This window comes from Rhodococcus sp. IEGM 1379, assembly GCF_030056815.1.
Taxonomy (GTDB): domain Bacteria; phylum Actinomycetota; class Actinomycetes; order Mycobacteriales; family Mycobacteriaceae; genus Rhodococcus_F.
In genome coordinates this window covers 57549-107435 of the sequence record NZ_JASHKR010000017.1, presented here as the reverse complement: position 1 = coordinate 107435, position 49887 = coordinate 57549, and the positions used below count along the sequence as shown (strand labels likewise).

At 60.7% G+C, this 49887-nt stretch carries 48 protein-coding genes (1 of these 48 cut by a window edge); 16 read left to right on the top strand and 32 right to left on the bottom strand.

Going from position 1 to position 49887, the window contains the following annotated elements; genetic code table 11:
* The 9 genes from purM to purL all read right to left on the bottom strand — a co-directional run.
* Positions 1–916 (bottom strand): phosphoribosylformylglycinamidine cyclo-ligase (gene purM / locus QM600_RS12705; protein WP_283261809.1); only part of this gene is annotated, 916 nt, incomplete at its 3' end.
* Between the two features lie 187 nt (positions 917–1103).
* Positions 1104–1850 carry an AIM24 family protein gene (locus QM600_RS12700; RefSeq protein WP_283261808.1) on the bottom strand — a complete coding sequence of 249 codons (747 nt, stop codon included), beginning with the start codon at positions 1848–1850 and terminating at the stop codon, positions 1104–1106.
* Between the two features lie 14 nt (positions 1851–1864).
* Positions 1865–2542: an AIM24 family protein gene (locus QM600_RS12695; protein ID WP_283261807.1), complete on the bottom strand. Its 678-nt coding sequence runs from the start codon at positions 2540–2542 to the stop codon at positions 1865–1867.
* Between the two features lie 3 nt (positions 2543–2545).
* Complete coding sequence (locus tag QM600_RS12690; RefSeq protein ID WP_283261815.1) at positions 2546–3154, bottom strand: AIM24 family protein; 609 nt, start codon at positions 3152–3154, stop codon at positions 2546–2548.
* Positions 3155–3268: 114 nt separating this feature from the next.
* Positions 3269–4846, bottom strand: coding sequence for an amidophosphoribosyltransferase (gene purF, locus QM600_RS12685; RefSeq protein WP_283261806.1), 1578 nt, complete (start codon positions 4844–4846; stop codon positions 3269–3271).
* 111 nt (positions 4847–4957) lie between these two features.
* On the bottom strand, positions 4958–5350 hold the full coding sequence (locus QM600_RS12680) for a sterol carrier family protein (RefSeq protein ID WP_283261805.1): 393 nt from the start codon (positions 5348–5350) through the stop codon (positions 4958–4960).
* Positions 5347–6000, bottom strand: a complete 654-nt coding sequence (locus tag QM600_RS12675; RefSeq protein ID WP_283261804.1) for a CPBP family intramembrane glutamic endopeptidase — start codon at positions 5998–6000, stop codon at positions 5347–5349. The genes QM600_RS12680 and QM600_RS12675 overlap by 4 nt, the downstream gene beginning before the upstream one ends.
* The gene (locus QM600_RS12670; protein ID WP_283261803.1) at positions 5997–7781 is read right to left on the bottom strand and encodes an alpha/beta hydrolase; all 1785 of its coding nucleotides are present in this window, start codon (positions 7779–7781) and stop codon (positions 5997–5999) included. Before QM600_RS12670 ends, QM600_RS12675 begins: the two co-directional genes overlap by 4 nt.
* Before the next feature lie 3 nt (positions 7782–7784).
* Positions 7785–10064 carry a phosphoribosylformylglycinamidine synthase subunit PurL gene (purL, locus tag QM600_RS12665; protein WP_283261802.1) on the bottom strand — a complete coding sequence of 760 codons (2280 nt, stop codon included), beginning with the start codon at positions 10062–10064 and terminating at the stop codon, positions 7785–7787.
* 252 nt (positions 10065–10316) lie between these two features.
* Between purL and QM600_RS12660 the strand changes: the two genes are divergently transcribed.
* Entirely contained in the window at positions 10317–11282 is a 966-nt protein-coding gene (locus QM600_RS12660) for a Dyp-type peroxidase (RefSeq protein WP_283261801.1), read from the top strand.
* Here QM600_RS12660 and QM600_RS12655 read toward each other — a convergent pair.
* Positions 11266–12549 carry a M18 family aminopeptidase gene (locus QM600_RS12655; protein ID WP_283261800.1) on the bottom strand — a complete coding sequence of 428 codons (1284 nt, stop codon included), beginning with the start codon at positions 12547–12549 and terminating at the stop codon, positions 11266–11268. The genes QM600_RS12660 and QM600_RS12655 overlap by 17 nt on opposite strands.
* Before the next feature lie 29 nt (positions 12550–12578).
* On the bottom strand, positions 12579–12929 hold the full coding sequence (locus tag QM600_RS12650; protein WP_283261799.1) for a VOC family protein: 351 nt from the start codon (positions 12927–12929) through the stop codon (positions 12579–12581).
* Between the two features lie 103 nt (positions 12930–13032).
* Between QM600_RS12650 and QM600_RS12645 the strand changes: the two genes are divergently transcribed.
* Positions 13033–13704, top strand: coding sequence for a hypothetical protein (locus QM600_RS12645; RefSeq protein WP_283261798.1), 672 nt, complete (start codon positions 13033–13035; stop codon positions 13702–13704).
* Here QM600_RS12645 and QM600_RS12640 read toward each other — a convergent pair.
* Positions 13674–14177, bottom strand: a complete 504-nt coding sequence (locus QM600_RS12640; protein WP_283261797.1) for a hypothetical protein — start codon at positions 14175–14177, stop codon at positions 13674–13676. The two genes, QM600_RS12645 and QM600_RS12640, sit on opposite strands and share 31 nt — an antisense overlap.
* Positions 14178–14495: 318 nt before the next feature.
* On the opposite strand from QM600_RS12640, the gene QM600_RS12635 reads away from it, so the two are divergent.
* Entirely contained in the window at positions 14496–14786 is a 291-nt protein-coding gene (locus tag QM600_RS12635) for a YiaA/YiaB family inner membrane protein (protein ID WP_283261796.1), read from the top strand.
* On the opposite strand, the gene QM600_RS12630 is transcribed toward QM600_RS12635, so the two are convergent.
* Together QM600_RS12630 and QM600_RS12625 are read right to left on the bottom strand one after the other, a co-directional pair.
* Positions 14770–14931, bottom strand: a complete 162-nt coding sequence (locus QM600_RS12630) for a hypothetical protein (RefSeq protein ID WP_283261795.1) — start codon at positions 14929–14931, stop codon at positions 14770–14772. The two genes, QM600_RS12635 and QM600_RS12630, sit on opposite strands and share 17 nt — an antisense overlap.
* Before the next feature lie 12 nt (positions 14932–14943).
* On the bottom strand, positions 14944–15525 hold the full coding sequence (locus tag QM600_RS12625; protein ID WP_283261794.1) for a DUF305 domain-containing protein: 582 nt from the start codon (positions 15523–15525) through the stop codon (positions 14944–14946).
* Between the two features lie 270 nt (positions 15526–15795).
* On the opposite strand from QM600_RS12625, the gene QM600_RS12620 reads away from it, so the two are divergent.
* Positions 15796–16452 (top strand): response regulator transcription factor, encoded by a 657-nt coding sequence (locus tag QM600_RS12620; protein WP_283261793.1) that lies wholly within the window; start codon positions 15796–15798, stop codon positions 16450–16452.
* The gene (locus QM600_RS12615) at positions 16377–16640 is read left to right on the top strand and encodes an ATP-binding protein (protein ID WP_283261792.1); all 264 of its coding nucleotides are present in this window, start codon (positions 16377–16379) and stop codon (positions 16638–16640) included. Before QM600_RS12620 ends, QM600_RS12615 begins: the two co-directional genes overlap by 76 nt.
* Positions 16641–16869: 229 nt before the next feature.
* Here QM600_RS12615 and purQ read toward each other — a convergent pair whose 3' ends face one another.
* Positions 16870–17547: a phosphoribosylformylglycinamidine synthase subunit PurQ gene (purQ, locus tag QM600_RS12610; protein ID WP_094271226.1), complete on the bottom strand. Its 678-nt coding sequence runs from the start codon at positions 17545–17547 to the stop codon at positions 16870–16872.
* On the bottom strand, positions 17544–17810 hold the full coding sequence (purS, locus tag QM600_RS12605) for a phosphoribosylformylglycinamidine synthase subunit PurS (RefSeq protein ID WP_283261791.1): 267 nt from the start codon (positions 17808–17810) through the stop codon (positions 17544–17546). The genes purQ and purS overlap by 4 nt, the downstream gene beginning before the upstream one ends.
* A gap of 141 nt (positions 17811–17951) precedes the next feature.
* On the opposite strand from purS, the gene QM600_RS12600 reads away from it, so the two are divergent.
* On the top strand, positions 17952–18599 hold the full coding sequence (locus QM600_RS12600) for an MBL fold metallo-hydrolase (RefSeq protein WP_283261814.1): 648 nt from the start codon (positions 17952–17954) through the stop codon (positions 18597–18599).
* Here the strand turns inward: QM600_RS12600 and QM600_RS12595 are convergent.
* The 3 genes from QM600_RS12595 to QM600_RS12585 form a co-directional block, all read right to left on the bottom strand.
* On the bottom strand, positions 18596–19300 hold the full coding sequence (locus QM600_RS12595; protein WP_283261790.1) for a DUF2334 domain-containing protein: 705 nt from the start codon (positions 19298–19300) through the stop codon (positions 18596–18598). The two genes, QM600_RS12600 and QM600_RS12595, sit on opposite strands and share 4 nt — an antisense overlap.
* A gap of 70 nt (positions 19301–19370) precedes the next feature.
* Complete coding sequence (locus QM600_RS12590) at positions 19371–19868, bottom strand: glutathione peroxidase (protein WP_283261789.1); 498 nt, start codon at positions 19866–19868, stop codon at positions 19371–19373.
* Positions 19869–19878: 10 nt separating this feature from the next.
* Positions 19879–20811, bottom strand: a complete 933-nt coding sequence (locus QM600_RS12585; protein ID WP_283261788.1) for an ABC transporter substrate-binding protein — start codon at positions 20809–20811, stop codon at positions 19879–19881.
* Positions 20812–21044: 233 nt separating this feature from the next.
* Here QM600_RS12585 and QM600_RS12580 point away from each other — a divergent pair, with 233 nt between their 5' ends.
* Entirely contained in the window at positions 21045–21905 is an 861-nt protein-coding gene (locus QM600_RS12580) for a sucrase ferredoxin (RefSeq protein WP_283261787.1), read from the top strand.
* Between the two features lie 477 nt (positions 21906–22382).
* On the opposite strand, the gene QM600_RS12575 is transcribed toward QM600_RS12580, so the two are convergent.
* A complete protein-coding gene (locus QM600_RS12575; RefSeq protein ID WP_283261786.1) occupies positions 22383–24278 on the bottom strand; it encodes an alkyl/aryl-sulfatase in 1896 nt (631 codons plus the stop codon).
* Between the two features lie 88 nt (positions 24279–24366).
* The gene (locus QM600_RS12570; protein WP_283261785.1) at positions 24367–25722 is read right to left on the bottom strand and encodes an MFS transporter; all 1356 of its coding nucleotides are present in this window, start codon (positions 25720–25722) and stop codon (positions 24367–24369) included.
* 425 nt (positions 25723–26147) lie between these two features.
* Here QM600_RS12570 and QM600_RS12565 point away from each other — a divergent pair, with 425 nt between their 5' ends.
* The 5 genes from QM600_RS12565 to QM600_RS12545 all read left to right on the top strand — a co-directional run bounded on the left by QM600_RS12565 (position 26148) and on the right by QM600_RS12545 (position 33777).
* Entirely contained in the window at positions 26148–27785 is a 1638-nt protein-coding gene (locus QM600_RS12565; RefSeq protein WP_502942956.1) for a sigma-54-dependent Fis family transcriptional regulator, read from the top strand.
* Positions 27786–28154: 369 nt separating this feature from the next.
* Complete coding sequence (locus QM600_RS12560) at positions 28155–29264, top strand: NDMA-dependent alcohol dehydrogenase (protein ID WP_283261783.1); 1110 nt, start codon at positions 28155–28157, stop codon at positions 29262–29264.
* Between the two features lie 98 nt (positions 29265–29362).
* Positions 29363–31702 (top strand): arylsulfatase, encoded by a 2340-nt coding sequence (locus QM600_RS12555; protein ID WP_283261782.1) that lies wholly within the window; start codon positions 29363–29365, stop codon positions 31700–31702.
* A gap of 116 nt (positions 31703–31818) precedes the next feature.
* A complete protein-coding gene (locus QM600_RS12550; RefSeq protein ID WP_283261813.1) occupies positions 31819–33252 on the top strand; it encodes an aldehyde dehydrogenase family protein in 1434 nt (477 codons plus the stop codon).
* 126 nt (positions 33253–33378) lie between these two features.
* Positions 33379–33777 (top strand): VOC family protein, encoded by a 399-nt coding sequence (locus QM600_RS12545; RefSeq protein ID WP_283261781.1) that lies wholly within the window; start codon positions 33379–33381, stop codon positions 33775–33777.
* 241 nt (positions 33778–34018) lie between these two features.
* On the opposite strand, the gene QM600_RS12540 is transcribed toward QM600_RS12545, so the two are convergent.
* Positions 34019–35431, bottom strand: a complete 1413-nt coding sequence (locus QM600_RS12540; protein WP_283261780.1) for a cation:dicarboxylate symporter family transporter — start codon at positions 35429–35431, stop codon at positions 34019–34021.
* A gap of 118 nt (positions 35432–35549) precedes the next feature.
* On the opposite strand from QM600_RS12540, the gene QM600_RS12535 reads away from it, so the two are divergent.
* A complete protein-coding gene (locus tag QM600_RS12535; protein ID WP_283261779.1) occupies positions 35550–37136 on the top strand; it encodes an ATP-binding protein in 1587 nt (528 codons plus the stop codon).
* A complete protein-coding gene (locus tag QM600_RS12530; protein ID WP_283261778.1) occupies positions 37133–37822 on the top strand; it encodes a response regulator in 690 nt (229 codons plus the stop codon). The genes QM600_RS12535 and QM600_RS12530 overlap by 4 nt, the downstream gene beginning before the upstream one ends.
* On the opposite strand, the gene QM600_RS12525 is transcribed toward QM600_RS12530, so the two are convergent.
* Together QM600_RS12525 and QM600_RS12520 are read right to left on the bottom strand one after the other, a co-directional pair.
* Positions 37819–39933 carry a S9 family peptidase gene (locus QM600_RS12525; RefSeq protein WP_283261777.1) on the bottom strand — a complete coding sequence of 705 codons (2115 nt, stop codon included), beginning with the start codon at positions 39931–39933 and terminating at the stop codon, positions 37819–37821. The genes QM600_RS12530 and QM600_RS12525 overlap by 4 nt on opposite strands.
* On the bottom strand, positions 39930–40823 hold the full coding sequence (locus QM600_RS12520; protein WP_283261776.1) for a phosphoribosylaminoimidazolesuccinocarboxamide synthase: 894 nt from the start codon (positions 40821–40823) through the stop codon (positions 39930–39932). The genes QM600_RS12525 and QM600_RS12520 overlap by 4 nt, the downstream gene beginning before the upstream one ends.
* Before the next feature lie 303 nt (positions 40824–41126).
* On the opposite strand from QM600_RS12520, the gene QM600_RS12515 reads away from it, so the two are divergent.
* Positions 41127–42080 (top strand): tyrosine-protein phosphatase, encoded by a 954-nt coding sequence (locus tag QM600_RS12515; RefSeq protein WP_283261775.1) that lies wholly within the window; start codon positions 41127–41129, stop codon positions 42078–42080.
* A 72-nt stretch (positions 42081–42152) separates the two neighbouring features.
* On the opposite strand, the gene QM600_RS12510 is transcribed toward QM600_RS12515, so the two are convergent.
* From QM600_RS12510 to QM600_RS12475, 8 genes are all read right to left on the bottom strand, one after another.
* Entirely contained in the window at positions 42153–42812 is a 660-nt protein-coding gene (locus QM600_RS12510) for a response regulator transcription factor (RefSeq protein WP_283261774.1), read from the bottom strand.
* Positions 42809–44080, bottom strand: coding sequence for a sensor histidine kinase (locus tag QM600_RS12505; RefSeq protein ID WP_283261773.1), 1272 nt, complete (start codon positions 44078–44080; stop codon positions 42809–42811). The genes QM600_RS12510 and QM600_RS12505 overlap by 4 nt, the downstream gene beginning before the upstream one ends.
* A gap of 178 nt (positions 44081–44258) precedes the next feature.
* Positions 44259–44672, bottom strand: a complete 414-nt coding sequence (locus QM600_RS12500) for an HIT family protein (RefSeq protein ID WP_283261772.1) — start codon at positions 44670–44672, stop codon at positions 44259–44261.
* A gap of 65 nt (positions 44673–44737) precedes the next feature.
* A complete protein-coding gene (gene purB, locus QM600_RS12495) occupies positions 44738–46159 on the bottom strand; it encodes an adenylosuccinate lyase (protein ID WP_283261771.1) in 1422 nt (473 codons plus the stop codon).
* 34 nt (positions 46160–46193) lie between these two features.
* On the bottom strand, positions 46194–46805 hold the full coding sequence (locus QM600_RS12490; protein ID WP_283261770.1) for a TetR/AcrR family transcriptional regulator: 612 nt from the start codon (positions 46803–46805) through the stop codon (positions 46194–46196).
* A 64-nt stretch (positions 46806–46869) separates the two neighbouring features.
* Complete coding sequence (locus tag QM600_RS12485; RefSeq protein WP_283261769.1) at positions 46870–48030, bottom strand: pyridoxal phosphate-dependent aminotransferase; 1161 nt, start codon at positions 48028–48030, stop codon at positions 46870–46872.
* A 26-nt stretch (positions 48031–48056) separates the two neighbouring features.
* Positions 48057–48656 (bottom strand): COG4705 family protein, encoded by a 600-nt coding sequence (locus QM600_RS12480; RefSeq protein ID WP_283261768.1) that lies wholly within the window; start codon positions 48654–48656, stop codon positions 48057–48059.
* Positions 48623–48844: a hypothetical protein gene (locus tag QM600_RS12475; RefSeq protein WP_283261767.1), complete on the bottom strand. Its 222-nt coding sequence runs from the start codon at positions 48842–48844 to the stop codon at positions 48623–48625. Before QM600_RS12475 ends, QM600_RS12480 begins: the two co-directional genes overlap by 34 nt.
* Positions 48845–48938: 94 nt before the next feature.
* Between QM600_RS12475 and QM600_RS12470 the strand changes: the two genes are divergently transcribed.
* On the top strand, positions 48939–49887 hold the 5' portion of the coding sequence (locus tag QM600_RS12470; RefSeq protein WP_283261766.1) for a sensor histidine kinase. It continues 437 nt past the right edge of the window; only the first 949 of its 1386 coding nucleotides appear in the window; its start codon is at positions 48939–48941; its stop codon lies off the right edge, out of view.

Below are 49887 nucleotides of genomic sequence, written 5' to 3'. Positions count from 1 at the left end.
TGTTGAAGGTCTGCTCCATCTCGGCGCGCTCGACGCGTCCGCGCTGCGCGATCATTGCGAAGATAGGAGCCGGGCTCCAGGTGCCGCGATCGAGCTCTGCGACGAGGCCCTTGGGCATGACGCGCGCGAGGTTGTTCGCGAGTCCGCCACCGGTGACGTGGCAGAAGGTGCGCACGTCGGTCTCGGCTGCGAGCGCGAGGCAATCCTTGGCGTAGATCTTGGTGGGCTCGAGAAGTTCTTCACCGAGGGTGCGACTGAACTCGTCGACGTGAGCGTTCAGGTTCATGCGGTCGATCTCGAGGAGAACCTTGCGTGCCAGCGAGTAACCGTTGGAGTGCAGGCCCGACGATCCCATCGCGATGACGACGTCACCGGGACGGACGCGGTCCGGTCCGAGCAGCTTCTCTGCTTCTACGACGCCCACGCCGGTGGCGGAGAGGTCGTAGTCACCGTCTGCCATGATGCCGGGATGCTCGGCGGTCTCGCCACCGAGAAGTGCGCAGCCTGCCTGGATGCAACCTTCGGCGATGCCGCCGACGATTTCGGCAACGCGCTCGGGGATAACACGTCCGACTGCGATGTAGTCCTGAAGGAACAGCGGCTCGGCACCACACACGACGAGGTCGTCGACAACCATGGCGACGAGGTCGAGTCCGACGGTGTCGTGCTTGTCCATCGCCTGCGCGACGGCCAGCTTGGTGCCAACGCCGTCGGTGGAGGCTGCGAGCAGGGGCTCCTTGTAGTCACCCTTGAGCGAGAACAATCCGGCGAATCCGCCGAGGCCGCCCATGACCTCGGGGCGGCTGGCCTTCTTGGCCATCGGGGCGAAGAGTTCCACCGCCCGGTCTCCGGCGGCGATATCGACTCCTGCTGCTGCATAGGAGGCGCCTGCTGTGCGGTGACTGTCCTCGGTCATCGGATTACTACTCCAGCCTTGTATTTCTCGCGAGCACGATTTTTGTTCGTGCACAGGTATGTGTTGTGTAACCCTCGTGACGCACCAAGAGGCTCGACTCGAGTCCTCAGCGCACACAAATACCGATGATTACGCCCTTACGCTACCGGACTGAGGCCGCTGACGAGACCTCGCGTGCCGATCGGACTCAGTTCTGGAGTTGCGCACCGATCGAGGAATGCAGTGCCCGCAGACTGTTCTGTCCGAGTGCGACAGTCTCCGATTGGATGTGTTTGAGGAGGTGCCCGTCGTTGACGACCTTCTCGCTCGACTGGATCAACACGGTCCCGGAACCTGTGAAATCGAACTGCTTCTCTTCACCGGTATTGGCGCCGAACATGGTCCCTCGGACCGAGCCCAGGAAGCTCTGCATCCAGTCTGCATCGAAGTGGTGGGACGGCGACGGGCAGTCGGCCCAACCGACTAGCGCTTGCGGATCGATACGCAGCGGCGGCTCCGCGAACATGACCGGCCCGTTGGACGAGGCAAGGAACTTTCCGGTGCCCAACAGCGTCAAAAAGCCTGGCATGATGGATTGTTTCAGTTCGAGGCCGGTTTCGAACGCAAGAAGATTCGCCGCGCGGATCGTGAGATTTCCGTCGTCGAGGTCGTAGGAATTGATGTTGAATCCGCGGTCCCCGAGGATCAGTTTTCCCTGCCCCTGAGCAAGCACCCAGTCGTCGGCGTAGAGCGGCGAGGAGAACCTGGCGGCCACGATCGCGGCCATGCTGGTGCGTCCCAGTGGCTCGAAATTGATGTTCCCGTAGTACGCGATCATCGCACCTTTGGACGTGAACCACGGCTGCCCGGCCAACTCGACGCAAAAGGCGTAATCGTTGCCCGGGACGTTGTCGTTGGCAGGCAGAGTCGCTGGATTGTGAATTTCGATACCCATTCGATTTCTCGCTCTCAGAACTTCTTCTCGGACGCCTGAACCCAGACCGTGCCCATGCCGGTCATCTTCAACTGAATGGACTCCCCCGAGCCCTTTCCGACGGCTTCACGCCAGCCGACATTCGCCGAGATGTCGATGTTGATCTGCCCGGTATGACACACGTAAGCCTGCGGATCCACGACAACCTGAGGGTTGTTCGGGCCTACCTGCAACGGAATCGCTCCACCGTGTGAAAGCACCGCGACGCTACCTTGTCCGTGCAGTTGAGTCGTGAAGAGGCCTTGTCCAGTCATCGCTCCTCGAACGACACCGCGCGCCCCACCTTGCGAGCTCAATGCCACTACCGAACTCTGCAAGAACGCGTCATGGGCAAGGAGTCGATCGGCCTCAACTGTGAGCATCGAAGAACCGTCGAGGTGGATGATGTCCACGTAGAGACCGGCGTGTCCGTAGAAGATCTCGCCCTGCCCTTCTGCGGACATCATGTGTGCGTGTTCCCCAGACATCATCCGCCCGGCCATTCCTGCGAGGCCACCCATGCTCGGCATCGAGCCCGGTCCGCCGCCCATGCTGTGCGGGATAAATCGAACGTCACCCGTGTAGTAGAGCATCGATCCGGTTCGGGCCAGTACGTTCTGTCCGGGACTGAGCGTCGATTTCACGACCTTGCTGTTCACTTTGTCCAAAGGCATGGGTCAGCGCTCCTCAGGCTGGATGTAGACGACGCCGGATCCGTCGAAGCGCAGTGAGAACGCTTCACCACTGCCACCGCCGATCGCAGACCGCCACGTGACGTCGGTGACAAAGCTCTGATTCAGCTGGCCCCGATGAGCGACAAAAGCGTCGGGATCGGCGACGAGCGGATACTGCGGGCTCACTTCGAGGGCAATGATCGGTCCGCCCTTCGACAGCAGAGCGACCATCCCGCTGCCGCTGACTACCGTCGTGAACAGTCCCTGTCCCGTGCCTGCGCCGCGCAAGCCGGCAAATTTCACGTCGGTGCGCAATTGGCCCACCAGAGCGAGCAGTTGCGACGATTCCACGTGCAAGGCGTCGTTGTTGAGCTCGATGATCGTGATGTCCTGGGCATCGACGGCGAAGTAGACGGTGCCCTGTCCGCTGACTTCCATCAGAGACAGCGATTCACCTGCTGCCTTCTGCTTCAGCGCGGCACGAAGTCCGCCGCCGCCGCCCATGCCGGCGTTCTTGAAGGTGATTGAGCCTTCGTACGCCACCATCGATCCGCTGATCGCCTTGATCGTGTCCCCCACCAGGTCTGCAACCAGTACCCGGTGCCCGTCCATTCGCAGTTGCGCCACGAGGGCACTATGCCAGATGTCTGCGACAGGCGTTGTAGTGAGAAAGACAAAATCTGCCGCCCACACCAGGTGGACGGCAGATTGTGGTAAATCGGTGAATCAGGGACGGCTGAGTGCGCTCGCATTGTCGTTTTCACGAGTTGCGGTCGAGCCCGCTGCGCTCTCGAGCATTCCTTCGAGGACGTTCTTGCCGATCGCGGATTCGTGCGGAAGTTCGATGGGGTACGAGCCTGTGAAACACGCCGTGCACAATCGCGTCTCAGGCTGCTCGGTCGCGGCGATCATGCCCTCGGTGGAGATGTATCCGAGGGTGTCCGCGCCGATCGAACGACGAACGCCTTCGAGCATTTCCTCGAACGTGCTGGTCTGCCCGCCCGCTCCGTTGGCGATCAACTCTGCCGGCGAGGCGAAGTCGATGCCGTAGAAGCAGGGCCACTTCACCGGCGGCGACGCGATACGGACGTGAATCTCGAGCGCACCGGCTTCGCGAAGCATCCGAATGAGAGCACGCTGCGTGTTGCCGCGAACGATCGAATCATCCACCACCACAAGACGTTTCCCGCGAATTACTTCCTTCAGCGGGTTGAGCTTGAGTCGGATACCGAGCTGACGAATGGTCTGCGACGGCTGAATGAAGGTACGGCCGACGTAGGCGTTCTTCATCAAACCCTGGCCGTAAGGAATACCTGATCCTTGGGCATAACCGACAGCAGCCGGGGTGCCCGACTCGGGAACGGGAATCACCAGGTCACCCTCAGCGGGATGTTCTGTGGCGAGCAGACGGCCAATTTCGACGCGAGTCGAGTGAACGGAACGTCCACCGATAACGCTGTCGGGGCGAGCCAGGTAGACGTACTCGAATACACAACCCTTGGGCGTGGGATTGGAGAAGCGCGAGGACCGGACACCGTCAGCATCGATGGCGAGCAGTTCGCCGGGCTCGATGTCACGAACGAAGGACGCGCCGACGATGTCGAGGGCTGCGGTTTCGCTGGCGACGACCCAGCCGCGATCGAGTCGACCGAGGCAGAGCGGGCGGACACCGTGCGGATCACGCGCTGCGTACAGGGTGTTCTCGTCCATGAAGGTGAGGCAGAACGCGCCCTTCAACGTGGGGAGCAACTCCATCGCAGCCTGCTCGATGGTGCGATCTGCGGCAGCGTGCGCCAGCAGTCCACCGATGAGGTCGGAGTCCGACGTCGCCGCGTTGGGACGCTTGTCGTTGACCAGGCCGGCTGCGCGGGTACGGCTCGCGAGCTCAGCTGTGTTCACGAGGTTGCCATTGTGGCCGAGCGCAATGCCCGTGCCCGCAACCGTGGTGCGGAAAATCGGCTGCGCATTTTCCCACGTCGTGGACCCGGTAGTGGAGTAACGGCAATGTCCGATAGCGACGTGTCCCGGCATTGCTGCCAGCGTCTGCTCATCGAATACCTGACTGACCAAGCCGAGATCCTTGAACACCAGTACCTGGGAGCCATCGGCTACCGCAATGCCGGCAGCTTCCTGACCACGGTGCTGCAGTGCGTACAGACCGTAATACGTGAGCTTCGCCACATCCTCTCCCGGCGCCCAAACGCCGAATACACCGCATTCTTCGCGGGGCTCGTTCTCGTCCTCATCGGACGGGTTCGTAGCGAGGAGATTTGGACTGTTGACCGAAAGATCGGCACGAGTCACGTGGCGCTCCCTTTGTGGGCAGGGGTTGGGGGGCATGCACAGTCTACCGGCATTTTTCGTGACGCCTCGCCTCAGGGCGGCCTTGGTAAAGATTGAACCGATCAGTCTCCGTTACCGGGTCAACCTGAGCAACGGAAGCCAATGCGCGATCTCGGGGGCTCGGCTTCCGGAGGCGTCGACGCGACCGTCGGCGGAAGCGTCGTGAAATTCGAGAAGCCCGGTCACCATCAACAACCACGTGCGCACATCGGTTTCGACGACGTTGGGCGGGGTTCCGCGGGTGTGCCGCGGACCTTCGATGCACTGCACCGCCACAAACGGCGGAACCCGCACCTCGACGCTTGATCCCGGCACGATCTGCTCGAGGGTGCGCGCACTCATCTTCACCGCGGCCCCGAGCTCTGCTCGCGAAGGCTTCGGCAGTTCAGGATCTTTCAGCCACGGACCGATGGCAAGAAGCGCAGCCCTCAGTTCAGCGGGGTCGACTGCGCGACGCGGTGTCATCGATTCACTCCTGAATGCCTGGTTGTTGCAATTCGAACAGCAAGTGCCCCACCGGCGTTGGTTGCCAGATGCAGCAGCGCCGGGGCCAGAACGCTGCCACCTCTGCGATGCAACCATTCGAACAACAGTGCCGACGCCCCCGTGAAGGCAACTGCTGCTGGGACGTTGTCTCCGGCGCTGCGGGCCGGAGCAATGTGCCACATTCCAAAGGTGAACGCATGAATCGCCTGTGCGGCAGGGAGACTGAGTTCTCGGTTCCACACTGCGGACATCGCGCTGCGGAACAACAGCTCTTCGGAGAGCACGGTGCCGAACGGGATGTGCAGAATTATCCATTCGAGGAAGTCCTCACGGCCGTCGGCGCGCTCGTCGGCCGCCAGCGATGCCCGCAACTGTGGAACTGCAAGCGCCACAGAGTAACCGGCGACAACTGCTCCACCGGCACTGGCACCGAACTGCGCGCCACCACGAATGCCGGTGTGAGCCAGTCCCAACTCTTCGCGGGTGTAACCGCGTGCAAGGAGAATTCCGATAGCCGACAAGCCCACGGCAGTATTGACTACCGCCCTCGCCCTTGGCGACAAACCGAACGCCGGCAGCACCACGTTGCTCCACGCAATTGCTGCCGCGGAGAGCAGTAGTGGCTTCACTTCTCGGGCCCTTCCGACTTCACGGCGATCACCAACGCATCGCGCACACGCTCGGTATCCGCTGCCGTCCATCCCTTGGGCTGCGCAATCGCGATCCAGCCGTCGAGTACGGAGGTTCCGTAGTTGTGACCATGACCGTCGGGCACTCCGGCAGCATTACCGAGATCGGCGGACACCTGCCAGAACGTCACGATCGGGAACCACTTCATCGACGGCGATCGGTCGAATCCTGGTATCTCCGTAAGCCATTGCGGCCTGTTGAACATCAGGTCCGGTGACCACCACACCACAGGATCGGAGGGGTGCTGGATGAATAGCACGCGAGGGTCCGGCCACGACATGCCGGCAGTCGGAATGTCCTCGGGACGATCCGCGAACCGGACTCCGGCCAGACCGTCCGCGTAGACCGGGGCAACTTCGGTGCTACCGGGGTCGCGTCGCTCCACTACGGAGCGCCACAACGGTGTCGCGTTGGGCGGGCCGACCCACAGGATTCCGTCGGCGGTATCTCGTGCTGCCTGCAACGTGTCGAAGGCGCCGGCACCGGCCAGTACGCCGAGGCTTTCGCCGTAGACCAAGAACTTGGGTCTGGTGGCTTCCGGTTCCTGGAGCCATCTTTCGTGAACCCGCTCGATCAGCAGTCGTCCGGCAGCTTGCGCCTTCTCCTGGTCTGCGAGGAACGAGATCCAACTCGGCAGATACGAGTACTGGCTGGCGACCAACGCTGTGTCACCGTTGCCGACAAGCTCGATCGCCTGCGCCGCTGTCGGATTGACCCACCCGGTGCCTGTCGTCGGAATGACCACGAGCACCTTGCGCTGAAAAGCGCCGGTGCGCTCGAGTTCCTTGATCACCAGATCCATTCGTTCTTTCGGGTCTTCGGCGCTTTCGAGACCCGCGTACACACGGATGGGATCCAATGCCGGTACACCCGTGGCTGCTGTCAGCTCCGCGGCGTCGAGTCCACGGGAGACAAAATTGCGGCCCTCGAATCCCAATGTGTTCCAGGGAGCGGCAGATTCGGGGCTACCCGACTTCATCGGGTCCTGCGGTTCTACGACGCCGTCCCTGGTGGTGGAGTTCTGCAGACTGAAGATCGAGTTGGTGACGGCGTAGATTCCGCGAACCAGGACGCCGTCGACAAGCATGATAAAGAGCACCGTCACGACCAGAACGCCAACACCGTTGGCTACCGAACGCGACCAGCGGAACCGTCGCATCAGCACTCCGGCAATCAGTTTCACCAGATCGTGCAGCACTCGCCAGATCGAGATGAGCAGGCCACCGATGAGCACGCTGAGCCCGAGAGTTCTGATGTATCCGGTGGTGGTCGTGCCTTCGGCGTCTGTCAGCGCAGCAATTTCGCGTTGCCAGCCGGCGGCGTAGACGAGCATGAGGATCGCCGCCACGATGGACGCAACCGGAACAAACACTTTGATAGCGGTGGGGACGGGTTTGGGGAGTGGCCACCACCGTCGCCCGCGAAGCAGATACCGCTCGACGGCCCAACCGATCGCCGTACCGACTCCGTAACCGATCGCCGAGTTGATGCCGCCGATCAGACCTTGAAACAGCCAATCGCGTGGCAGCAGAGAAGGTGTCAGCGACCAGCAGAAGAAGAAGGCCGCAAACGCGATGCCGGTGAAATCAAGCTTGAGTAGGCCCCACGCCCACTCGGTGAAGCGATTGTCGAACCTCTCCAGAGATGTCGGAACAGCCAGCCGCAGGTGATGTTCCTGCGGCTGGCTGTCAGCGGAAGTCAGTTCTCCGGAATCGACCATCGATCACCCGAACAGTGCGGGCAACGTTCCTTCGAAGGCCTCACGGAGCTTGGCCATCGTGACCGAGAAGTGACCCTGGATCTCGACGGAATCGCTGCCCTCGTCGACAACGCCGATACGCGTCCACGGCAAACCGCGAGCGGTGCACATGCCGGTAAAGCGGGTTTCCTCGGTACGCGGAACAGCCACGAGGACGCGTCCCGAAGACTCGGAGAACAGTGCGACAAACGGATCGCCGCCCTCGGGAAGCAGGATGCGGCAACCGGTTTCGCCGGCCAGTGCAGCTTCGACAACAGCCTGAGCCAGTCCACCTTCGGACAGGTCGTGGGCTGCGGTGACGAGGCCGTCACGCGACGACGAGAGCAGAATGTCTGCGAGCAGCTGCTCACGAGCCAGATCAACCTTGGGCGGCACGCCGCCGAGGTGGCCGTGCTCGACCTGCGACCAGATGGAACCGTCCAGCTCGTCGTGGGTGTCGCCGAGCAGGATCAGCGTCTCGCCGGGCTCGAGTCCGAGGCCCGTCGGGATGCGGCGATGAACGTCGTCGATCACGCCGAGCACTGCAACCACCGGGGTGGGCAGAATTGCCGTGGAGCCGGTCTGGTTGTAGAAGCTGACGTTGCCGCCGGTGACGGGGATGCCGAGCGTGGCGCAACCGTCGGCCAGGCCACGGACAGCCTGCTGGAACTGCCACATAACACCCGGGTCCTCGGGGGAACCGAAGTTGAGGCAGTTACTGACGGCCTTGGGCGTCGCACCCGTGACTGCCACGTTGCGGAACGCCTCGGCGAGAGCGAGCTGCGCACCCGTGTACGGATCGAGCGCGGTGTAGCGGCCCGAAGCGTCGGTGGACAGCGCGATTCCGCGGCCCGTCTTCTCGTCGATGCGGATGACGCCGCCGTCGGCGTTCTCGGCCAGAACGGTGTTGCCGCGAACGTAGCGGTCGTACTGCTCGGTGATCCACTTACGGCTGCACAGCGCCGGCGAAGCAATCATCTTCATGAGCGTCGCTTCGAGCTCTTCGCTCGTCTCCGGACGCTTCAGTCCGGCCGTGGTGTTCGCGATCAGCGCGTCCTGGGTAGCGGGACGCTCGACGGGACGGTGGTAGACCGGTCCGTCGTGAGCAACAGTGCGCGGCGGTACGTCGACGACGGTCTCGCCGTGCCAGGAGATGGTGAGGTGCTCACCGTCGGTGACCTCGCCGATGTCGGTGGCCAGGACGTCCCACTTCTTGCAGACCTCCATGAACGCATCGACGTTCTCGGGGGTGACCACGGCGCACATGCGCTCCTGCGATTCGCTGGAGAGCACCTCGGCGGGGGTCATGCCGGTGGCTCGCATCGGAACCCGCTCGAGGTTGATGTGCATGCCGCCGTCACCGGCTGCTGCCAGCTCGGACGTAGCGCAGGACAGTCCGGCGCCGCCGAGGTCCTGGATACCGACAACGAGGCCGGCCTTGTAGAGGTCGAGGCAGCACTCGATGAGCACCTTCTCGGTGAAGGGGTCGCCCACCTGCACCGCGGGCAGCTTCTTCCGGCCGCCTCCATCATCATCAAACGTCGCCGACGCGAGAACAGACACGCCGCCGATGCCGTCGAGGCCGGTGCGAGCACCGAACAGGATGATCTTGTTGCCGGCGCCGGAGGCGAAGGCCAGGTGCATGTCTTCGACGCGCATGACGCCTGCAGCAAGTGCATTGACCAGCGGGTTACCGGCGTACGACTCGTCGAAAACGGTCTCGCCGCCGATGTTGGGCAGACCGAGGGAGTTTCCGTATCCACCGACGCCGCGCACGACACCATCGACGACGCGACGGGTGTCGGGGGCGTCAGCAGCACCGAAACGCAGCTGATCCATGACCGCGATGGGACGAGCACCCATAGCCATGATGTCGCGGACGATGCCGCCAACTCCGGTAGCCGCACCCTGGTAGGGCTCGACGTACGACGGATGGTTGTGGCTCTCGACCTTGAATGTGACGGCCCAGCCGTCGCCGATGTCTACGACGCCGGCGTTCTCGCCGATACCGGCGAGCATGTTGGCGCGCATCTCATCGGTGGTGGTTTCGCCGAAGTATCCGAGGTGCACCTTGGAAGACTTGTAGGAGCAGTGCTCGCTCCACATAATCGAGTACATCGCCAGTTCGGCGTCCGTGGGACGGCGACCCAGGATCTCCTTGATGCGGGCGTATTCGTCGTCCTTGAGCCCAAGCTCCTTGAACGGCTGAGCGGCATCGGGATCAGCCGATGCGTGCGTGACGGTATCGACCTGGTGAGCAGACACTGGAGAGGGGTCCCTTCCCTACGGGAGTCAAGAGGCAAGCCGGAATGCCGCAGGACACCACAAATGTGCCCAACGAAAGAACGTGCCGGAAGACAGTCTATCGGGGATATCGGATCACTTCCGCAGACGGCAGGACCCTTCATATCGCTAGGCCTGCGAAGGCAGCCTGATCGCGCTCGTTTACGGTTTCGGTAATACGGTCGGTTTTACCCTAAGTTCGGTTCTGCCCGATCCCCGAATGGAAGGTTCTTCATGCCTCAGGATGTGCGTCACTCTGATGTCGCGGCACAATCTCAGTCAGTCACCACTCCCCTGACTCCGGCCGCAATTTTCCTGGTGGCGACGGTAAATCCCGGTGGTGAAGGCACCACACGCGAGCTTCTTGCGGACGTCGCGGGCCTGCAGCGAGCGGTCGGTCTGCGTGTTCCCGGGTCAGGCTTGGACGTCGTGACCAGCATTGGTTCGGACGCCTGGGATCGCTTGTTCTCCGGGCCTCGTCCGGCGCTGTTGCGCCCGTTCACCGCATTGCAGGGAGATGTCCATCACGCGCCATCGACGCCCGGCGACCTCCTTTTTCACATTCGCGCGATGAGCATGGATGCCTGCTTTGAGGTGGCTCGCCAGATCACGAAGCGATTGCACGGCGCGGCAACCGTCGTCGACGAGGTGCACGGCTTCCAGTACTTCGAGAACCGCGACCTCATCGGTTTTGTGGACGGCACCGAGAATCCATCGGGCCGCGACGCGATTGCCGCTGTGACGGTCGGCGACGAGGATCCCGTGTGGGCCGGCGGCAGCTACGTCCACATCCAGCGCTATATCCACAAGATGCGCGAGTGGGAAGCTATCTCGGTCGAGGAACAGGAGAACGTGATCGGCCGCAGCAAGCTCGAGGATATCGAGATGTCCAAGGACGTCATGCCCGCAAATTCACATGTTGCGTTGAACGCGATCGAGGACGACGACGGCAACGCTCTCGAGATTCTGCGCGCGAATATGCCGTATGGACGCCTCGGCGACGACGAGATCGGCACCTTCTTCATCGGTTACTGCGCCACTCCCGCCATCACCGAGCGCATGCTCGAGAACATGTTCCTCGGCTTCCCTCGTGGCAACTACGACCGTCTGCTCGATTTCTCGACTGCCGTGACGGGATCGATGTTCTTCACACCGAACTCCGATTTCTTCGAGACGCTTCCCGCTAGCCCCTCGGTGTAAGAAACGCACCCAGCGCGTCGGCATACATACGTATGTCTGCGGCGCCCATCAGCTCGCGAGCGGAATGCATCGCGAGCTGAGGCGCACCCACGTCCACTGTGGACAGGCCGGTTCGCGACGCCGTGATGGGTCCGATGGTGGACCCGCACGGCAGGTCGGCCCGATGCACATAACGCTGCAAGGGAACTCCCGCCTGATCGCAGGCCAACGCGAACTCGCCGGCACCGGCCGCGTCGGTGGCATACCGCAGGTTCTGGTTGACCTTGAGTACCGGGCCGCCGTTGATCTCGATGCGGTGGGCCGGTTCGTGACGGTCGGGATAGTTGGGGTGCGTGGCATGGGCCATATCGCCCGATGCGCACACAGATCCAGCCATCGCCTGCAAAAATTCTTCACGTCCGCCGCCGCGCCCCAACACAATTCGTTCGAGCACTGTGTTCAGCAGATCCGAGAACGCCCCGCGATCGGACATGCTGCCAACCTCTTCGTGATCGAAGAGCGCGAGCACCGGAACATGACGCCCCGGGGATTTCGCAGCAGCCAGAAGCGCTTGTGTCCCTGCATAACACGTACCCTGGTTGTCCAACCGGGGCGCGCTGACGAGCTCCTGATCAACACCCACCACCATGCTGGGCGCCAGATCATGGGTCATCAATTCCCAACCCAGCACCGAAGATTCAGGCACACCCGCATTGTTCGCGACAAAACCGATGAAGGATTTGGGCTTATTGCCCACTCCCCAAATTCCGTTGACGTGACGCTGCGGATCGAGCGTGACTCCCTTGCGGTCTTCGGACAGGTGGATTGCCAGCTGCGGAACACGCAGAATCGGCTCGTCGATCCGAACCAGCTTCTGCTCCAACATGTTTCCCACACGCACACTCAACCGACCGGAGATCCCGAGGTCGCGATCGAGCCACGAATTCAGAAGCGACCCACCATACGGTTCGAGGCCAACCATCTGCCAACCGGCCGACGTCAGATCAGGATGCTGCTTGACGCGCAGGTTCGGACTGTCGGTGTGACCGCCGACGATCCGGAACGGTGCGGCTGGGTCGACACCTTCGGTGCTCCAGGCAATGAGCGATCCACCGCGAATCAGGTAGTACCGCCCGGGCTTCGCCGGCCACGCGACAGTTTCCTGCAGCTCCACAAATCCGTTGCCGGCCAGCTGTTCTGCCACAGTCGCACACACATGGAAAGGCGACGGTGACGAGTCGACGAAACGGCAAAGTCCTTGGGCATCGGCCCCGGTCAAGGAAGTCATGCTCTTCATCATGCCCGACCGCGTTCTACTCAGCCGTGGGCACCGGAAACGCAGAACTGGTTGCCGTCGGGATCGACAAGAGTCACCCAGCGGAAGCCGTCCATGTTTTCGCGATGATGTTCCGTGGCCCCGGCTTCGATCAGGCGCGTCACTTCGGCGTCGAGATCGGCACTGGACAGATCCAGATGGATGCGATTTTTGCCGGCAGTGGGATCCGATACCTTCTGGAATGCAAAATTGGCACTGCCGGGGACATCGACGATGTAGAACCAGCCGTCGTTCTCCTCCTTGAGGGTGCCACCCAACTGCTCTGCCCACCATCGCGCAAGTGGACCCGGGTCGAGGCTGTCGAACGTGATCATTTCCAGATTCAGTGTCATGGGCCCACGCTAAACGATGGCACCGACACGAACATGACGTTCGAAGCAAAATCTTCAGGCGGTCTACCGACGCTGCGAGCGACTGAGATGAGACCACCCTCGAATGAGTCCGAGATCGCCGCAAGAACGTTCTGCGGAAACACTTGTCGCGGCATTCGCCGTCGCCGGCCTGCTACTGGGCTGCCTTGGAGTCTTGGGCTGGCGCTTTGCGACGCCGTCCATGCTTACCGAGCACATCGGCATCCAACCGCCGCCACCGCCGCCACCGCCGCCACCGCCGCCGCCAATGGAAGATGGTAAGACCGGATACATGTGGGTTGTCGACGGATACAGCTACTTCGAAGGCCCGCACTGGTTCCCGGCAACGGGATGGTTCTTGACCCTCGGAACGGCACTCGCTCTTGCGGTGTCCGCGTTATGCGCCGCTACCGGATGGCGAGTGACTCGCAATCACGAAGGAAACAAATGGATTCTCGCGCTTGCACTTTCGGGATTCGGGATTCGGGATTCGGGATTCGGGGGACTCTACGGTCTAACGGGTTCAGTTACCGGACGAATCTCTCCGCCTACGTTCTACTCCATCGTCCTGCCGGAACCGCGCGACCCGGCGGACCTGTATCCAGACTCGACGATCGTGCACTTTGATCTTGATCCACCTCTGATCAGTTTCACTGCAATAGGTTTCACGACCGGCTCACTTCTGTCATTACTGTTTCTCGCATCGGGCTTCAGAGCCAGCCGCACCTATTCGGAGAGCTCTGATCGCATCAAATGAGCGCAGGCCTGAAACAGCAGTTCCAGTGATTCGCCCGAAAGCCCTTCGGCTGCACGGATGAACTGCATCGCCCAGGGGTCCGACAACTCGATGTCGTCACAACCATCTACATCAGCCAAAAACTCGAGTCCGATATTTACGGGTCGGGCAGAGCAGTAACGCTGAACTACAACGGATTCCGTCCAAATTCCATCTTCGCTATCCCGCCGAGCATCTACAGACGACAGTGCTGTCGTCAACTGCCGATGGGTCAGCACAGCTCCAGAATCGGCCGCTGATCGAAACAGGACGTTGAGCCGCTCAACCAGACCTCCACTACCGGACGATTGAATGCAATTGCCGGACAGCCGATTCAAGCTCGCGGAGCTGATCGGCCGATAGGACGTGGGAATACCTTCCATGGTGCTACCTCCATTGGTTTCACAAACGGTGACATTTGTATCACCCTCACTCGAAGAGCGTTCATCAACCAAGTCACCTCGGTCACATAACCATCGAGGCCAACACACCAAGTGCACCTGATACTGCCGACTTCCGGGTGCCGTGCACATTCGGTCTGCTTACCATCGGGCTGGTAGTTACAGGCTACCCAAATCTGTAAAGAAAGTGCAAGAGTTTTGTTACATTAGTACGAAAAGTTCTTTCAGTCTGTATTTCCCGTATTAGACAGAGGAACGGTTGGTTCACAAAGTTGTCGAAGCGTGGTACTCGGCACGTGCTGGGTAAGTACTTTGTGCACTCGAGTACGACTACTCATCCGGACCGCGCGGTCGCGCACCAGACTTCAGATCATGAACACACCGACAGCACCCTCGAAGTCCACGGCAGCGTTCTTCTTGCAGGCCGCAATAGCTTTTGCCATCAGTTTTGTCGGCACTCTCGTCGGAATCGCCTACTTGCCCATCGACGCCTGGCAGCGCGGATTCCTCGGAATGTCCCTACTTTTCCTGGTCACCAGCACATTCACGTTGGCAAAGGTGATTCGTGATCAGCAAGAAGCTTCCACGGTTCGTGTTCGCGTCGACGAAGCGCGTCTCGACAAGTTGATCGCAGAACACGATCCGTTCAAGACTGCCGCGTAGGGACCCGCTCCTGATCCGTGACGACGGATAGCTGCTTCACATCCAGGCGGAGCGGCAGTTGTGCGTCGGCGACAACCACCGCTGTCGACACCGACAGCAGGATTGCGCCCAGCTCCGATACGTGGCCGGCGCGAACGCCGATCATCGCTCGCCAGAACTATCTGCCTGCGAGCATCGCTTCCATCTGTGTAATTTCCGCTTGCTGACCAGCGATAATTGCCTCAGCCATTTTCTCGGAAGCCGGATCGAGGCCGTCAGCGATTTCCGTTTCGGACATTGCGATGGCACCAGCATGATGTTCGATCATCATCGTCAACCACATCTTGTCGAATTCAGCACAGCTCGCATTGGTCAGAGGTGTCATATCGTCGCCGGACATGATACCCGGCATCTCTGCCATACCGACGCCATGACCCGAGTGGTCCATACCTTCCATTGACATCGACGCCGAGTCTAGGCGACCCCACTTCATCAACATCCCAGACATTTGCGCCATCTCCGGTCCCTGGGCCGCCTCGATCTGAGCTGCCAGCGCAAGAAGTTCGGCGTTATCTGTACGTCCCTCAACCATTTTCGCCATATCGAGAGCCTGCACATGGTGCGGGTACATCCACTCCAGGAATTCGATGTCTGTCGCGTTGACGCCCTGGGGAATTGAGGATTGCGCAGCGGACACGGAAGTCTGCGTCGTAGCCGTGGTCGCTGGATCGCCGCCGTCCGAACAGCCGGCGATCAACAATGCTCCTGCTGCCAACACAGGAATAAACCGAACAGAACTACGCTTGGCCGAGAACATGACACCACTACCAAAAGAAATCTAACTTCATTCGAAACTTATTACCGTGCAACAACTTCAGATCTTCAATTCGTCCGAAGCGGGCAGTCACCACTGTACCGACGGTAAACCTGCGAGACTCGGCATAATCGCCAAAACCGATGCACCTTCATCAAATCTTCATAGTCCCGGCACGACTGTCGACATTGCACTCACCTCAGATAGCCTGAATTCATGATTTCCGAATCGGTACCACCGCGACACACCGAAAGAGCAGGTCGCGTCTTGGTAGTCGAAGACGAACCCGCATTGGCCAAAGTTGTCGCCAATTATCTTGCACACGAAGGTTTTCAAGTTCGAATCGCGCTCGACGGGCCCACCGCGGTGGGTGCTGCACACGAATTCGAACCCGCCGTCATCGTCCTGGATCTGATGCTGCCCGGATTCGACGGCATCGAAGCGTGCCGTCGAATCCGCGGTTTCTCCGACGCGTATATACTGATGCTCTCGGCCCGCGGCGACGAGTCCGACAAAGTGATGGGTCTCGCTGCCGGGGCCGGCGATTATGTAGTCAAACCTTTCGGGCCTCGCGAACTAGTCGCCCGCGTCAAGGCTCTTCTGCGTAGTCCTCGCGCGTCGAGCCTGATGTCGGAACCATTGCCGCCACCTCCCGGGCTGGACATCGATGTGGTCGCACGCACTGTGCGCGTCGATGGAGCACTCGTCGACCTCACGCCCACCGAGTTCGAACTACTTACCGCTCTGGCTGCCAGACCGGATACGGCGCTGAGTCGGAGTGACATCATCGCTGCCGTGTGGGGTTCGTCCGGGTACGGAGGGTCGAAGAATTGGCAGACCATGTTTCCGTATCGGTCACCGATACCGGAGTAGGGATTCCCAGTGCGGAACTCGAGTCCGTCTTCGACAGATTCCATCGAGGAGGCAGCTCAGACGGCTCGGGACTGGGGCTGACTGTTGCCCGAAGTCTCGCACTTGCACACGGAGGCACGTTGACTGCGACCGTTGGCAGCGACGGCACGGGGACCACACTGGAGTTGCGCCTACCGATCCGTGCCTGAACGAGTCGCGATCTACGATAAATTCTGCCGAAATGTCCGAGTCCCTGTGCCCTCCACCGACATCGAGTGAACGTACCTTCCATCCCATCTGACATCGAGCGAACGTACCTTCCATCGCGCTGAAGGCGATGGAAGGTACGTTCGCTCAGAAAAGGGCAAAGAAAAGGCAAAGAAAAACAGCGCCGGTCGACCAGGGTTACTGGTAGACCGGCGCTGCTGAAAGCTGAAATCAGGCGTTGACGATGGAGTCCAAAGCCGAGTAGAACAGTCCGAGTCCGTCGTCACTGGGGCCGGTAAGGGCCTCGGTTGCGTGCTCGGGGTGCGGCATGAGTCCGACGACGCGACCGTTGGCGGAAGAGATGCCGGCGATACGACGCTGCGAACCGTTGGGGTTCTCCTCCGAGTAACGGAAGACGACGCGGCCTTCACCCTCGAGTTCGTCGAGAACGTTCTCGGGAGCCTGGAAGCGACCTTCGCCCGACTTGAGGGGAACCAAGATCTGGGCACCCTTTTCGTAGCGCGAGGACCATGCGGAGTTGTTGGACTCCACAGTGAGCCACTCGTCGCGGCAGATGAAGTGCAGACCCTGGTTGCGGGTCAACGCTCCGGGGAGCAAGCCTGCTTCGCAGAGGATCTGGAAACCGTTGCAGATACCGAGGACCGGCATACCGCCCTTGGCTGCTTCGACGACCTTGCCCATGGCAGGTGCGAAACGTGCGATGGCTCCACAGCGAAGGTAGTCGCCGTAGGAGAATCCGCCGGGGACGATGACTGCGTCGACGCCCTTGAGGTCGGCGTCGCCATGCCAGAGTGCGACGGCTTCACCGCCGGCCAGATTCACCGCTCGAGCTGCGTCGACGTCGTCGAGCGTGCCCGGAAAGGTGATGACTCCGATGCGTGCGCTCATGCTTCGAGATTCCCCGTCGCTTCGCTCGCTTCGACGCGCCTGACGGTCCAATCCTCGATCACCGTGTTGGCCAGCAGGCCTTCGGCGATCTTCTCGAGTTCGGCATCTTCGACGCTACCGTCGATTTCCAACTCGAACCGCTTGCCCTGACGGACATCGGATACTCCTGCAAAGCCCAGGCGAGACAGTGCCCCGACAATGGCCTGTCCCTGGGGGTCGAGAATCTCGGCCTTGGGCATGACTTCGACGACGACACGGGCCACGTGCTGCTCCTCGGTACTAGTGCGCGAACCCAGAGGGAAACACCGGGTAGTGACGAGTTTACCGGGCGAGGCCGGGAAGGTTCGCATCGAGTGAGTCGAGAGGTGACGCCGACCACCCGTAAATGGCGCATACTCGAAATCATGCGACTGACACATTTCGGCCATTCCTGTGTACTTGTCGAATTGAACGGATCGAAGATTCTCTTCGATCCGGGCAACTTCTCCCACGGTTTCGAGGGCATTACCGGCCTCGACGCCATTCTGGTGACACATCAACATCCAGATCATGCGGACCCGGCGCGCCTACCCGCGCTCGTCGACGCAAATCCCGATGCTGCTTTGTACTGCGATCCGCAGACTGCAACCCAGCTGGCCGGTCGATGGAACGGCGTCCGGGCAGGCGACACGTTCACCATCGGCAATGTCGAGGTGACGGGAGCGGGCGGCGAGCACGCGATCATCCACCCCGATCTGCCGATGATCGACAACACCGCATTCCTGCTCGGCGACGCAGTGAATCCCGCCCGGTTCATGCATCCCGGTGATTCACTTTTTGTCCCCGAACAGACTGTCGACGTCCTTGCCCTTCCCGCGGCCGCTCCGTGGCTGAAGATCTCGGAAGCCGTCGACTACCTTCGCGCCGTGGCACCTCGCGTCGCGGTGCCTATTCATCAGGGCATCATCCGTGACGAAGCGACGGGCATTTTCTACGGTCGTTACGCGGACATGGCTCCCGCCGGCACTGAGTTCCGAGTGCTCGGCGAAGAGTCGAGCGTCGAGGTTTCCTAGGCCGCACCGAGTTCCCGAGATCGAGAATTCCACCGATATACCTGTGGCGTTGCCTCGTGAAAGAGAGCGAGATCGACCGCGTCGAGGATTGCTCGACGCGGTCCTTCGTTCCCCAGCTGCCTTGCCGAAATCGACAGTCGGACAAGACCTCCACGCTTTGCGGCACGGCCGGCACCGAGGATGAGCGCCCGGCACCACCACGGTTCGACCTTGAAGCCCTCGCCGATACCGAGCACTCGCCCACGCTGCGACGTCCCCCGCGCAAGGTCGTGAACCGCGCCGAGTCCGGCCATCGTCCGAAAGCCCGTCTCCGGCAACACCGACATCGCTCCGGGTGAGACCATCCACCGGGGCGGAGCAAACACTCGCGTTCGCAGGCCGGCCTGTTCCAGAACTCGATCTGCCGCCAACAGCCGGAGTTTCGCTTCGTGCTTCGAGAGTGTGGCGAACTCGGCGCGTCGACGCTTGGTGGCAGCCTGGTCGTACCCGTGCAGCACTATCGCGTCGCCGTGCTCACGACGCTCACGCAGCCAGGCCGCAGTGACGGCGTCGTCGGCCAGTCGATATTTGTCTTTGAGCCTCGGGGCCACGAGGAGGGAAAGGCGCACTCCCCTGGCATCCATCTCGTCCGCGAATCCTGCAGCGAGATAGCATGTCTCATCTCTGATTCCGGATACCGACACGATCAGTTCAGCGGACATACCGACGATAATGCCGCCTGCGGATGAACAACACACTGCCGCCGAATGATCATCCGGCGGCAGCTGGTGGTCAGTTATGCGGCAGCACAGCTTCGATGGCGGCGAGAACCTCCGGCGCATCAGGCTCGGTGCGCGGACGGAAACGATTGACGACGGTACCGTCGGGCGCGATCAGGAACTTCTCGAAGTTCCATTGAATGTCACCGGCTTCGCCGTCGGCGTCAGGTGTCTTGGTGAGTTCGGCGTACAGCGGGTGCCGGTTCTCGCCGTTGACCTCGATTTTCTCCATGAGGGGGAAGGTGACGCCGTACGTGGTGGAGCAGAAGGTTTCGATCTCTTTCGCGGTGCCCGGCTCCTGCCCCATGAACTGGTTGCACGGGATGCCGATCACGGTGAGTCCGCGGTCTGCATACTCGCTGGCCAGCTTCTCGAGAGTGGCGTACTGCGGCGTGAGTCCGCACTTGGATGCGACGTTGACGACAAGCACTGCCCGGCCGTCGTATTCACCCAGTGAGGTGGGTACGCCGCCGAGGGTGTTGATCACGATGTTCTGCACTGGAGTTGTCATGGGTTCCAACTTAGCCACTGGTTTCGAGAATGCGTTCGATGTCGTCCAGAACGGCGAGGCCACCGAGCGGTCCGACTCCGGTGATCCAGTACGACATATCAACGAGATGTGGGTTCGGAAAGAATCCGACGTTGTCGGCGATCGTCGACGGCAAGGTGGTGGGATCGTTGGGGTTCACGGAGGTCACCATGATGATGTCGGCGTTGGCTCCGGATACGAACTCCGGCGACAGGTCGACCGAGATCGAGTTCTCCCAGTCACGAGCCGGGATGGTGAGACCGGTGCACTCGAGGGTGCTGCCAGCGAAGGACGTCGGTCCGTACAGAGTCAGGACGTCGTCTCGGGGACGAATGAGCTGGGCTGTCTTATTTCCGGTACCTCGCTCGGTGGCAATCTCCTTGCAGCGGGCGTTGTAATCGCCGAGCACGACGTCTGCTTGATCGGACTTGCCCAGCGCATCGGCGACAAACCGGACGTTGTCCTGCCACGGATCGGTCTGGGTCGCCATGAACACCGTCGGAGCCAGCGAGCTGAGCCGCTCGTACAGGTCCCCGTGTCGAGTTTGGGTTCCGATGATCAGATCCGGACGCAGTGCAGCGATCTTCTCGAAGTTCGGTGCCGTGACGGTGCCCACCGTCTCGATCTGCGCTGCCTCGGCGCCGAGGTAGGCCGGAACACCGGTCGCCTCGCTGAGTACCGCTGTGCCTACCGGGGTGACGCCCAGTGCTACGGATGTATCGAGCTGAACCGGCTCGAGGACAACGACTCTCTGCGGATCCGCAGGCACATCCGTCGTTCCACGAGCGTGTGCGACTGTGTGCACCGCGTCGGCCGACGCACCGGATGCATCCGTCTTGTCGTCTGTGCCGCAGGCGGCCATCGTCGCCGCCACAGCCGCGATGACAAAACCACCCACCACAAGATTCATCCGTGATCGCTTCATTCAGACTTCCCATCAAATCTTGTGTCACCGAATTCTCCCGGCGACAAGAATCTTTCATCAGCTAGTGTGGTGAGCCTAACCTACTGAAAGTGAGCGGTGTCGTGCCTTCCTCCTGCCACAGCTGCACTGCCAGTGACACGACCACCCCATGGCCTACTTCGGTCGTCGCGAACCCACAAATGAGCCGACGCGCCGATGCCTGCACACGGCAATCGTCGATCGCGGGCGAATCAATGGCTGCCAGAGCCGGAAGAACCCACTTGTGGGTACTGATCGAACACCCCGGGCCGTGGCCGGCATCTGCCCCGGACGATGTCCTTCCCCGAGTGCTCACCGATCGACTCGACTCGGTGGCCGGGCTCATCCGAGTGGTTCTGATCCGCCGCCCTCACAACAGACAAGTCGCCGCACCGACGTGCCTACTCGCCTGGTCGGACGGCATCCGCCAGTGGATGCGCGAGGGTGCCGTCGAGAGCTACGACGACCTTGTCGATCTACCATTCGAGACTATGGCGGCCGGGCTGGAACCGAACTTCGGGCGTTCACGCCGCACTCCGTTCTTCGCTGTCTGCACCCATGGAAAGAAAGACGCCTGTTGTGCGGAACTCGGCCGTCCGATCGTGTCTGCACTCACGGCGATTCCGAACGCGGATGTCTGGGAATGCAGCCACATCGGCGGAGACCGGTTCGCCGCCAACATGATTGCGTGGCCCTCCGCAGTCTATTTCAGCCGACTCGGAGCGGATTCCGCAGTGGAGGCAGTGAATTCATATCTGTCTGGCCAACTTGCATTGCCGCACCTGCGCGGCCGTGCAGCGTTGTCCTTACCCGCGCAGGCGGCCGAGCACGCCGTCCGCAGCGCAACCGGAATCAGCGCGACCGATGCACTCGAACATGTTGCCGAGTCGGCAACCGACAACGGCACAACCGTCGATATACGCATGGCCGAGCGATACTTTCGCTTCGTTCTTCGCCTGGGGCTCCCGCAGGGCTCGTTTGATCACGGCTGCGGTGCCGGTGGCACCGTCGAATGGAATCGATGGATCATCGAGCATCTCCACGAGCAAACAGATGTCGTTGCGCACAGTTCCTGACCGGAGAAACAGAACGCGCGAAGGCCACCACGAGATTCCATAGTTTCGGCATGCGGCGGGATCGGACTGACTATGCGCTTAATCGGAGCGAACACAGGGTGAGGTGGTCACTCATTCAGTGGCAGGTGTACCTGGCCTGAAACAATACCTATCAAGCACATCCGGTATCCCCCTCTGCAGAAGCCGCCTTCGGCGAGCGCCCCGCGAATGTTGCATTCGTTTCTTCCGAACTCCGGAAATCGCACGTACATGCTGATGCACCTCTCGAACTGTGAGCCCAGTCGCAGCCATCACCTCCCCGCGGACTGGATCACCGAGTTCGACTTCCTTGATCTCCCAGTGCATTCCGAAGCCACGAAGCATTGCTGCTCCTGTTTTCATTCTGATGCTCCCGCTTTTGTGAGGTTCTCGTCGATTGTTGACTTCAATTCAGGCAAGCGAATCAGCCGCCGATGAATGCGAATCCAGAACCTGCATTCAAGGTCTCACAATGTTGAACGACCGCTCAAAGGTATCGAGCAGTGAGAACAGTTCATGTAGTCCGTCAACATCGCCCACAATCGATACTGCACCCTGTGCGATGCTCTCACCGAGAGAACTGCTGCCGAGAGTCAACGCACCGAAGGCGACCCGTGTCAGCTCGATTGAGACGTCGGCCTCTGCGGGTTGTTGTGTGGCGGTACGAACGAGGACGCCGTTCGTCAGTTGGACCAGTCTGCGTTCACGAGTGTCAATGACATGCAGGTCGACACTGAACAATCGGCCCGCCGCCTTTGGTCCGTTGAGGCGAATTGCCAAGTAATTCAGCATCATGTCCGTCGTCATCACAGACAGCACGTCCGAAGTGGTCAGCGACGCCTCATCCTTCTTCACACTCTGCCGCAACTCCTGCGCACCAGTGAGATAGAAATTGCGCCACGGTGCAGACTCAGATTGATAGCCGAGCTGTTCGAGCGCGTCGGCTTGAAGCTCTCGCGCTTGCTCGTTATCCGGGTCCGCGAAGATCACATGGTTGACAACCTGGGCAACCCATCTGTAGTCACCTTCATCAAATGACTCACGCGCGCTGCGGAGCACAGCATCAGCTCCACCCATACAAGCAACGTAGCGTCGACCCGACTCAACCGGTGGATGCGGATGCAGAGTCGCCGGGTTGCCGTCGAACCACCCGAGATACTTTTGGTAAACAGCCTTGGCATTGTGATTGAGTGAGCCGTAATAGCCGCGACTGGACCAGCACACAGCGAGCTCCTCGGGAAGCTCGATCATCTCAGCGATTTCGATCATCGTGTAACCGTGAGCTGCAAGCCTCAGAGTCTCATCGTGGATGTAACGATACAGATCCCGCTGCCGCTCCAAGAAGCCAGCGAGCTCTTGCTTGCTCCAAACCGGCCAGTGATGGCAGATGAAAAGAACATCAGATCGTTCGCCGTAAAGTTGGAGTGCCTCATGGATGTAGTCACTCCATGCAGCCGCATCGCGAATTTGGGCACCGCGCGGCGTGTACAGGTTATGCATATGATGAGATACGTTCTCCGCCATGCAAAGTGCTCGAAAATCAGGGAGATAGAAGTTCATCTCGGCAGGAGCCTCTGAATCGGGCGTGTACTGAAATTCGATTCGGACACCGTCGAGCGTCAATTGCTGACCTGTCTCAGCGATGAAGTCCGTAGGCTCCAGCAGCGTGACTGTCCCCGAGGAGAGTCCAAGCCCGAGCCCAGCTGAAACCATCCCGGTCGTCCCATGCGGCAACGTGTTTCCGTACATATATTGGGCGCGACGATTCATCGCATTTCCCGCATAGACGTTTTCACTGACCGTGTGCTCCAGGAAGCCTGTGGGCGCAACAATTCGGAGCGAGCCCGACCTAATGTCATCCTCGGACACAATTCCTTTGACACCTCCGAAGTGATCCACATGACTGTGTGTATAAATGATTGCCTTGATCGGCCTGCGACCCAGTTCTTGATACACCAAATTCATTGCTGCGGCGGCACATTCGGATGACGTCAACGGATCGACGATGACATACCCGCTATCGCCCTCGATCACAGTCATGTTCGAAATGTCGAAGCCTCGGACTTGATATATTCCATCGATCACCTTGAACAAACCGTGCATCATGTGAAGCTGCGACATGCGCCACAGGCTTGGGTTGACCGTATCCGGAGCCTCCGTCTCGAGAAATTTGTACCTGTCGATATCCCAGACAACTCGTTGGTCCTCATCTTTGATGACCAACGGTTCGAGAGTGGCGATGAATCCTCGGCGCGCATCGTCGTACGATTTTCGATCTTCGAAATCGAGGCAGTCCAGCATGATGCGGTTTGCTGCCTTGGTGGCGGATGTTGCGGGTTTCGCACTGACGGTCATAGAGATCCCTTTCCGGATTCAATTACGCAAGAGAGGGATACGAATGACGCCCTCCTGCAAACTGCGTCCCAGCCCAGCCCGGTTCGCATTAGTCATGTGCCAGCGCAGCCGACGTATGCGAACCTGCTGCCGGCCCCTTATCCGACCCGAGTCGGGCGATGCGCAGGCGATCCCGGGTCGGGTGGATGAGCACGCCGGAGACCACGCCGCCGACCAAGAGGATGACCCCGGTAATGGCGAAGATCCGATCGAACCCAGCCCCGGTACTGCCAGACGCATCGATGATCCGACCAGTGAGCATCGGCGCGATGATGCCCGACAGCGAGTAGACGGCAGCGAAGGCGCCGAGGACGCCGCCGTTGCGGCCGGCGGGGCTGATCTCCGAGCACAGAGCCTGCCCGATGGGTACGGACACCGCGCACATGCCGAACCCCAGGGACATGAAGAGGACCTTCATCCAAACGGGATCCACCACCAACGCCGCGAAGACAAATCCACCACATATCAGGAGTACGACGCTGTTGAGCACGCCACGAGTGATCCGGGTCGATACCCCGCGGCTCGTCAGCGACTTACTGACAAGCCCCTGTGTGATCATTGCCAGCGCCATAATCCCCCACGGCACTGCGATGACGAACCCTGTAGCGGCACTGCTGAACCCGAGAACCTTCTGCGCGTAGATGGGAATCCAGGAGATCAGCACTGCCAGCGCCCAGTATGCGGCGAAGCCTGCCATCACCGAACCGATCCAGGTCCGCGACGCCAGAATCCTCCAATACGGGAGCGGTGTCGACGCCACCACCGTGAGATCGGGAGCTCTCTCGGCGTCCACGGGCTCGATCTTCTCGATCGGTCCGTCCTGGCCGAACCGAGCCCATGCCGCCGCCCAAACGAGGCCGAGAACGGCCATCACGAAGAAGGCCGACCGCCAACCGAAGCTACTGATTATCCACGTCAGTCCCGGAGCCGCTAGTACGACACCGAGGGGTGCGCCGATGGTTAGGATGCCACTTGCCAGATCACGGTCTTTGTCTGGAAACCACTTATGGGCAGCGTGATTGGCAACCGGATAGGCGGGACCTTCCGCGGTGCCCAAGACGATCCGGGAACCGAGGACCACCCAGAATCCATAGGCGCCGAGCGGGACGAGCATGGGCAACTGGGCTACCGACCAGACGAGCGCCATGCCGAGCAGTAGCCACTTACTCGGCATCCGGTCACTGACAACCCCACCGACGATCGCGGCGATACTGAACAGGAGGAAGAATCCGCTCGAGATTGTCCCGTACTGGCTCGCTGATAAGCCAAGGTGATCCATTAGCGGCGCAGCGGATAACCCGAGCACCGCTTTGTCTGCGAAGTTGATCAACATGAATACCAGCAGCAGACCTGTGACGATCCAGGCACGCTTGCGGTCATAGGAGGGGGGATTCGAATGCTTCATTTACCTCACCTGGGTCTATGTGGAATCGACACGGTCAATGTGGTTGGCGGACAGCCTCGACAGCGAATTTCGCGCCATCTACCGCCCGATAGGTCCCCTCCGAAAGGGGACGCCGCCAGCGGGAACAGCACCGCGGGGCGGAATCGCCGCTTCCCGTGTCCGACCGTGGGGTAAATTCTGTGCGATTCGTCACGCCCTTATGTGTTCAACTTTGATACATCTGGGGTACACAAGCCTCACCTTCACGCTGATCTCGGCCGACTGCCTTCAGTGCGCGGAAGTCAGGTCACCAGGCCCTGCGTCAGCGCCTATAGCTGGTCCTCAAATCCTCTCTGACGTGGCGCTACGATAGATACGAGCACTGGGTGGGGTTCCGTGCGTAGCCGAGCTGCGGAAGGACACGAGCATTGATCGAATCGTCAGAGATGCGACCGGAGATCGTCTCATCGTGGAGGCGATCCGTGATGTGTGGGCTTGAGCCAGGGTCCACACCGTCAACGACAGTTCGGATAATCGACGACCTGGGGAACAGCTCCCTCCTGCGGGCTGCTGGGCCGGTGCTCGACGAGGTGGCCGACCAGATCCGCGATACCGATACGGCGGTTGTGCTAGCCGACCGCGACTGCATGCTGGTGCATCGGGTGATTGATGACGGTGCGATCGGGATGGCTCTCGACCACAGTGGACTAGCCGTGGGGACGTACTTCGGCGAAGACGTCATGGGCACCAACGGAGTAGGGACCGCAGCCGAACTTCGCCGAGGTCTGTCGATCATCGGCAACGAGCACTTCCTCGACGTGTTCAAGCAGTTCAGCTGCTACGGACAGCCAATATTTCATCCCGCCACCAACCGCATCGAAGGTGTGCTGAACATCATCGGTTTCGCCAAGGCTGCCACACCGATGTTCGCGGCGTTCGTCCAGCGAGTTGTCTCGGACATCGAGCGGCGACTACTGGAGGGAACCTGCGACACCGAACTCCGGCTAGTGGCCGAGTTCCAGCGCATCACCCGACTCGAAGGCGGAGCGGTCTGTGCACTTGGGGACGGTTTCGTACTCGGCAACACACCCGCACAAAAAATTCTGGAAACAGCAGACGTCGGGGTGCTGCGACGCCTGGCGGCCGAGGTACGTCGGGATGCGCCGCTATCCACACGACTGCAGATCGACAACGGCAGGGAGATGGAGATCACGATCGAGACCGTCCCGGGTGCCGGCGTCATCTGTCGGATCGAGCCGCTGTGGGTGAAAGAGCAACCCGTGCTGCGACGCGCGCCCACACAGCAGCCCTCCGGGTACGTGTGGGGGCCGCGATTGAAGGCGCTGCGTCAGACGCCTGGTTCCGTCTCGATCACAGGCGAAGCCGGTACTGGTCGTAGTACCGCAGCCCGCGAACTAGCGAAACCGAACACCTGCGCCGTCTTCGATGCCGCAGATATTTCGATCAAAGGCGAAAGAGACTGGACGGCAAGTCTTGTCGAGCATGCCGCCATGCTCCGCGGGGTGCTGATCGTCGAGAACGTGGAACTACTTCCGTCAACACAACTCGCCGTGTTAGGCAGAGTTCTCGCAAGTCCGCAGACCATTCCTCGCGTGGTGGTCACCTCCACCGCTCAGGTAGCCGACGACAGGCTGGAACCAGTCCTGTCGCGGTGCGCTTACCGGGCCGACCTGTCGCCGCTGCGGGAGCGGGTCGGAGACTTCGCTGCTCTCGTGGACGCATTGACGATGGACCTGGTCGGCAGCAACCGGATCAGGTACTCGGCGAGCGCGATGCATGCACTGTCGACCCAATTGTGGCCCGGCAACCTCGCCGAATTGCGCACCGTACTGGCGCGGACCCTGACCGGCCGCACCGGCGGCACTATCGGCTCGGCGGACCTGCCCGAGTCACATCGCTACGGCGTCCACACCGCACTGCTGGGTCGTGACCGCGCCGAACGCGTGGCGATCGTCGAGGCGCTTCGTGCCTCCAGTGGCAACAAAGTGCATGCTGCGGGGGCCCTCGGCATCAGCCGAACAACCTTGTACCGGCGGATGCGGGCGTTGAACGTTCCGGGATGAATCCGGCGCCGTCCCAGGCAGTGTTACAGAACTGAACACTTACACCCCCACCGTGTGGGCAATCATAATTTCGACCACATTCTAACGGCACGTCGAACGACCTCCGAGAGACGCTGGATTGACCCCGCGCAGATCCTGTAAACATCCGGGAAGACCTGCAGTACAACAAGTTTCCACGCAAAGACAAAATATGGGCACTTGCATGCCGATCACCCGAATCCATTCGGATCACGGCAGAACACCGGATCTGCAGCCCTCGCCAATGCGGTCCGTCCAGGACGGCTCTTCTGCGTTCGATTACTTGCAGTCGGTCGAGCAGTACGCCCGCCACCGAGCTCTGTCCGACGCGCCCGACGACTAGGAGAAATCATGAAGACCAAAGCTGCTGTATTGCTCGAAGCCGGAAAGCCTTTCGAGATAATGGAACTCGACCTCGACGGTCCGGGCGTCGGCGAGGTACTGATCAAGTACACCGCTGCTGGACTGTGCCATTCGGATCTACATCTCACCGACGGCGATCTCCCTCCCCGCTACCCCATTGTCGGCGGACACGAGGGTTCCGGCATCATCGAAGAAGTTGGCCCCGGAGTCACCAAGGTCAAGCCCGGTGATCACGTGGTGTGCAGCTTCATCCCCAACTGTGGAACGTGCCGCTACTGTTCAACCGGCCGACAGAATCTCTGCGATATGGGCGCCACCATTCTCGAAGGGTCCATGCCTGACGGCTCTTTCCGATTCCATGGCAACGGAATGGATTTCGGAGGAATGTGCATGCTCGGCACGTTCTCGGAGCGGGCTACCATCTCGCAGCATTCCGTCGTCAAGATCGACGACTGGCTTCCACTCGAAACCGCTGTCCTGGTGGGTTGCGGTGTGCCTTCAGGTTGGGGTACCGCAGTCAACGCCGGCAATCTTCGCGCCGGTGACACTGCCGTCATCTATGGCATCGGCGGCCTGGGAATCAATGCCGTTCAGGGCGCAGTGGCAGCGGGGTGCAAGTACGTGGTGGTGGTGGACCCTGTGGCGTTCAAGCGTGAAACAGCGCTGAAATTCGGTGCGACGCATGCCTTCGCAGATGCGGCGAGTGCAGCCACGAAGGTCAACGAACTGACCTGGGGCCAGGGCGCCGATGCCGCACTGATTCTGGTCGGAACCGTCGACGAAGACGTCGTCAGCGCTGCCACCGCCGTGATCGGCAAGGGCGGGACGGTGGTAATCACCGGCTTGGCGGCTCCCGACAAGTTGACTGTTCATGTCTCGGGAACAGACCTTACGCTCAACCAGAAGACGATCAAGGGCACGCTGTTCGGCTCGATGAATCCGCAGTACGACATCGTGCGGTTGCTCCGTCTCTACGACGCCGGTCAGCTGAAGCTGGACGAGTTGATTACTACGAAGTACACGCTCGAGGACATCAACCAGGGCTATCAGGATCTGCGCGACGGCAAGAACATCCGCGGCGTCATCGTTCACTCCTGACCTGCTCCAACTGTCGGTACGGACGCGCCCACCACGTCGAAACAGGGCACATCCGTACCGGACGGATCGACGCCGTATTCGAAGAACAAGGACCTCACATGAATCGATTCACGCTTCCCATCGACAACTCCGAGGGCCGCAGGGCTGCGGCCTCGATCGACTACCGCGACCAAGCCGAACCCTTTCCCACTCGACAGCCCATGAAGGCCCCCGCCAAGGCCCCCAACGTACTGTTGATTCTGTTGGACGACATGGGTTTCGGTTCCTCATCAGCCTTCGGCGGACCCTGCAACATGCCGACTGCGGAACGACTGGCCTCGGCTGGCCTGAGCTACTCAAAGTTCCACACTACCGCGATGTGCTCGCCCACTCGCGCGGCTCTGATGACCGGCCGGAACCATCACAGCGTCGGAATGGGCTGTATCGGCGAGACCGCGACCAGCTCTCCGGGATACACCTCGGTGCGCCCCCGTTCAATGGCAACCATCGCCCGCACCCTCACCTGCAACGGATACGCGACCGGTGCTTTCGGCAAGATGCATCAGACCCCACCGTGGGAGACATCGCCTGCCGGCCCCTTCGATCGTTGGCCCACCGGTGACGGTTTCGAAGAGTTCTACGGATTCCTCGGTGCCGAAACAGACCAGTACCGTCCCACGCTGATCCACGGCACCACGCCCATCGATCCACCGATCGAACCCGGCCGCGAGTACCACCTCTCCGAGGATCTAGTGGACCAGGTCGCGAACTGGGTCGATACCGTGACGACACTCGACCCGGACAAGCCCTGGTTCAGCTACCTCAGTTTCGGCGCCTGCCACGCTCCGTACCAGGTTCCCTCGGACTGGCGTGACCGGTACGCGGGACAATTCGACGACGGCTGGGATGAACAGCGTGAGCGCACCCTGCGTCGGCAGAAGGAACTCGGCTTGGTCCCAGACGCCTGCGAGCTGAGCCCATGGCCGGAATCCGTGCCACGCTGGTCGGATCTCGGCGACACCGAGCGGGCAGTGGCCGCGCGACTGATGGAGTCCTACGCTGCGTTCGCCGAGCACACCGACGCCCAGATCGGCCGATTGGTCGACACCCTCGAGCAGTCCGGCCAGTTGGACAACACGCTCATTTTCTACATTCTCGGCGACAACGGGGCCTCCCCGGAGGGCGGCATCACCGGCACCCTTAACGAGGTCGGCAGCGTCAACGGCATTACGCTGTCCGTCGAGCAGGCACACGCCCGTATCGACGACATCGGTGGCCCCCTAGCGCATTCCGTGTACCCGGTCGGATGGGCGCTGGCCATGGATACGCCATACCAGTGGACCAAGCAGATGGCGTCCCACTACGGCGGAACCCGCAATGGCATGGTGGTGCATTGGCCGGCCGGGATCGAGGACCCCGGCCAAGTCCGTCACCAGTGGCACCACTGCATCGACGTGGTGCCGACAATTCTGGAGGCTGCCAACATTCCGCACCCCGAGACCGTCGACAGTGTCGCCCAGCAGCCGATCGAGGGAACGTCCTTCCTGTACTCGTTCAACGACGCGGACGCGAAGGACCGGCACGTCACCCAGTACTTCGAACTCTTCGGCAGCCGCAGCATCTACGATCACGGGTGGACCGCCGTTGCCCCGCACCGGATTCCGTGGATCGACGACCCCTCACAATGGCGTCCCTTCAAGGAAGACACGTGGGAACTCTATGACACACGGTCGGACTGGTCCCAGGCACGAAACGTCGCTCACGCGTTTCCCGAGAAGCTCGCCGAGCTCAAGGAGAAGTTCCTCATCGAGGGTGCCAAGTACCAGATCTTTCCCATGGACGACCGGTTCAAGGAACGCATGAACCCGGCAATCGCCGGACGCACCGATCTGATGGCCGGACGCACCAGCCTGACCCTGCGCCCTTCGATGCCCGGCCTGCACGAAGATACGGCACCGAACGTGAAGAACACGAGCTTCGCGATCACTGCACGAATCACGGTGCGGAACAATGGTTCCGACGGCGTCTTGGTCGCCCAGGGTGGCAGGTTCGCCGGATGGTCGTTGTACGTCAAAGACGGGTACGTGACCTACTGCCACAACCTGTGCGATGTCGACCGATACTACGTGAGAGCTGAAGAGACGTTGGGCGAAGGTGAGCATATCGTCGAGTTCCACTTCGACTACGACGGCGGCATCGGTCAGGGCGGCACCGGCACGATCGAGGTGGACGGGATCAAGGTCGGCACCGGCCGGGTGCCGCGTACGACCCCGTACTTCTACTCCATCAGCGGAACACTTGACGTTGGCGTCGACCGGAACACTCCCGTCACCGACGAATATCTGCCCGCGCCGGCCAATTCGTTCACCGGGGAGATCGACTTCGTTCGGATCGATGTCGAAGCTCCGGACGTCGATACACGCCACGAGTCTGCGATGGCTGCACTCCGAACGCACTGACCGATGCCGGCAGCGCAACCAACTATGGAAGGAACCACGTGATTACCACCGATACTCCAACCGGGGCAATCGAACTCGACCTCCGGGTGCAGGAATTCATCGCTTCCCCCAAGAAGATGTTCATTGACGGAGCGTGGGAGGAGGCTGCCTCGGGACGCGTATTCGAGACCGTCGACCCAGCAACCGGAAAGACCCTCACCACTGTGCCGCACGCAGGCACAGAGGACGTCGACCGCGCGGTCGCAGCCGCCCGACGCGCCTTCGAGGACGGTCCGTGGCGCAAGCTGACGCCCGCTCAGCGCCAACGGGTGCTATGGCAGATCGGTGAAGGCATCCTGGCCCGGGCCGATCAGTTCGCCCAGCTCGAGTCCCTCGACAACGGTAAGTCCGTCACGGTAGCCAAGGCCGTCGATGTCGTATGGGCCGCGGAGATCTTCTTCTACTACGCCGGCTGGGCCACGAAGATCGAGGGCCGGACCATCCCGGTATCGGTCCCCTGGGCACCGGGCAGCCGATTCCATGCTTACACCACCCGCGAACCGATCGGTGTCTGCGCGCAGATCGTGCCGTGGAACTTCCCACTGGTGATGGCGGCGTTCAAGGTAGCCCCGGCCTTGGCATGCTCGAACACGATGATCCTCAAGCCGGCCGAGCAAACTCCCCTCACAGCGTTGCTACTGGCCGAGGTTATTGCCGAGGTCGGCGTCCCCGACGGGGTGTTCAACGTGGTCACCGGCTTCGGCGACGCGGGCGCTGCACTGTCGAGCCACGACGACGTCGACAAGGTTGCATTCACCGGATCGACCGAGGTAGGTAAGAAGATCGTCAACGCCGCGTCCGGGAACCTCAAGAAGGTCTCCCTCGAACTCGGCGGCAAAAGCCCACAGGTGATCTTCTCCGACGCAGACCTGGAAGCCGCAATCCCCGGCGTCGCCAGTGGGTTCCTGTTCAACCACGGACAGGCTTGCACGGCTGGGACTCGACTGCTGGTTGAGGATAATATCTTCGACGAGTTCACCGCGGGGATCGCCGAGTTTGCGAAGTCTCAGAAGATCGGGTCCGGCCTGGATCCGACCAACGACATCGGACCGCTCATCTCGCAGGAGCAACTCGGCAAGGTCACCGGCTACATCGAGGCTGGTCTCGCCGACGGTGCCCGTGCCCTGTCCGGCGGACAGCGGCACGGCGATACCGGGTTCTACGTCGAGCCGACGCTGCTGGTCGACGTGAAAAGCGACTTCAGCGTCTATCAGGAGGAGATCTTCGGCCCGGTCGCTGTCGCTGTTCGGTTCAATCGTGACGAGGGCGTGCTCGCCGCGGCGAACGACACCCCGTATGGACTCGCAGCAAGCGTGTGGACTCGGGATGTCTCCAGAGCCCATGAGGTCGCGGCCCAGATCAAAGCCGGCACGGTGTGGGTGAACTGCCACAACGCCTTTGACACTGCTCTGCCGTTCGGTGGGTACAAGCAGTCGGGGTGGGGCCGGGAACTCGGCGAGGGTGCCATCGCGGAATACACCCAGACCAAGTCGGTCAGCATCGCCTTGTGACCATCGTGTCGGCTGACATTGGCTAGCGTCGTCCAATGTCAGCCGGCACGATAATGGATCGACCCCTATCGAAGTTCACCGAATGGACCAATGATCCGACATTGGCAGGAACGAGAGGCTCACAAAATGACTATCTTTCCAGGCCTCGCTCATATCGCCGTCACAGTCTCCGATCTTGGCGTCAGCAGGCAGTGGTACACCGCACTCTTCGGGACCCCGCCCGTGCTCGACGAGGAAGACCAGTCGGGAAACTTTCACCATGCGGTGTTTGCGCTCGACGACGGCACACTGTTCGGACTGCACGCGCACCAAAACGCCGACGCATCATCGACATTCGACGAACGGCGAGTCGGACTCGATCACGTAGGATTCGGCTGCACCCAGGACAGCCTGAAAGAGTGGCGGGCACGACTCGAGAAACTCGGTATCGCTCACGGCGGTATCGTGACCGCACCTTACGGATCCGGGATCTCGTTCCGTGACCCCGACAACATCGCGCTCGAGTTCTTTGCGCCGCCTTCGTAAGCGGCTTAGATCAGCGCCACTTCGGGGACACGTTGCGGAGTCGGCTGACGGGAATTCTTCGCCCCAAGTTGACAACGCCCGCGCGGGGGAATCGCTGTCCCGCGTCAATGGACTCGTACGACGCTCCGAGCGTCTACAGAATGAGACCGCCGCACGGTGGGTGCGACGGTCTCATTCATCTAGATACGACCAGGATCACTGATCGCAGAATGGGTTCCGCGGTACGGAAGTGCTCAAACCTTTAGTGGTGACTGACAAATGACTGATTGGTTCCAGCAGGCGCAGTTTCGAGCTTGTGCTGCTCTTCTTCGTCCTCGTCGTCGAGCATCGTGGCTTCGTTGAACGGGATCTTGCCGTCCAGGACCTCGACGACGCGTTCCTTGTCGATGGTCTTGGTCCAGACTCCGATAAGGAGCGTGGCGACGGCGTTGCCCGAGAAGTTGGTGATCGCTCGGGCTTCGGACATGAAGCGGTCGATACCGACGATCAGGCCGACGCCGTCGAGCAGTTCGGGACGGTGGCTCTGCAAACCGCCTGCAAGCGTTGCCAATCCGGCGCCGCTGACTCCCGCAGCACCCTTCGAGGCGATGATCATGAACACCAGCAGAGAGAGCTGCTCACCGAAGGCGAGGGGCTGACCCATCGCGTCGGCAATGAAGATCGACGCCATGGTCAGGTAGATCGCGGTGCCGTCGAGGTTGAAGGAGTAGCCGGTCGGAACGACGATGCCGACAGTGGTGCGCTCGACGCCGACGTGCTCCATCTTGGCGATCAGTCGCGGCAATGCCGATTCGGAGGACGAGGTCGCGAAGATGAGCAGGTACTCGCGGGCCAAGTACTTGACCAGCTTGAAGATGTTGAATCCGGTCACCGCGCGGAGCAGGGTTCCGAGGACACCGAAGATGAAGATCAGGCAGGTCAGGTAGAAGCCGATCATCAGTGTCCCGAGCTGAACCACGGCGCTCAGTCCGGTCTGGCCGACCACGCTGGCGATGGCGCCGAAAGCACCGATCGGGGCGAGCCACAGAATCATCGTGAGGATCTTGAACACGAGCTTCTGAATGTGGCCGATTCCCTTGAGGATCGGCTCGCCGGGCTTACCGAGCGACTGGATCGCGAAGCCCACGAGCATCGCCACGAACAGCGTCTGCAGCACGCTACCGGCGGTAAGAGAGGACAGCATCGACGTCGGGATGATCGACGCGATGAAGTCCCACGTCCCACCGGCGCTATGAGCTGCATCGGTGAGCTTGGCGATGGAAGCCGAGTTGGGCGTGATGTTCAAGCCGCTGCCGGGGTTCAGCAGGTTACCGACACCCAAGCCGATCGCGAGAGCAACGGTCGACATACCGATGAAGTAGGCAAGCGCCAGACCGCCGACCTTGCCGACCTTCGCCGCAGCGCGTACCGAGCCGATTCCGAGCACAATGGTGCAGAAGATGACCGGGCTGATCATCATCTTGATCAAGCTGACGAACAACGTGCCGAGCACACCGACCGACTTGCCGAATTCGGGTGCGAGCCAACCGACGAGGATGCCGCCGATGACAGCAACGATGACGCTCATGTAGAGCCAGTGCGTCTTGTCGCGCTTCGCCGGGGTGCCCTCGGGCTGTGGGGAAGCGTCTACTGTCCCTGTTGCCGTGATGCTCATGGGATGTCCTTTGGTGGGAAATCTGTGAAGTGATCGGGATCACTTTCAAGTCGTGGAGAATTCTTGCTGCAAATACTCGAGACGTGAAGTTTGTGTTCATAACGTTCAGGAGAGGCCGATGGTCGAACTACGCAGTCGCCGACGTATGAGCGTCGCTCGGCAGATTCTGCTACTGCAGCTGGCACTGTTGACGCTGGTCATCGGTGTCGGCGGCGCTTTGGCGATTGTCGACGAGCGCGGCGACAGCGACGACGCCATCCGCCGACAGGTGAGCTCGATCGCGGAGACCCTCGCCCTGTCCGACTCCACCGCCCAGGCTCTGGCAAGCCCTGATCCGACTGCGGTCCTGCAACCTCAGACCGAGGAAATACGCCAGGCCACCGGCGTCGATTTCATCGTGGTGATGGCACCGGACCGGACGCGCTATACCCACACCAATCCGGAATTGATCGGGCAATTGTTCACCGGCAACATCGACCGAGCCTTGGCCGGCGAGACGTTCACCGAAACGTATGCCGGTTCGTTGGGTCCGTCGATTCGCGCTGTCACACCGGTTTACGACGCGAAGGGAACGCTGGTCGGTCTGGTGTCTGTCGGCGTCACGCGCGAGGAGATCAGCAAGCAGTTCGCGCAGAGCATTCCGACCATCCTGGCAATAACCGCGGCGGGATTGATTGCGGCGGTCCTGAGTTCATTGCTCGTGAGTCGCCGGATCAGGCGTCAAACCCTCGGTCTGGCACCTGACGAACTGCTCACGATGTACGAACATCACGACGCCGTTCTGCACAGCATCGGCGAAGGGTTGGTCGTCATCGGCCGCGGGCGAGGCGGACAAGCTCAGGTGGAGATGGTCAACGACGAAGCCCGTCGCCTCCTCGACCTACCGAATGGGCGCGTTGAACTTTCGTCCCTTCCTTCCACCCTGCGAGACGTGGACGCCGGTTCGGCGAAGGATCAGGTTCATCTCACCGATCTACGAATACTGGTGGTCAATCAGCATCCGGTTGAGTGGGAGGGCAAGAGAATTGGAACGGTTCTAACAATTCGCGATCACACCGAGTTGCAGAATGTTCTGGGCGAACTTGACTCGATTCGAGGGTTCGCAGAATCACTGCGCTCACAGGCACACGAGAGCGCCAACCGACTACACACCATCATCACCATGGTGGAGTTGGGACGATACGACGACGCAGTCGCCTTTGCCACCAACGAGTTACGTGTTTCTCAGCAGCTGATCGATCGGTTGGTCAATGCGGTCCACGAGCCTGCACTGGCGGCCCTACTGCTCGGCAAACTGAGCGAGGCGACCGAGCGCGGGGTGGAGTTGACCGTCACCGAAGACACTGCGCTCGGCCCCGTTTCCACGCTCACCGCCCGTGAATTGGTCACGCTGGTCGGCAATCTGGTGGACAATGCTATAGACGCCGCCCGATCGGGCCCAGACCCGTGGGTGGAAGTGACAGTGATGGAAGAGGATTCGATGATGGTAGTTGCCGTCGCCGACAGTGGTCCGGGAATGACACCCGACGCACTCGAAAAGGCAAAGGAGCGTGGATATTCCACCAAATCAGGCTCTCGCGGCATCGGCCTTGCCCTGGTCTCGCAGATCGTGAAGCGCCACGGTGGCACTTTCGTGAGCGAACCCGGTCTCGGATCCATGCTGGTAGTTCGTATTCCGATTCGACACGAGAAGGCATCACAATGATCCGGGTACTCATCGTCGACGACGAACCGTTGATTACCGCAGCGCATCGCTCTTACGTGGAGCGCGTTCCGGAGTTTTTGGTGCACAGCGTTGTTCACACCGGACAGGCTGCGCTGCGCGCGGTAACCGAAGCCAACGCCACCGATCAACCCATCGACTTGGTACTACTTGACATCGGACTACCCGACGCGAGTGGACTCGACGTTGCGTCAGCACTGGGCGGGTTGCGCCCCAGTCCGGACATCATTGCCGTGACCTCGGCCCGAGACCTCGACGTAGTACGCAACGCCGTTGCGCGCGGAATCGTTCTCTACCTGCTCAAGCCGTTCACGTTTGCCGCTTTCCGCGACAAGCTCGAGAGGTACCTGGAGTACCGCGCTGCGCTGCCCGCCGGCGAATCAGCCGTCAGCCAACACGATATCGACCGGGCAATGGCGGCACTCCGAACTTCTGACGACAGAGCAGCATCACCGAAAGGTATTTCGTCGCAAACACTCGGATTGGTATCCGCGTGCGTACGCGCGTCGGAGAGTCCAGTGACTGCCGCCGAGGTGGCCATGTCCGTGGGTGTTTCCCGGGTGACCGCCTGGCGCTACCTCGAAAAACTGGCAGACGACGGATTGCTCACCCGGGAAACCGAATACGGACGTGCGGGACGCCCACAGGTTCGGTACCGCAGGGCCTAGTTGGCACCGACGGTGTCGAGTACCCATGCGAACTCGAAAGCAACTTCTTTCCACTTCTCGTAGCGACCGCTGACGCCGCCGTGTCCGGCGCTCATCTCGGTCTTGAGAAGTAGCGGAGCCTCCCCGGTCTTGGTCGCGCGAAGTTTGGCAACCCACTTGGCCGGCTCGACGTAGAGGACACGGGTGTCGTTGATGCTGGTGATCGCCAGAATCGCCGGGTAGTCCTTGGCTTCCACGTTCTCGTACGGACTGTACGAGTGCATGTACTCGTAGACGTCCTTGTTGTGCAAGGGGTCTCCCCATTCGTCCCACTCGATGACCGTGAGCGGCAACGACGGATCCAGGATCGACGTCAGTGGATCGACAAACGGCACGTTCGCGAGAATGCCCGCAAAGAGTTCCGGCGCGAGGTTGGCTACAGCACCCATCAGCAAGCCGCCCGCGCTGCCGCCGTCGGCAACCATCCGATCAGCAGTGGTGACGCCGGCATCGATCAAATGCTTTGCGCAAGAGATGAAGTCGGTAAAAGTGTTCTTCTTGGTAAGCGTCTTGCCGTTCTCGTACCAATGCCGACCCATCTCGCCGCCACCACGTACGTGGGCGACCACAAAGACAACACCGCGATCGAGTAGAGACAAACGTGCCACCGAGAACGACGGGTCGATGCTCGCCTCGTACGAACCGTAGCCGTACAACAACAACGGTGCCGGGCCCTCAGGTGCGCCGACGCGCCGAACGATGGACAGCGGGATCCGAGTTCCGTCTTCGGCCACTGCCCAATCGCGGCGCTGCTCGTAGTTCTTCGCATCGAAGTCTCCGAGAACGGGCTGCGACTTACGTAGCGCCAGTTCACCACTGTCGACGTAGTAGTCGTAGACCTGCCCCGGGGTGATGAAGGATGTGAATCCGAGCCGGATGGTGGGCTGAGCCCATTCCGGGTTGGAGCCCATTCCGATACTGAACAGTTCTTCGTCGAAATCTATCTCGTGACGCTCGCCGTAGCCGTCGGCTGTCAACGGCCACACAGCAACCCGAGTCAAAGCCTCGCGCCGGTAGCTCAGCACGATATGACCGGCAAAGGTGTCGGCCTCTTCCAGACGCACGTCTTCGCTGTGTGCGATCAACATGGTCATGTTCGTCGGATCCGAAACCGGAGCCTCGGCCAGCACGAAATTCTCGGCCTTCACGCCGTCGACGACGTCGTTGTGGAGAATGAGGAAGCGATCCTCTCCCCCGATCACAGCGTGTTCGGCGCCGTACTCGACACCGTCCCGGCGGGGAATGATCACACGGAAGTCACCTTCCGGGTTTGCGGATTCCAGCATCCAGCCTTCGCTGGTCACCTTGGAACCGACCCAGATCATCAGGTACTTTTCGCTGCGAGTCGACCCTATCGACACCCAGTAGCGCTCGTCAGGCTCGTGGAACACCGAAACATCTTGACTCTGCGGTGTTCCCAGCTTGTGCCGCCAGACGGTGTCGGGACGCCAGGACTCGTCGACAGTCATGTAGAAGACGTGACTGTGATCGAGTGCCCAGGTAGCACCGGGGGCGGTGTCGGGAATCTCGTCGGCGAGGAGCTCGCCAGTCTCGAGGTTCTTGAACCGCAGGGTGTATCGCTCGTCGCCGAGCACGTCCACGGAGTACGCCAGCAGAGTGCCGTCTTCGCTGATCGAGAACGCGCCGAGCGAGAAGAAGTCGTGGCCTTCGGCCTCGAGATTGCCGTCCATGAGAATCTGTTCGCCGGCCAATTCGACACCAGGCGTCAGATTGGGTGGCGTCCAGTCACTCTCGTCGGAGATAGGACAGCGGCAGTGAACGTTGTACGACTTTCCCTCGACGCTGCGAGCGTAGTACCACCACTTCCCCATACGAGTGGGTACCGACATATCCGTTTCCTGGGTGCGTGATTTGATCTCCTGGAAGATCTTCTCGCGCAACGGCTCCAGATGAGCGGTCTGCTGATCGGTGTACGCATTCTCGGACTCGAGGTAGGCAACCACCTCGGCATTTTCCTTGTCCCGCAGCCACTCGTAGTCATCGACGAACGTGTGTCCGTGATGGGTACGTTCAGCGGGAACCTTCTTCGCGACTGGCGGGACGGGGCTCATGCGCTGGGACCGACCCAATCGGCGAAGGACAATCCGGAAATACGTTCGTAGGCTTCGATGTAACGCACCCGGGTCGCGTCGACAATCTCCTGCGGGAGTGGCGGCGGCGTTGTGTCCGACGCTCGGTCCCAGCCGGATTCTGCACTGGTCAGCCAGTTTCGGACAAACTGCTTGTCGAAGCTGGGCTGAACCTTGCCGGCCTCGTAGCCGTCGGCCGGCCAGTAACGCGACGAGTCCGGAGTGAGTACCTCGTCGGCAAGCACCAAGTTGCCGGCGGCATCGAGACCGAATTCGAGCTTGGTGTCCGCGAGGATGATTCCGCGGTCTGCCGCGAAGTTCGATGCGCGCGCGTACACGTCGAGCGTGTCTTCACGGAGTTGGATCGCGAGCGGCTGACCAACCTTCTCGACGACCTCAGCGAAACTGATGTTCTCGTCGTGATCACCCATGGCAGCTTTGGAAGCGGGAGTAAAGATGGGGTCGGGCAGCTGACTGGCCTCGACCAGACCAGCAGGCAGGGACACACCGCAGACGGCTCCGGTGTTGTTGTAGTCGACCAGCCCGGATCCGGTGAGGTAGCCGCGGACGACGCATTCGACCTGCACCATGTTCAGCTTCTTCACTACCAACGCACGCCCCAGGACCTCTTCGGGGATGCGATCGTCGTCGGGCTCACCGGCTAGGTGATTGTTGCCGCCGAGGACGTTGAAGAAGAACACGCTCATCGCAGTGAGGACGCGGCCCTTGTCCGGAATCGGCGTGCTGAGCACGTGGTCGTAGGCCGAGATCCGATCACTCGCGACAAGCAGCAGGTGCTCGTCGTCGATCGTGTAAAGGTCGCGGACCTTGCCACCGGCCAGATGAGTGTAGGAATCAAGTGTAGGACGCACGTTGCCACCCTATCGGGAGTTACCGACTCACACAGAACCGTGGTGACCGAAACTCGCCGTTCTGAGAGGCCCGCGGCCCGCTGACCTGGATTTGCGGATGGCTTCTCACCTACAAGTGAGAGGCCACTGTCACAGTAGCCGCGCGGCTACTGAATCTACGGGTTCCGGTAGTGCCCGCCAAGCGCAAGACAACCAGTTTTCCCATTGGACGGGAGAGACGCCGAAATCCGGCATTTTTGCGACACACACTCAGATCACTTCATTCATCGCAATCAGATTCCCGCTTCACGAAAGGGTTTACAGATGCCTCGAACTTCACGCACTGTCGGTCTCCGTGCCGCCGCAACACTGGCAATCACGGGCAGCCTCCTGATGACCGGTATCGGCGGAACTGCGCTCGCCCAGGCCGATCCGCTTCGATCCGCCGGATTCGGTTCACTGGACTTCGGTTCGCTCGGCCTCGGCAGTTCGCAGCAGGCTCCCGACGCCCCGCGCCTCGAGGGTATCGACAACTTCCGCGATGTCGCAGGAACCGGAGACGGATATGAGGGATCCGGCTACACGGGATCCCTCGGCCAGCATCTCAACAAGGGCGTCTTCTACCGAGCCAACGCGTTCACCCCGAAGGGTGCCGATATGGCAGAGCTCGTAAAGCTTGATTTGGCAAAGGTTTACGACCTCCGTACCGACGGCGAAATCGCCAAGGTGCCGGATGTTCTGCCGCCCGGCGTCGACAGCGAACACATCTCGATCCTGGCACACGACGTGGACATAACAGCGATGATGGCCACAATCCGCACGCCCGACGAAATGCGCGGCGCCATGCAAGAAATGAACCGGATATTTGTTACCGGCGCAGTCGAGCGCGCCGGGTTGAAGACCCTCCTCACCAACATGGCGAAAACCGATGGCCCGCAGGTCTTTCACTGCACCTCCGGTAAGGACCGCACGGGTTGGACCGCAATGCTGCTGCTCAGCATCGCCGGCGTCGACCAGTCCACCATCATGGACGATTACCTTCTGACCAACGAGTACTCGGTCAAAAGCATCGCAGCGGCCACCGCTTACATCACCGCGACGTACGGTGCCGGCGCAGCAGCAATAGCCGCACCGGCACTCGGAGTGGAAGCCAGCTTCCTCCAAGCCGGCCTCGACCAGGTGAAGGCGGATTACGGAACCATTGACAACTACCTGACGGAGGGCCTGGGACTGAGCCAGGGCACCATCATGGAGCTGAAGGCCAAACTGCTCGGCTGAGTTCCGACACAGGCATCACATACGAGGCGTATCCGAGTTCATGTCCGCTACCGGACGTGAACTCGGGTACGCCTATTCTGTCGAAAACTCGCGCACAACATCGTTCTGATACGCCCAGATGACAATTTGTACCCTCGTACGCACATCGAGTTTCCGGCAGATATTGCTGATATGTGACTTGACGGTGCTCAATTCGAGTTCCATCACGTCAGCCACTTCACCGTTGCCCAAGCCTCTCGCGAGATGCTGGACAACTTCCATCTCACGCAGACTCAGGTCGTGACCGGGAAGCAATACCCCGACCGACTGCTTTCGTTTGCCGAATTCCACTATCAACCTGCGCGTGAGTCGCGGCGAAAGTACCGAACCGCCTTCTGCCGCAGCAATGACTGCCGCTACCAAGTCTTTCGGATCCGTGTCCTTGAGCAAGAACCCCGCCGCTCCCATGTCAAGAGCGCCGAACACGTACTCGTCGAGATCGAAAGTCGTGACAACAACGACGCGAGTATTCGGGAACTCTTTCAAAACCTCGCGAGTCGCCGTAAGCCCGTCACCGCGCGGCATTCTGATATCCATCAGCACCACGTCCGGGCGAAGTAGCCGGACTTGTTCCACCGCTTGAGTTCCCGAGCTTGCATGACCGATCACCTCGATCCGAGGGTGATCACGAAGGAAAAGATCGAATCCTTCCCGGACAACCGCTTGATCGTCGGCAATAAGTACTGAGATCATGCGATAATCCTCCCGCTAATCGGCATCGTCGCCCGTACTGTCCATCCACCGGTCCCATCGGGTCCGGCTGAGAATTCTCCGCCCAAGAGCGTGATTCGTTCCCTCATTCCCGGGATACCGAAGCCCTGACCTCGCATAGCAGCCGTACTGATTCCGTATTCGTTGTCGATCGTGACGATTACCGATGCATGATCACGACAAACGCTCACGTGAACCGGACTGGTCGGCGCATGCCGAAGTGCATTCGACAATGCCTCCTGAACAATCCGATAACACGATAGCTGCACCGCACTGTCGAGTTCGGCAAAACTGCCCTCCAGTTCGAAAGTCAACGGCGAACCCGCTGCCCGACATCCGTCGATCATTTCCGGGATATCGGCGATCATCGGCTGCGGGTAATCGGGATCACCTTCACCCAACCGCAGGATTCCCACGATCTGACGCAAACTGTCGAGCGCTCGCTGCCCTTGGTCGATCGCTCCGTCGAGCATTGCTTGCACATCGTCCGGATGGCTCGCAAGGACCTTGTTCGCCGATTTTGTCTGGATGAGCATTCCGGTGAGGTGATGGGCTGCAACATCATGCAGTTCACGTGCCATGTTCTGCCGCTCAGACGCGATTGCATCATTCAACTTCGCCTCGTGTTCCTGCCGAAGTTGTTCGATGGCAGCACTACTGGTCGATGAATACGTACGGAACTTCGCAATGACCAGACCAAAGGCAACAAGCATTCCATAGGTGAACAGAACATTGACAATCTGCAGGATGATCAAATGCTGAGGCGTTTGTACCTCGCCAAGATTATTGGTCGGCTCCAATCCGCGTCCTGCGGTCACAGCCACGTCCGTCGCCATTGCCAGCACAGTGAGCAACACAAGTTTCATTCCCTGTGTGCGAATCGCCAGTGTCACGATCGCAAAAAAGTACAGCGGCGTCAAACCCATAGATCGGTCGTCCAGCAGCAACGTCAGGCCCGCGGTGCTGACCATCGCCACCAGAAACGAACCAATCGGAAATGCGCGACGTAGACAAGCGGAAAACGTGAGAATGACGATGAACATCACCGCTTGAATAATCAGCGACGGCGAATGCAAGAGTCTCATTCCGACGTCACCGGCCAACTTTGCGGCCACAATCCCGAAGAGCCACACCACACTCAAAACGCCGAGCACTACGGCAGCGATTGCCGGATTACTCGGGGTCAACCGATTGATCTGAACCGAATATATCTGCTCCGATGGCAGAAACTGGCGGAAGTGCACTAACATCCGACTCCATTCGATATCAGGCTCCCCCGGCACCGGTAGATACTCGAGCCGAAACGATTACCAGCAGCTCTTGTCAGACCGGCGTTCGAACTGCAAATGTATCTGAGTCCTTCGGAACCTCGAACGGTTATGGTGGTTACCGAACAATCCTACGAGAATCGCCGTTACCGGTGAATCATTAGTTCAATGCTTCCCGGATTACGGCTGCCGTGCTGTCGAGTACCGCCCGCTGCGGCGTACGGGGCTGAGCGCGCACACCGAAGCCGTCGCCACGATTCCGGGGGATGACATGCAGGTGGACGTGGAAAACTTCCTGCCCCGCGACAGCTCCGTCGGAGAGATGAAGATTGACGCCGTCGATCGGAAGTGGCCCAGCGCGCATGGCCGTGGCAATTTTCTGCGCAACCGCGAAGATCCTGGCACCGTCGTCGGGATCCAGCGTCGACAATCCACTGGCGTGACGTTTCGGCACAACGAGGAGATGACCTGACGTGAACGGCCGAATATCCATGAAGGCAAGAACATTCGCGTCGTCGTAGACGACGCTGGCTGCTGCCTCGCCGGCGATGATGGAGCAGAAGATGCAGTTCATAGCCTTCGGCCCTGTGCGCCTTTTTGGTAGCGGTGACTACCAGAAAGGCGCACAGGGCGTAGCCCCTACAAAATCGGCGACGGCGCGTACGCCGCAGCTTCGGGGTTAGCGTCGACAAGCTTCTGTACCTCGGCGACAACGGATTCGACCTGAGCCGACGCGGCGCCGATGAAGGCGGCCTTGTCCTCGAGGGCTGCATCGAGCGCAGCGCGATCGAGCGGCAGACGGTCGTCGGCGGCGAGGCGATCCAGAAGATCAGGTTCCTTGCCCTCTTCGCGCATCGCAAGTGCCACGGCGACGGCATTTTCCTTGATGGCTTCGTGCGCGGTCTCGCGTCCGACGCCGGCGCGAACAGCTGCCATGAGTACCCGAGTGGTGGCGAGGAACGGCAGGTAGCGCGTCAGTTCCTTCTCGATGACGGCCGGGTAGGCGCCCATTTCCGCGAGCACCGTCAAGAAGGTCTCGAACATTCCATCGATCGCGAAGAAAGCGTCAGGCAGTGCAACGCGGCGAATCACCGAGCAGAAGACATCGCCTTCGTTCCACTGAGCGCCGGCCATCTCGGCTGCCATGGAACCGTAGCCGCGCAGGATGACCTGCAGTCCGTTGACGCGCTCGCAGGAGCGGGTGTTCATCTTGTGCGGCATCGCGGAACTGCCGACCTGGCCGGGCTGGAAGCCCTCGGTAACGAGTTCGTGGCCGGCCATGAGGCGGATGGTGTGCGCGAACGACGACGGCGCGGCACCGACCTGGACAAGGGCGGAGATGACGTCGTGGTCGAGGGAACGCGGGTAGATCTGGCCGACACTGGTCAGAACATTGGTGAACCCGAGGTGCTCGGCGACCTTCGTCTCGAGCTGATCCAGCTTGGCTGCGTCACCGTCCAAGAGATCGAGCATGTCCTGCGCGGTGCCCATCGGGCCCTTGATTCCGCGGAGCGGGTAGCGGTCGATCAGCTGACGCAGACGAGTCAGTGCAACCAGCAGTTCGTCGGCAGCCGACGCAAAGCGCTTACCCAAAGTTGTGGCCTGAGCTGCGACGTTGTGCGAGCGGCCGGCCATCACGATGGACGAGTACTCGGCAGCGCGCTCACCCAGACGGGCGGCGACGGCGATGCCGTGGTTGTAGACGTGCTCGAGGGAGCGGACGATCTGCAACTGCTCGACGTTCTCGGTGAGGTCGCGGCTGGTCATGCCCTTGTGAACCTGCTCATGGCCGGCGAGGGCGTTGAACTCCTCGATGCGGGCCTTCACGTCGTGGCGGGTTACACGCTCACGATCGGCGATGGACTGCAGGTCGACGTTGTCGATCACACGCTCGTAATCGGCGACGGCGTCGGCCGGAATGTCGATGCCCAGCTCGGTTTGAGCTCGCAACACCGCCACCCACAGCTGGCGCTCGAGCACGATCTTGTACTCAGGCGACCACAGAGCGGCAAGCTCCGGGCTGGCGTAACGGTTGGCAAGGACATTCGGGATGCGGCTCACGAGGCCTCAGTCTAACGGTGGGCAAGTATGGCCGTTACCCCTGCACAGATGGGGCCATCACATCGATCGATTCGAGAAGCATCCCGCGGGCCAAACCACGCGGGTCGGGGTCGTACTCCCCCAATCCCGTGATCATCGCGCCATCAACCATAGCTACCAGGCGTCGCAGTTGACCGTCGGCAGTTGAGCGGCCCGAGCGCTTTAACGCCTCGGTCAGCACTTCGTCCAATTGCGCGCGCAACCTCAACTGCACGTCACGTAATGCCGGGTGCCGAGCGCAGGCAACAGATCTTTCGTACCGCGAGATCAACCGTTCACGGCTCTCCGCCAGCCTTTCGTCCACACCGAACAGCAGGTCCACCAGCAGATCGACGGTGGATTCGGAGCCCCGTCGACGCATGGTCACTACTTCGACACGGGCACGCGCCGCGTCCATATCCGCGTTGCCGTTCAATTCGACGGCGCAGGCGATGAGGTCGTCGAGTGAATCGAAGTAGTAAGTGGTCGATGCCAGCGGAAGGCCTGCCCGCGTTGCGACGGCGCGGTGGCGGACCGCGTCGAACCCACCTTCCAGCAAAAGCTCAGCAGCGGACGCCACCAGTGCTTGGCGACGTTTTTCTCCCTTGGGTGTTGCTGCTCCCGACACCGTTCCATCGTGCCAGTTTTATAGGTACATGCATCGGGAAACAGTGCGAACACCTTGCTGTTTGTTACCCAAGCCACGATTCGAGGCGTCGAAGCGCCTCTTCGATGTCCGCTGTGGCACCGGCAAACGAGAGCCGAACCATCCGATTTCCATGCACGGTGTCGAAGTCGATTCCCGGCGCCAACGCGACTCCGGTATCGGTCAGCAACCGCGAACACCAGGCAGTCGCGCCCTCGTCGCCGCAGAGATGTCCGATATCGGCGTATACGTAGAACGCGCCGTCAGCGGGGGCCAGATCGGTGATGCCGAGCCTCGGCAACCCGGTAAGCAGAAGCTCACGGTTGCGCGCATAGCGTTCGACATGACCATCCAGTTCGACCTTCGCGTCAGCCGAGAAAGCTTCGATCGCGGCGTACTGCGAAATCGCGGGCGGGCACACGGTCATGTTCGACGCGAGGCGCTGCAGCGGTCGACGCAAGTAAGTGGGCACCAGCATCCAGCCGAGTCGCCAGCCCGTCATCGAGAAGTACTTGGACACCGAGCCGATGACAACCGATTCGCGGGAGGTTTCCCAGGCACTCGACGTCTGCTGATCGCCGTAGCCGATGCCGTGGTAAATCTCGTCGGAAATCAGGAGAGTTCCGTGCTCGTCACACCAATGGGCAAGCGCCGCCAACTCGTCGGGTGCGATGACCGTTCCGGTGGGATTGGCGGGGCTCGCGACAATCAAGCCGGCCGGCGGCGACGGCAGCGCTTCGAGCATCTCGACTGTCGGCTGATAGCGCGTCGCCGGTCCGCAATCGAGTTCGACGACGTTGCAACCCAGCGCCGCAAGGGTATTACGATAGGCCGGGTATCCCGGACGTGCGACGACGACGGTATCGCCTTCATCGAATGCAGCCAGGAAGAGCAATGTGAACGCGCCCGACGAACCTGTCGTCACGACAACGTCGTCGGCGTCGACGGTGATTCCCGAACGCTCGGAATGGTAGCCCGCGATGGCCTCGCGGAGCGCCAAGATCCCGAATGTCTCGGTGTACCCGAGGAGTTCTCTACCCAGGATCTCCTGCGTTGCACGCAATACCGGGGTCGGCGCCGGCGTCGACGGCTGACCGGCCGCCAACGTGAGGACGTCGCCATGCGTCCGCTGGCGTTCGGTAGCGGCTTTCCACACGTCCATGACGTGGAAGGTCTGGATGTTCGATCGACGAGATTCTGAGCGCACACCTCGACGGTAGTCGGTACCGCCAATCAAGCGTCAGTGGGTTCTCGTTCAGTAGCTTCGAGATCCGAGACCTTGGCCGGGAGAACGTCGACCTTGCTGACCGTCAGGAATGCAACCAGTGCCACGATCACGATCGTGAACACCAACGTCGTGACGGTCGGCCCGAATCCCAATCCGCCTTCGTCACGGTCCTGAGTCAACAGGTCACCGAACGACGCACCCAGCGGCCTGGTGACGATGTACGCGATCCAGAATTCCAGCACCGCATTGAGTTTCAGCCCGTAGTGAGCCGCGGTCACCACAGCAATGACGGCACCGAACAGGATTGCCGACTTTGCATATCCCAGATTGACCTGCTCTGCGATCAGGTCACCCGCCGCCGCGCCGAGCGCGAAGGTGAAGAGAATCGCGAGCCAGTAGAACGCTTCGCGCTTCGGCGTCCGGATGCTGTGAATGGACAAAGTTCGTTCACTCGCAAACCACACTGCAAATGTCACGGCCAACGCAACCGCGAAGATTCCGGCACTCACTTCCAATGACACTCCGAAGGTGTCGGTGAGGATGTCGGTGATCAACGTTCCCACCACACTGATCAGCACCACTTCCAACCAATAGACCCACGGCACATACTGTTTCCGCGCGAACTGGATCCCAGGGCGATCACCAGTAGCCCAGTCGTCAATGCTGCCGTCCCGGTCAATACGATGCCGAGATCTGCATTGAGCGAATCTGCCGCAGTCTCACCAACCCTCGTACCCAGAATCTTTATGATCCAGAAATACAGAGTTACCTCGGAGACCTTGCGCCGGCTCACGTGTGAGAGTCATGTGGGTCAGAGTTGCAGGTGCTTGTTGAAAGGAAGCTGAGAACACTCGTCGCTCTCGGCCCATGCAGTAGAGACTGAACGCATGAACTTCGCGGCGTCGATTCTCCATCCATCCCAGTGGAGCGTCCGTATCCGCTCGACTGTGGCGTCGACGCTGGTCATCGCGTTCTGTCTCGTGATCGCGGGGGTGGCTCTCGTATTCGTTCTCGCGAACTCGCTCCAACTGTCGGCGATAGACAGTTCCGATGCACGAGCCACGCAACTCGCTCAACAACTCAGTGGAGAAAGTGCTACCGATCTCGACCCGTCACTCCTGTCGACGGACAGCCAGATCGGAATCGTTCAGATCGTGGGATCTGATCACCAAGTTCTGGCCCAATCACCCGGTACCGAGAACGGACTGCTCTCGCAGCGAATTCTCGAACCTGATCACTCCGAATCCTTCGGCCGCGTCACACTGTCCGACAACAGCGACTACTGGTTGATCGGCCGCGGTGTCGCGACCCCGACCGAGCTGGTCACGATCTTCGTCGGAGCTGATCGTGAACCTGTCGAGACCGTAGTGACCACCGTGGCAATACTTTTGACGGTAGTCGGGCCTCTCGTTCTCGCGCTGGCGGCATTCGCGACATACCGGCTCGTAGGTTCCGCTCTCGCGCCGGTGGAACGTATCCGGACGAGAGTCGCGTCGATTTCGAGCAGCAGTCACGGCGAACGAGTGCCGGTACCGTCGGGAAACGACGAAATAGCACGACTGGCAACAACTATGAACGACATGTTGGCTCGCCTCGACGAAGGCGCACAGGCTCAGCAGCGATTTATCAGTGACGCCAGCCATGAACTGCGAAGTCCGTTGTCCACCATCACTACTGCACTCGAACTGGCATACCGCCGCCCCGAACTACTCGATGACGCATTGATCGAGGGCGCACTGCTCCCCGAAGCCAGGAGGATGCGGCAACTGATCGAGGATCTCCTGACCTTGGCACGCGTAGACGAAAGAGACGTCAAGCAAACGAAACTCACCGTGG

Bases quoted from the DNA above. Each gene is read 5' to 3' on its own strand.
- QM600_RS12630 (WP_283261795.1), bottom strand. From the start codon at position 14,931: ATGATCGGCGTTCGCGCCGGCCACGTATCGGAGCTGGGCGCAATCCTG.
- QM600_RS12530 (WP_283261778.1), top strand. From the start codon at position 37,133: ATGATCCGGGTACTCATCGTCGACGACGAACCGTTGATTACCGCAGCG.
- QM600_RS12570 (WP_283261785.1), bottom strand. From the start codon at position 25,722: ATGAAGCATTCGAATCCCCCCTCCTATGACCGCAAGCGTGCCTGGATC.
- QM600_RS12690 (WP_283261815.1), bottom strand. From the start codon at position 3,154: ATGGACGGGCACCGGGTACTGGTTGCAGACCTGGTGGGGGACACGATC.
- QM600_RS12505 (WP_283261773.1), bottom strand. From the start codon at position 44,080: ATGTTAGTGCACTTCCGCCAGTTTCTGCCATCGGAGCAGATATATTCG.
- QM600_RS12650 (WP_283261799.1), bottom strand. From the start codon at position 12,929: ATGACACTGAATCTGGAAATGATCACGTTCGACAGCCTCGACCCGGGT.
- QM600_RS12590 (WP_283261789.1), bottom strand. From the start codon at position 19,868: ATGACAACTCCAGTGCAGAACATCGTGATCAACACCCTCGGCGGCGTA.
- QM600_RS12510 (WP_283261774.1), bottom strand. From the start codon at position 42,812: ATGATCTCAGTACTTATTGCCGACGATCAAGCGGTTGTCCGGGAAGGA.
- QM600_RS12515 (WP_283261775.1), top strand. From the start codon at position 41,127: ATGCCTCGAACTTCACGCACTGTCGGTCTCCGTGCCGCCGCAACACTG.
- QM600_RS12545 (WP_283261781.1), top strand. From the start codon at position 33,379: ATGACTATCTTTCCAGGCCTCGCTCATATCGCCGTCACAGTCTCCGAT.
- QM600_RS12600 (WP_283261814.1), top strand. From the start codon at position 17,952: ATGCGACTGACACATTTCGGCCATTCCTGTGTACTTGTCGAATTGAAC.
- QM600_RS12595 (WP_283261790.1), bottom strand. From the start codon at position 19,300: ATGTCCGCTGAACTGATCGTGTCGGTATCCGGAATCAGAGATGAGACA.
- QM600_RS12645 (WP_283261798.1), top strand. From the start codon at position 13,033: ATGAGTCCGAGATCGCCGCAAGAACGTTCTGCGGAAACACTTGTCGCG.
- QM600_RS12620 (WP_283261793.1), top strand. From the start codon at position 15,796: ATGATTTCCGAATCGGTACCACCGCGACACACCGAAAGAGCAGGTCGC.
- QM600_RS12580 (WP_283261787.1), top strand. From the start codon at position 21,045: ATGGCTGCCAGAGCCGGAAGAACCCACTTGTGGGTACTGATCGAACAC.
- QM600_RS12670 (WP_283261803.1), bottom strand. From the start codon at position 7,781: ATGGTCGATTCCGGAGAACTGACTTCCGCTGACAGCCAGCCGCAGGAA.
- purQ (WP_094271226.1), bottom strand. From the start codon at position 17,547: ATGAGCGCACGCATCGGAGTCATCACCTTTCCGGGCACGCTCGACGAC.
- QM600_RS12525 (WP_283261777.1), bottom strand. From the start codon at position 39,933: ATGAGCCCCGTCCCGCCAGTCGCGAAGAAGGTTCCCGCTGAACGTACC.
- QM600_RS12700 (WP_283261808.1), bottom strand. From the start codon at position 1,850: ATGGGTATCGAAATTCACAATCCAGCGACTCTGCCTGCCAACGACAAC.
- QM600_RS12500 (WP_283261772.1), bottom strand. From the start codon at position 44,672: ATGAACTGCATCTTCTGCTCCATCATCGCCGGCGAGGCAGCAGCCAGC.
- QM600_RS12660 (WP_283261801.1), top strand. From the start codon at position 10,317: ATGCCTCAGGATGTGCGTCACTCTGATGTCGCGGCACAATCTCAGTCA.
- QM600_RS12555 (WP_283261782.1), top strand. From the start codon at position 29,363: ATGAATCGATTCACGCTTCCCATCGACAACTCCGAGGGCCGCAGGGCT.
- QM600_RS12575 (WP_283261786.1), bottom strand. From the start codon at position 24,278: ATGACCGTCAGTGCGAAACCCGCAACATCCGCCACCAAGGCAGCAAAC.
- QM600_RS12535 (WP_283261779.1), top strand. From the start codon at position 35,550: ATGGTCGAACTACGCAGTCGCCGACGTATGAGCGTCGCTCGGCAGATT.
- QM600_RS12655 (WP_283261800.1), bottom strand. From the start codon at position 12,549: ATGACTTCCTTGACCGGGGCCGATGCCCAAGGACTTTGCCGTTTCGTC.
- QM600_RS12565 (WP_502942956.1), top strand. From the start codon at position 26,148: ATGCGACCGGAGATCGTCTCATCGTGGAGGCGATCCGTGATGTGTGGG.
- QM600_RS12695 (WP_283261807.1), bottom strand. From the start codon at position 2,542: ATGCCTTTGGACAAAGTGAACAGCAAGGTCGTGAAATCGACGCTCAGT.
- QM600_RS12585 (WP_283261788.1), bottom strand. From the start codon at position 20,811: ATGAAGCGATCACGGATGAATCTTGTGGTGGGTGGTTTTGTCATCGCG.
- QM600_RS12680 (WP_283261805.1), bottom strand. From the start codon at position 5,350: ATGACACCGCGTCGCGCAGTCGACCCCGCTGAACTGAGGGCTGCGCTT.
- QM600_RS12560 (WP_283261783.1), top strand. From the start codon at position 28,155: ATGAAGACCAAAGCTGCTGTATTGCTCGAAGCCGGAAAGCCTTTCGAG.
- QM600_RS12635 (WP_283261796.1), top strand. From the start codon at position 14,496: ATGAACACACCGACAGCACCCTCGAAGTCCACGGCAGCGTTCTTCTTG.
- QM600_RS12540 (WP_283261780.1), bottom strand. From the start codon at position 35,431: ATGAGCATCACGGCAACAGGGACAGTAGACGCTTCCCCACAGCCCGAG.
- QM600_RS12550 (WP_283261813.1), top strand. From the start codon at position 31,819: ATGTTCATTGACGGAGCGTGGGAGGAGGCTGCCTCGGGACGCGTATTC.